The 54,968-nt window shown below is 69.4% G+C and carries 57 protein-coding genes (2 of these 57 cut by a window edge); 24 read left to right on the forward strand and 33 right to left on the reverse strand.

The annotated features are described in order from the left end of the window. The 3 genes in view from IM787_RS11905 to IM787_RS11915 are tightly spaced (at most 8 nt apart) and all read left to right on the forward strand, a layout consistent with a single transcriptional unit that may run on beyond the window. On the forward strand, window positions 1-592 hold the 3' end of the coding sequence (locus tag IM787_RS11905; protein ID WP_193676854.1) for an isovaleryl-CoA dehydrogenase. It extends 1,064 nt beyond the left edge of the window; only the last 592 of its 1,656 coding nucleotides appear in the window; its start codon lies off the left edge, out of view; the stop codon is at window positions 590-592. Continuing rightward, the gene (locus IM787_RS11910; RefSeq protein ID WP_193676855.1) at window positions 589-1,536 is read left to right on the forward strand and encodes a glutathione S-transferase family protein; all 948 of its coding nucleotides are present in this window, start codon (window positions 589-591) and stop codon (window positions 1,534-1,536) included. The genes IM787_RS11905 and IM787_RS11910 overlap by 4 nt, the downstream gene beginning before the upstream one ends. A gap of 8 nt (window positions 1,537-1,544) precedes the next feature. Continuing rightward, window positions 1,545-2,090 carry a methylated-DNA--[protein]-cysteine S-methyltransferase gene (locus tag IM787_RS11915; RefSeq protein WP_193676856.1) on the forward strand — a complete coding sequence of 182 codons (546 nt, stop codon included), beginning with the start codon at window positions 1,545-1,547 and terminating at the stop codon, window positions 2,088-2,090. A 16-nt stretch (window positions 2,091-2,106) separates the two neighbouring features. Here IM787_RS11915 and IM787_RS11920 read toward each other — a convergent pair whose 3' ends face one another. Next, window positions 2,107-2,832, reverse strand: coding sequence for a hypothetical protein (locus IM787_RS11920; RefSeq protein ID WP_193676857.1), 726 nt, complete (start codon window positions 2,830-2,832; stop codon window positions 2,107-2,109). 135 nt (window positions 2,833-2,967) lie between these two features. Here IM787_RS11920 and IM787_RS11925 point away from each other — a divergent pair, with 135 nt between their 5' ends. The 4 genes from IM787_RS11925 to IM787_RS11940 all read left to right on the forward strand — a co-directional run bounded on the left by IM787_RS11925 (window position 2,968) and on the right by IM787_RS11940 (window position 8,486). Beyond that, a complete protein-coding gene (locus IM787_RS11925) occupies window positions 2,968-5,286 on the forward strand; it encodes a Tex family protein (protein ID WP_193676858.1) in 2,319 nt (772 codons plus the stop codon). Between the two features lie 68 nt (window positions 5,287-5,354). Continuing rightward, window positions 5,355-6,260: a hypothetical protein gene (locus tag IM787_RS11930; protein ID WP_193676859.1), complete on the forward strand. Its 906-nt coding sequence runs from the start codon at window positions 5,355-5,357 to the stop codon at window positions 6,258-6,260. A gap of 5 nt (window positions 6,261-6,265) precedes the next feature. Beyond that, entirely contained in the window at window positions 6,266-7,369 is a 1,104-nt protein-coding gene (locus IM787_RS11935; RefSeq protein ID WP_227494349.1) for a serine/threonine-protein kinase, read from the forward strand. A 28-nt stretch (window positions 7,370-7,397) separates the two neighbouring features. Further along, window positions 7,398-8,486 (forward strand): patatin-like phospholipase family protein, encoded by a 1,089-nt coding sequence (locus IM787_RS11940; protein WP_193676861.1) that lies wholly within the window; start codon window positions 7,398-7,400, stop codon window positions 8,484-8,486. A gap of 4 nt (window positions 8,487-8,490) precedes the next feature. Here the strand turns inward: IM787_RS11940 and gbd are convergent, their stop codons facing one another. After that, a complete protein-coding gene (gene gbd, locus IM787_RS11945) occupies window positions 8,491-9,627 on the reverse strand; it encodes a 4-hydroxybutyrate dehydrogenase (RefSeq protein ID WP_193676862.1) in 1,137 nt (378 codons plus the stop codon). A 104-nt stretch (window positions 9,628-9,731) separates the two neighbouring features. On the opposite strand from gbd, the gene IM787_RS11950 reads away from it, so the two are divergent. Together IM787_RS11950 and IM787_RS11955 are read left to right on the forward strand one after the other, a co-directional pair. Beyond that, entirely contained in the window at window positions 9,732-10,646 is a 915-nt protein-coding gene (locus tag IM787_RS11950; RefSeq protein WP_193677121.1) for an alpha/beta hydrolase, read from the forward strand. Then, window positions 10,643-11,512, forward strand: a complete 870-nt coding sequence (locus IM787_RS11955; protein WP_193676863.1) for a YbgC/FadM family acyl-CoA thioesterase — start codon at window positions 10,643-10,645, stop codon at window positions 11,510-11,512. Before IM787_RS11950 ends, IM787_RS11955 begins: the two co-directional genes overlap by 4 nt. Window positions 11,513-11,518: 6 nt before the next feature. Here IM787_RS11955 and ygfZ read toward each other — a convergent pair whose 3' ends face one another. Then, on the reverse strand, window positions 11,519-12,436 hold the full coding sequence (ygfZ, locus tag IM787_RS11960) for a CAF17-like 4Fe-4S cluster assembly/insertion protein YgfZ (protein WP_193676864.1): 918 nt from the start codon (window positions 12,434-12,436) through the stop codon (window positions 11,519-11,521). Between ygfZ and mltG the strand changes: the two genes are divergently transcribed. The 6 genes from mltG to IM787_RS11990 all read left to right on the forward strand — a co-directional run bounded on the left by mltG (window position 12,435) and on the right by IM787_RS11990 (window position 17,002). Further along, window positions 12,435-13,478, forward strand: coding sequence for an endolytic transglycosylase MltG (gene mltG, locus IM787_RS11965; RefSeq protein WP_193676865.1), 1,044 nt, complete (start codon window positions 12,435-12,437; stop codon window positions 13,476-13,478). The two genes, ygfZ and mltG, sit on opposite strands and share 2 nt — an antisense overlap. Next, window positions 13,475-14,110, forward strand: a complete 636-nt coding sequence (gene tmk, locus IM787_RS11970; protein WP_193676866.1) for a dTMP kinase — start codon at window positions 13,475-13,477, stop codon at window positions 14,108-14,110. The genes mltG and tmk overlap by 4 nt, the downstream gene beginning before the upstream one ends. Further along, window positions 14,107-15,105 carry a DNA polymerase III delta subunit-related protein gene (locus tag IM787_RS11975; RefSeq protein WP_193676867.1) on the forward strand — a complete coding sequence of 333 codons (999 nt, stop codon included), beginning with the start codon at window positions 14,107-14,109 and terminating at the stop codon, window positions 15,103-15,105. The genes tmk and IM787_RS11975 overlap by 4 nt, the downstream gene beginning before the upstream one ends. Then, the gene (locus IM787_RS11980) at window positions 15,102-15,473 is read left to right on the forward strand and encodes a PilZ domain-containing protein (RefSeq protein ID WP_193676868.1); all 372 of its coding nucleotides are present in this window, start codon (window positions 15,102-15,104) and stop codon (window positions 15,471-15,473) included. The genes IM787_RS11975 and IM787_RS11980 overlap by 4 nt, the downstream gene beginning before the upstream one ends. Before the next feature lie 66 nt (window positions 15,474-15,539). Beyond that, entirely contained in the window at window positions 15,540-16,346 is an 807-nt protein-coding gene (locus tag IM787_RS11985; protein WP_193676869.1) for a TatD family hydrolase, read from the forward strand. Further along, window positions 16,343-17,002 carry an ankyrin repeat domain-containing protein gene (locus tag IM787_RS11990; protein ID WP_193676870.1) on the forward strand — a complete coding sequence of 220 codons (660 nt, stop codon included), beginning with the start codon at window positions 16,343-16,345 and terminating at the stop codon, window positions 17,000-17,002. Before IM787_RS11985 ends, IM787_RS11990 begins: the two co-directional genes overlap by 4 nt. Window positions 17,003-17,028: 26 nt before the next feature. Here the strand turns inward: IM787_RS11990 and IM787_RS11995 are convergent, their stop codons facing one another. Continuing rightward, complete coding sequence (locus tag IM787_RS11995; RefSeq protein WP_193676871.1) at window positions 17,029-17,406, reverse strand: hypothetical protein; 378 nt, start codon at window positions 17,404-17,406, stop codon at window positions 17,029-17,031. 137 nt (window positions 17,407-17,543) lie between these two features. Here IM787_RS11995 and IM787_RS12000 point away from each other — a divergent pair, with 137 nt between their 5' ends. After that, window positions 17,544-18,578: an RNA methyltransferase gene (locus tag IM787_RS12000; RefSeq protein WP_193676872.1), complete on the forward strand. Its 1,035-nt coding sequence runs from the start codon at window positions 17,544-17,546 to the stop codon at window positions 18,576-18,578. A gap of 6 nt (window positions 18,579-18,584) precedes the next feature. Here the strand turns inward: IM787_RS12000 and IM787_RS12005 are convergent, their stop codons facing one another. The 4 genes from IM787_RS12005 to IM787_RS12020 form a co-directional block, all read right to left on the reverse strand. Then, window positions 18,585-20,822 carry an alpha,alpha-trehalose-phosphate synthase (UDP-forming) gene (locus IM787_RS12005; protein ID WP_193676873.1) on the reverse strand — a complete coding sequence of 746 codons (2,238 nt, stop codon included), beginning with the start codon at window positions 20,820-20,822 and terminating at the stop codon, window positions 18,585-18,587. 74 nt (window positions 20,823-20,896) lie between these two features. Then, on the reverse strand, window positions 20,897-21,415 hold the full coding sequence (locus IM787_RS12010) for a MarR family winged helix-turn-helix transcriptional regulator (RefSeq protein WP_193676874.1): 519 nt from the start codon (window positions 21,413-21,415) through the stop codon (window positions 20,897-20,899). A 151-nt stretch (window positions 21,416-21,566) separates the two neighbouring features. Next, complete coding sequence (locus IM787_RS12015) at window positions 21,567-22,319, reverse strand: hypothetical protein (RefSeq protein ID WP_227494279.1); 753 nt, start codon at window positions 22,317-22,319, stop codon at window positions 21,567-21,569. A gap of 144 nt (window positions 22,320-22,463) precedes the next feature. Further along, complete coding sequence (locus tag IM787_RS12020; RefSeq protein ID WP_193677122.1) at window positions 22,464-23,105, reverse strand: phosphoribosyltransferase; 642 nt, start codon at window positions 23,103-23,105, stop codon at window positions 22,464-22,466. 102 nt (window positions 23,106-23,207) lie between these two features. On the opposite strand from IM787_RS12020, the gene IM787_RS12025 reads away from it, so the two are divergent. Continuing rightward, entirely contained in the window at window positions 23,208-24,104 is an 897-nt protein-coding gene (locus IM787_RS12025) for a ribose-phosphate pyrophosphokinase (protein WP_193676876.1), read from the forward strand. A gap of 9 nt (window positions 24,105-24,113) precedes the next feature. On the opposite strand, the gene IM787_RS12030 is transcribed toward IM787_RS12025, so the two are convergent. Continuing rightward, window positions 24,114-24,905: a helix-turn-helix domain-containing protein gene (locus IM787_RS12030; RefSeq protein ID WP_193676877.1), complete on the reverse strand. Its 792-nt coding sequence runs from the start codon at window positions 24,903-24,905 to the stop codon at window positions 24,114-24,116. Window positions 24,906-24,928: 23 nt separating this feature from the next. Next, window positions 24,929-25,315 (reverse strand): response regulator, encoded by a 387-nt coding sequence (locus IM787_RS12035; protein ID WP_193676878.1) that lies wholly within the window; start codon window positions 25,313-25,315, stop codon window positions 24,929-24,931. A gap of 317 nt (window positions 25,316-25,632) precedes the next feature. Between IM787_RS12035 and IM787_RS12040 the strand changes: the two genes are divergently transcribed. Next, a complete protein-coding gene (locus tag IM787_RS12040; RefSeq protein ID WP_193676879.1) occupies window positions 25,633-25,977 on the forward strand; it encodes a hypothetical protein in 345 nt (114 codons plus the stop codon). 12 nt (window positions 25,978-25,989) lie between these two features. Here IM787_RS12040 and IM787_RS12045 read toward each other — a convergent pair whose 3' ends face one another. The 8 genes from IM787_RS12045 to guaB form a co-directional block, all read right to left on the reverse strand. Next, window positions 25,990-26,919, reverse strand: coding sequence for an LD-carboxypeptidase (locus IM787_RS12045; RefSeq protein WP_354004403.1), 930 nt, complete (start codon window positions 26,917-26,919; stop codon window positions 25,990-25,992). Continuing rightward, window positions 26,916-28,301, reverse strand: coding sequence for a tRNA adenosine(34) deaminase TadA (gene tadA, locus IM787_RS12050; RefSeq protein ID WP_354004404.1), 1,386 nt, complete (start codon window positions 28,299-28,301; stop codon window positions 26,916-26,918). Before tadA ends, IM787_RS12045 begins: the two co-directional genes overlap by 4 nt. Further along, entirely contained in the window at window positions 28,298-28,516 is a 219-nt protein-coding gene (locus tag IM787_RS21510; RefSeq protein ID WP_227494281.1) for a hypothetical protein, read from the reverse strand. Before IM787_RS21510 ends, tadA begins: the two co-directional genes overlap by 4 nt. After that, window positions 28,516-29,136: an FMN-binding negative transcriptional regulator gene (locus IM787_RS12055; protein ID WP_193676881.1), complete on the reverse strand. Its 621-nt coding sequence runs from the start codon at window positions 29,134-29,136 to the stop codon at window positions 28,516-28,518. Before IM787_RS12055 ends, IM787_RS21510 begins: the two co-directional genes overlap by 1 nt. An 81-nt stretch (window positions 29,137-29,217) precedes the next feature. Then, window positions 29,218-30,831 (reverse strand): glutamine-hydrolyzing GMP synthase, encoded by a 1,614-nt coding sequence (guaA, locus tag IM787_RS12060; protein ID WP_193676882.1) that lies wholly within the window; start codon window positions 30,829-30,831, stop codon window positions 29,218-29,220. A gap of 2 nt (window positions 30,832-30,833) precedes the next feature. After that, window positions 30,834-31,250, reverse strand: coding sequence for a type II toxin-antitoxin system VapC family toxin (locus tag IM787_RS12065; protein WP_193676883.1), 417 nt, complete (start codon window positions 31,248-31,250; stop codon window positions 30,834-30,836). Then, window positions 31,237-31,548 (reverse strand): type II toxin-antitoxin system Phd/YefM family antitoxin, encoded by a 312-nt coding sequence (locus IM787_RS12070; RefSeq protein WP_193676884.1) that lies wholly within the window; start codon window positions 31,546-31,548, stop codon window positions 31,237-31,239. The genes IM787_RS12065 and IM787_RS12070 overlap by 14 nt, the downstream gene beginning before the upstream one ends. A gap of 92 nt (window positions 31,549-31,640) precedes the next feature. After that, on the reverse strand, window positions 31,641-33,110 hold the full coding sequence (gene guaB, locus IM787_RS12075; RefSeq protein WP_193676885.1) for an IMP dehydrogenase: 1,470 nt from the start codon (window positions 33,108-33,110) through the stop codon (window positions 31,641-31,643). A gap of 122 nt (window positions 33,111-33,232) precedes the next feature. Between guaB and IM787_RS12080 the strand changes: the two genes are divergently transcribed. Beyond that, on the forward strand, window positions 33,233-33,745 hold the full coding sequence (locus IM787_RS12080) for a DUF4124 domain-containing protein (RefSeq protein WP_193676886.1): 513 nt from the start codon (window positions 33,233-33,235) through the stop codon (window positions 33,743-33,745). Here IM787_RS12080 and IM787_RS12085 read toward each other — a convergent pair. Then, complete coding sequence (locus IM787_RS12085; protein ID WP_193676887.1) at window positions 33,739-34,071, reverse strand: RnfH family protein; 333 nt, start codon at window positions 34,069-34,071, stop codon at window positions 33,739-33,741. The genes IM787_RS12080 and IM787_RS12085 overlap by 7 nt on opposite strands. Before the next feature lie 4 nt (window positions 34,072-34,075). Next, complete coding sequence (locus tag IM787_RS12090) at window positions 34,076-34,516, reverse strand: type II toxin-antitoxin system RatA family toxin (RefSeq protein ID WP_193676888.1); 441 nt, start codon at window positions 34,514-34,516, stop codon at window positions 34,076-34,078. 60 nt (window positions 34,517-34,576) lie between these two features. Between IM787_RS12090 and smpB the strand changes: the two genes are divergently transcribed. The 4 genes from smpB to IM787_RS12110 all read left to right on the forward strand — a co-directional run bounded on the left by smpB (window position 34,577) and on the right by IM787_RS12110 (window position 36,882). Beyond that, the gene (gene smpB / locus IM787_RS12095; RefSeq protein WP_193676889.1) at window positions 34,577-35,050 is read left to right on the forward strand and encodes an SsrA-binding protein SmpB; all 474 of its coding nucleotides are present in this window, start codon (window positions 34,577-34,579) and stop codon (window positions 35,048-35,050) included. A gap of 76 nt (window positions 35,051-35,126) precedes the next feature. Further along, window positions 35,127-35,498, forward strand: coding sequence for a COG4315 family predicted lipoprotein (locus IM787_RS12100; RefSeq protein WP_193676890.1), 372 nt, complete (start codon window positions 35,127-35,129; stop codon window positions 35,496-35,498). Window positions 35,499-35,525: 27 nt separating this feature from the next. Next, window positions 35,526-36,053: a sigma-70 family RNA polymerase sigma factor gene (locus IM787_RS12105; RefSeq protein ID WP_193676891.1), complete on the forward strand. Its 528-nt coding sequence runs from the start codon at window positions 35,526-35,528 to the stop codon at window positions 36,051-36,053. 13 nt (window positions 36,054-36,066) lie between these two features. Beyond that, window positions 36,067-36,882 carry an anti-sigma factor family protein gene (locus tag IM787_RS12110; protein WP_193676892.1) on the forward strand — a complete coding sequence of 272 codons (816 nt, stop codon included), beginning with the start codon at window positions 36,067-36,069 and terminating at the stop codon, window positions 36,880-36,882. A 1-nt stretch (window position 36,883) separates the two neighbouring features. On the opposite strand, the gene IM787_RS12115 is transcribed toward IM787_RS12110, so the two are convergent. The 12 genes from IM787_RS12115 to IM787_RS12170 form a co-directional block, all read right to left on the reverse strand. Further along, complete coding sequence (locus IM787_RS12115) at window positions 36,884-37,972, reverse strand: enoyl-CoA hydratase/isomerase family protein (protein WP_193676893.1); 1,089 nt, start codon at window positions 37,970-37,972, stop codon at window positions 36,884-36,886. Next, a complete protein-coding gene (locus IM787_RS12120) occupies window positions 37,969-38,841 on the reverse strand; it encodes a DMT family transporter (protein WP_193676894.1) in 873 nt (290 codons plus the stop codon). The genes IM787_RS12115 and IM787_RS12120 overlap by 4 nt, the downstream gene beginning before the upstream one ends. A gap of 125 nt (window positions 38,842-38,966) precedes the next feature. After that, window positions 38,967-40,793 (reverse strand): translational GTPase TypA, encoded by a 1,827-nt coding sequence (gene typA, locus IM787_RS12125; protein ID WP_193676895.1) that lies wholly within the window; start codon window positions 40,791-40,793, stop codon window positions 38,967-38,969. After that, entirely contained in the window at window positions 40,790-41,743 is a 954-nt protein-coding gene (gene truB, locus IM787_RS12130) for a tRNA pseudouridine(55) synthase TruB (RefSeq protein WP_193676896.1), read from the reverse strand. Before truB ends, typA begins: the two co-directional genes overlap by 4 nt. Window positions 41,744-41,746: 3 nt before the next feature. After that, window positions 41,747-42,115 (reverse strand): 30S ribosome-binding factor RbfA, encoded by a 369-nt coding sequence (gene rbfA / locus IM787_RS12135; protein WP_193676897.1) that lies wholly within the window; start codon window positions 42,113-42,115, stop codon window positions 41,747-41,749. A gap of 19 nt (window positions 42,116-42,134) precedes the next feature. Further along, on the reverse strand, window positions 42,135-45,020 hold the full coding sequence (gene infB, locus IM787_RS12140) for a translation initiation factor IF-2 (RefSeq protein WP_193676898.1): 2,886 nt from the start codon (window positions 45,018-45,020) through the stop codon (window positions 42,135-42,137). A gap of 19 nt (window positions 45,021-45,039) precedes the next feature. After that, window positions 45,040-46,542, reverse strand: a complete 1,503-nt coding sequence (gene nusA / locus IM787_RS12145; protein ID WP_193676899.1) for a transcription termination factor NusA — start codon at window positions 46,540-46,542, stop codon at window positions 45,040-45,042. 4 nt (window positions 46,543-46,546) lie between these two features. Then, a complete protein-coding gene (gene rimP / locus IM787_RS12150; RefSeq protein ID WP_193676900.1) occupies window positions 46,547-47,122 on the reverse strand; it encodes a ribosome maturation factor RimP in 576 nt (191 codons plus the stop codon). 118 nt (window positions 47,123-47,240) lie between these two features. After that, entirely contained in the window at window positions 47,241-48,866 is a 1,626-nt protein-coding gene (locus IM787_RS12155) for an ABC transporter ATP-binding protein (RefSeq protein ID WP_193676901.1), read from the reverse strand. Continuing rightward, the gene (locus IM787_RS12160; RefSeq protein WP_193677124.1) at window positions 48,863-49,909 is read right to left on the reverse strand and encodes an ABC transporter permease; all 1,047 of its coding nucleotides are present in this window, start codon (window positions 49,907-49,909) and stop codon (window positions 48,863-48,865) included. Before IM787_RS12160 ends, IM787_RS12155 begins: the two co-directional genes overlap by 4 nt. Window positions 49,910-50,039: 130 nt before the next feature. Then, window positions 50,040-51,068, reverse strand: coding sequence for a microcin C ABC transporter permease YejB (locus IM787_RS12165; RefSeq protein ID WP_193676902.1), 1,029 nt, complete (start codon window positions 51,066-51,068; stop codon window positions 50,040-50,042). Next, window positions 51,068-52,900 carry an extracellular solute-binding protein gene (locus tag IM787_RS12170; RefSeq protein ID WP_193676903.1) on the reverse strand — a complete coding sequence of 611 codons (1,833 nt, stop codon included), beginning with the start codon at window positions 52,898-52,900 and terminating at the stop codon, window positions 51,068-51,070. The genes IM787_RS12165 and IM787_RS12170 overlap by 1 nt, the downstream gene beginning before the upstream one ends. 37 nt (window positions 52,901-52,937) lie before the next feature. Here IM787_RS12170 and fabI point away from each other — a divergent pair, with 37 nt between their 5' ends. After that, window positions 52,938-53,720 carry an enoyl-ACP reductase FabI gene (gene fabI, locus IM787_RS12175; protein WP_193676904.1) on the forward strand — a complete coding sequence of 261 codons (783 nt, stop codon included), beginning with the start codon at window positions 52,938-52,940 and terminating at the stop codon, window positions 53,718-53,720. A 33-nt stretch (window positions 53,721-53,753) separates the two neighbouring features. On the opposite strand, the gene IM787_RS12180 is transcribed toward fabI, so the two are convergent. Further along, window positions 53,754-54,968: the 3' portion of an arginine/lysine/ornithine decarboxylase gene (locus IM787_RS12180; RefSeq protein WP_193676905.1), read on the reverse strand. The gene runs 1,056 nt beyond the window's last position; the window shows 1,215 of its 2,271 coding nt (coding positions 1,057-2,271); the start codon falls outside the window, past its right edge; its stop codon occupies window positions 53,754-53,756.

Raw genomic sequence — 54,968 nt, forward strand, 5'->3', positions numbered from 1 at the left:
GCTGGCGCTGCGGCTCGCGCGCGCGTTCGACCGCCGCGGCGACGCGCAGGAAGCCGCCATGGCGCGCCTGCTGACGCCCATCGCCAAGTTCTGGATCTGCAAGCGCGGCAGCCATTTCGCGCAGGAAGCCATGGAATGCCTGGGCGGCAACGGCTACGTGGAAGAAGCAGGCGAGGGCATCATGGCCCGCATCTACCGCGAGATGCCGCTCAACTCGATCTGGGAAGGCGCCGGCAACATCATGGCGCTCGACCTGTTGCGCGCGCTGCGCAAGGCCGACGCCGCCGCGGCGCTGGCGCAGGAGCTCGCGCCCGCGCGCGGCGCCCATCCGGCCCTGGACAAGCTCGCCGCCAGCCTCCCGCTGCGGGTGGAGGAGATGGCCTCGGAAGTCGAGGCAAGGCGGCTGGCGCAGGACGTCGCCCTGGCCGTGCAGGCCGCGTTGCTGCACCAGGCATCGACGCCGGCGGTGTTCAGCGCCTTCTGCGATTCGCGCCTGGGCGGGGACTGGGGCCAGGCCTTCGGCACGCTGTCCGGCCGGACCGATTTCGACGCCATCCTGCAACGCGCGCTGCCGAACCGACACGACGCATGAACGACCTGATCCTGCACCACTACGCCAGCTCGCCGTTCTCCGAGAAGCTGCGGCTGATCCTGGGCTACAAGAAGCTGCCGTGGAAGTCGGTGCTGGTGCCGGCGATCCTGCCCAAGCCCGACGTCGTGGCGCTCACGGGCGGCTACCGCCGCACCCCGGTGCTGCAGGTCGGCGCCGACATCTACTGCGACACCGCCCTGATCTGCGACGTGCTGGAGCACGTGCGGCCGGAGCCCACGCTCCACCCGCCGCACCTCAAGGGCGTCTGCCGGATCTTCGCGCAGTGGGCCGACACGACGCTGTTCTGGGCCGCGATGGGCTACAACCTGCAGCCCAGGGGCGCCGCGCACATCTTCGCCAAGGCGCCGCCCGAGGCCGCGAAAGCCTTCGCCGAGGACCGCAAGGCCATGTCCACGAACATGGTGCGGCTGCGTCCCGGGGACGCGACCTCGGCCTATCGTTCGTACCTGCGGCGCATCGCGAACATGGCGGACGAGCACGACTTCCTGTTCGGCATGGAGCCCTGCGTGGCCGACTTCGCCGCGTACCACGGCATCTGGTACACGCGCAACCAGGTGCCGGTGCTGGCCGACATCCTGAACGCCACGCCTTCGGTGGGCGAGTGGGCCCAGCGGGTGGAGGCGATTGGCCACGGCGCCATGACGCGCCTGACCTCCGCCGATGCCATCGCGATCGCTGCCGCGAACGACCCGCAGCCGCCCGGCGCCAACCTGCTGGTGGACAGTGCCTTCCAGGACGACCACGGCATTCCGCTCGGCACGCGCGTGACGATCACGCCCGAGACCTTCGGCAGCGAACCCACCGAAGGCGAACTGATCGCGGCCACGCGGACGCACTACAGCCTGCGGCGCCAGGATGCGCGCGCCGGCCTGGTGCACGTGCATTTCCCCCGGCTCGGCTACGTGCTGCGGGCGGCCGCCTAGGAGCCCCCATGGCCGCGGTGCGGGGCTGCTGCCTGTTCGACACCGCGATCGGTGCCTGCGGCATCGCCTGGACGGACGACGCGCTGGCGGCGGTGCAGTTGCCGGAGACCACGCGCACCGGGACGCGCGACCGCATGCTCCGCCATTGCGGCGCCGTGCCGGAGACCGAGCCCCCGCCCTTCGTCCAGGCTGCGATCGCGCGCATCCGGGCGCTGCTCGAAGGCGCGCGCGACGATCTCGCGGACGTGCCGCTGGAGCTGGAAGGGGTCCCCGAATTCCACCGCAAGGTCTACGCCGTCGCGCGCTCCATCCCGCCCGGCGAGGTGTTGACGTATGGCGAAGTCGCGAAGCGGCTCGGCGAGCCCGGTGCATCGCGGGCCGTCGGCCAGGCGTTGGGCCACAACCCGTTCGCGCCCGTCGTCCCCTGCCATCGGGTCCTGGCCGCGGGCGGCCGCCCCGGTGGCTTTTCCGCCGAGGGCGGCGCCCATACGAAGCTGCGGATGCTGGAAATAGAAAAGGCCCGGTTCGGCGGCGAACCGGGCCTGTTCGACTGACGCCGGGCGGACCCGGTCAGAACCAGCGGCGCCAGCCGGATTCGGCCGGCCGGTCGCCCGCCGCGGCGGCACGATCGCGTTCCTCGCGGATGCGTTCGTCGCGCAGGCGCTCTTCCTCGCGCATCTGGGCCTGGTGCGCCTGCTCGCGCGCCTGCTGCGCCTGGGCGTGTTCGTGGACCGTGCTCGGGTGCGCCGCGTCCTCGCGCACCGGCACGTGCTGGGTCACGGGTGTCTGCCCCACGACGGGACCGCGGCCCATGCCCATGCGTTCGAAGCGGCTCTCGAGCCGGTGTTCGAACTCGTTCAGCCGGGCCGCCAGGGTGCGGTTGATCTGCTCCAGCTGCGCCCGGAGTTCACGCTGGTTCTCCAGCCGCGCCTTCTCCATCTCGGAGACGGCGATGCCGTCGCGGTCGCGCAGTTCGCGCAGGTGCGTGTCGATGTGCGTGCGCAGTTCGGTGAAGCGCGAAGCTTCGGCCTTGTCGGCCAGCGCACGCTGGGCCTCCAGCTCCTTCATGTGGTGGCGCGACTCGAGCAGCGTCTGGGTGCGCATGGTGGCCGCCGAAAGCGCGAACACCACCAGAGCGAGCGCGAGCAGGCCGAGGAGGATCGCACCAAGCGGCGCGTCCGCCACGACGAAGCCGAACCACAGGGGGGCGGGACGGATCACTTCGGACCAGTTGAGGGCGGCGAAACCGGCGATGAGCAGGATCGCCACGACGAGCAGGACAAATCGTGAGCGCATGGAGCCTCCTAGGGGACGTTTGTCAACCATTCTCTGCAGTGGGGCCGCAACACGTGTCAGCGGGGACGCTGTCTGGCTGTACGAGGCGTGTGGCAAACTCGCGCGCTTCCATCGTTCCTGAGCAGTAAACCCACGATGCAAAAAATCCTGCGGCAGATCGCTGCCGAACTCCGCGTACAGGAGAACCAGGTCCGCGCCGCGGTCGACTTGCTGGACGGCGGCGCCAGCGTCCCCTTCATCGCACGCTACCGCAAGGAGGCCACCGGCGGCCTCGACGACGTGCACCTGCGCGAACTGGAAGCCCGGCTGGGTTACCTGCGGGAGCTGGAGGAGCGGCGCGAGGCCGTGCTCAAGAGCATCGGCGAGCAGGGCAAGCTCACGCCCGAACTGCAGGCGGCGGTCGAGGCCGCCCCCACCAAGCAGGAACTCGAAGACCTGTACCTGCCGTACAAGCCCCGGCGCCGTACCAAGGGCCAGATCGCGCGCGAGGCGGGCCTGGAACCGTTGGCGGACCTGCTGTGGGCCGATCCGACACGCGATCCGTCCGCCGAAGCCACCGCTTTCGTGAAGAAGGAAAAAGGCGAGGGCGGGGAGGATTTCACGACCGTGGCCGCCGTGCTCGACGGCGTGCGCGACCTCCTCTCCGAGCGCTGGGCCGAAGACGCCGCGCTGGTCCAGTCGCTGCGCGAGTGGCTCTGGACCGAAGGGCTGCTGAAGTCGAAACTGGCCACGGGCAAGGACGAGAACCACCCGGACGTCGCCAAGTTCCGCGACTACTTCGACTATGACGAGCCGATCGGCCGGGTGCCGTCGCACCGCGCGCTGGCGGTGTTCCGCGGACGCGCCCAGGACATCCTCGAAGTGAAGCTGGTGCTGCCGGTGGAGCCCGAGCCCGGCCAGCCGTCGATCGCCGAAGGGAAGATCGCCCTGCACCTGGGCTGGAGCCACCAGAAGCGGCCGGCCGACGACCTGCTGCGCAAGTGCGTTGCCTGGACCTGGCGCGTGAAGCTGTCGCTGTCCACCGAGCGCGACCTGTTCGCCCGCCTGCGCGAGGACGCGGAGAAGGTCGCCATCAAGGTCTTCGCCGAGAACCTGCGCGACCTCCTGCTGGCGGCGCCGGCCGGGCCGCGCGTGGTGATGGGCCTCGACCCCGGCATCCGCACCGGTGTCAAGGTCGCCGTCGTGGACGCGACGGGCAAGCTCGTCGACACCGCGACGGTCTACCCGCACGAGCCGCGCCGCGACTGGGACGGCGCGCTGCACACGCTGGGCCAGTTGTGCCGCAAGCACGGCGTGAACCTGATCGCCATCGGCAACGGCACCGCCAGCCGCGAGACCGACAAGCTGGCGGCCGACCTGATGAAGCGCATCGACGGCATGCAGCGCATCGTCGTGAGCGAAGCCGGGGCGTCCGTGTATTCCGCGAGCGAGTACGCGTCGCAGGAGATGCCGGACGTCGACGTGAGCCTGCGCGGCGCGGCGAGCATCGCGCGCCGGCTGCAGGACCCGCTGGCGGAGCTGGTGAAGATCGACCCCAAGTCGATCGGCGTGGGCCAGTACCAGCACGACGTCAATCAGAGCGAGCTCGCGCGCACGCTGGAAGCCGTGGTCGAGGATTGCGTGAACGCCGTCGGCGTGGACCTCAACACGGCCAGCGCGCCGCTGCTGTCGCGGGTGTCCGGGCTGTCCGCTTCCGTCGCGCGCTCCGTGGTGCAGTGGCGCGAGTCGAACGGCGCCTTCCGCAGCCGGCAGCAGCTGCTGCAGGTGAGCGGCCTGGGCGCGAAGACCTTCGAGCAGAGCGCGGGGTTCCTGCGCATCCGCGGCGGCGACAACCCGCTGGACATGACCGGCGTCCACCCGGAAACCTACCCCGTGGTGGAGAAAATCCTGGCGCACGCCGGCAAGCCGGTGCAGGAACTGATGGGCCGCGCCGAGATGCTCAAGACCCTGAAGCCCGAGCTCTTCGCCAACGAGAAGTTCGGCGTGATCACCGTGAAGGACATCCTGGGCGAGCTCGAGAAGCCCGGCCGCGACCCGCGTCCGGACTTCAAGGTCGCCCGCTTCAACGACGGCGTGGACGACATCGCCGACCTGCAGCCCGGCATGGAGCTGGAAGGCACGGTCAGCAACGTGGCCGCGTTCGGCGCCTTCGTCGACCTGGGCGTCCACCAGGACGGCCTGGTGCACGTCAGCCAGCTGTCGCACAAGTTCGTGACGGACGCCCGCGAAGTCGTGAAGACCGGCGACATCGTCAAGGTGAAGGTGCTCGAGGTCGACCCGGTGCGCAAGCGCATCAGCCTCACCATGAAGCTGGGCGCGCCGGTGCAGCGGCGCGACGGCCCGCGCGAGAACCGCTTCGAAGGGGCAGGGCGTGGTCAACGCGCCACGAACAATCCGGCGATCGGCAGCGCAATGCAGGGTGCGTTCGCGAAACTGCAGGGATTGCGCAAGTAGCGCACCAAAATAGCCCGCATGCTGGCAATTCGTTCCCGCGGATGACGGGCGGCCCCGGTTCGCCCCCGGTGGCTGCCAGCGTCCTGTTCCTGCGCCTGCGCTCCGCCTCGCAGGACGGCGACGGCGACCGCGCCGGCTTGCCGGCGGCCCTCCGTTCCGCCGCGGACGGCTGGGACCCGCAGCGGCGCGTCGTGCTGGAAGCGCCGGATGGCTTCGCGATCGTCGGTGACATCCCGCCGCTGAAGGCGCTGGAAGCGGCGCGGCGCGCGCGTGCCGTGCTGCCGCAGGACGCACTGGGCGTGGCCCTGCACCACGGCAGCGTGCACACCGAGCCCGGACACGACGGCCTGCGCGTCGCCGGCGAAGGGCTGGACACGGCCGAGGCCCTGGCGGCGTTCCCGGCCGCGCATCCGATCCTGGCCTCGCAGGCGTTCCGCGATGCCCTCGAACGGCAGGCGCCCCGTGCCGCCGAAGACCTCCGGGCGGCCGGCGAGATGATGGATGCGCAGCGGCAGACCCATCCACTGCACGTGTTCGATCCGGCGGCGGCCAGCGCGCGCCGCCTGCGCCGCAACCTGCTGGCGGGCGGCGGCGTGCTCGCGGTGCTGGGCCTGGGCTGGGCCGCGCGGATGGCGCGCCTGCGCTACGAGGCCGCCCGGCGGCCCGCCGTGATCCGCTTCGACATCCGCCCGGACGGCGAGGTCCATGTCGACGGCCAGCACGTCGGGACCACGCCGCCGCTGGTGCAACTGGCGCTGCCCGCCGGACCCCATGCGATCGAGGTGCGGCACGGCAAGGCGCAACCGCTGCGCCTGGAAGTCCACCTGCAGCCCGGCGAGGAGATGGAGTTGCACCACGTGTTCCCCCCGCCGGCACCGGTGCCGCGCCGCGCGCCACGTCCTGCGGTCCCCCAGCGCGAGCCGACGGCGCGCGAGAAGCTGGAGCGCGCCATCCAGAAGTACAAGTTCTGGTGAACGGCATGGGCGGCACGATCCCCTTCACCCATCTCGGACGCTACCGCGTCGTGCGCGAGCTCGGGCGCGGCGCCATGGGCGTGGTGTACCTGGCGGAAGACGATGCGCTGCAACGGCAGGTCGCCGTCAAGACGCTGCTGCTGCCCGACGACGCGGCGGAGCGCCGGCACCTGGAGGCGCGCTTCCAGCAGGAGGCCAAGGCGGCCGGGGGCCTGAACCACCCGAACATCATCACCATCCACGACCTCGGGCGCGAGGGCGACTGGCTCTACATCGCCATGGAGCTGCTGCAGGGCGTGGAACTGCGCGACCGCATGGCCGGCGAGCTGCTGCCGCTGGACGAGGCGCTGGACATCGCCGCGCAGGTGGCCGCGGCGCTCGGTGCCGCGCACCAGCGCGGCGTGGTGCACCGGGACATCAAGCCCGGCAACATCATGCTGGTGGGCGGCGGCCACGCGAAGATCATGGACTTCGGCATCGCCCGCATGAAGACGTCGCAGGTGCGCACGCAGAGCGGGACGATGATGGGTTCGCCCAAGTACATGTCGCCCGAGCAGGTCGGCGGCCACCCGGTGGACCACCGCAGCGACATCTTCTCGCTCGGCTCGATGCTGTACGAGATGGTGGCGGGCGTGCCGGCCTTCTCGGGCGAGAACCTCGGTCACCTGCTGAACGCGATCCTGCACGGCCAGCCGCCGCCGGCGAGCCAGTTCCGCGCCGGGGTGCCGGCGCGGCTGGACGACATCATCGGCCGCGCCATGCAGAAGAATCCGGCGGCGCGCTACCAGGATGCGGCGGAGATGGCCCGCGACCTCGGCGAGTGCCTGGTCGGCCTCGGGGGCACCCGCAGCATCCCGCCGCGGGCGGCCGTGGCGAATGTCGATCCGTACGCCACGACCGCGATCACGCCCGTGCCGGAGCTGGCATTGCCCGAGGCGAACGGCCTGCCCCTGGCGAGGCAGTTCGAATCGTCCACCGGCTTGCGCCGCCTGGTCGAAGGCACGCAGCCGGAGGGCGGTCCCGCCCGTGCGCGCAGCTGGGGCTGGGTCGCCTGGCTGTGCGCCTACCTCGCCGCGACGGCCGCAGCGATCGCCATCGCCCTGAAGTAGCCACGCGGCGCTGCCTAGAATCGGGCGCATGCCTGCATTGCGCATCTACGCCGGCCCGCTGGCCCGGCAACACATCGCACGGGACGGATTGCAGGCGGACGCGATCGGTGCCGTGCCGGCCGCGGCCGGCGGACCGAAGGGACTGATCCTCGGTCCGCTCGACCGATTCCTGTTCGGCGACTGGCTGCCGCGAAGCGATCATGCGATCCATCTCGTCGGCGCGTCGATCGGCGCCTGGCGGATGGCGACGGCCTGCCTGCGCGATCCCGTGCAGGCGTTCGAACGGCTGGAGCGCGACTACATCGCGCAGGATTACGACCTGCCGCCCGGCCGCAAGACCCCGACCGCCGCGCACGTGTCGCAGCGTTTCAGCGAAGGCCTGGAAGCCTTCTACGGCGGGCGCGTGCGCGAGGTGCTGGAGCACCCGCGCTTCCGCCTGCACATCGTCACGGCGCGGGGGCGGCACGTGCTCGGACGCGAGCACCGCATCGCCACGCCCCTGGGCTACCTGGGCGCGTTCCTGAGCAACACGCTGCACCGCAAGGCGATGGGGGCCTGGCTCGAACGCGTGGTGTTCTCCGCGCGCGAGTCCGGGGATCCCTGCGCACTCCCGTTCGACCCGCGCGACTTCCCGACGCGCCAGGTGGCGCTGGACGAGGCCAACTTCCATCCGGCCCTGCAGGCAAGCTGCTCGATCCCGTTCGTGCTGCAGGCCGTGCACGACATCCCCGGCGCGCCGCGGGGCGCCTACTGGGACGGCGGCATCACCGACTACCACCTGCACCTGCAGTACCGATGCGGCCCGGGACCAGGACTGGTCCTCTACCCGCATTTCCAGAAGGCGGTGGTGCCGGGCTGGCTCGACAAGGGCCTGCCGTGGCGGCACCGCGCGACGCCGTTCCTGGACCGGATGATCGTGCTGGCACCGGACCCCGAATGGGTGCGCGGGCTGCCGAACGGCAAGCTGCCGGACCGCAAGGACTTCGCGCACTACGCGAACGACCTGCAGGGACGCATCCGCGCCTGGACCACGGCGGCGGCGGCGAGCCGGCAGCTGGCCGACGAATTCGCCGCGTGGCTCGAACGCCCCGACCTGCAGCGCGTGGAAGCCCTCTGAGCGGCTAGAGCGACTCGTCCAGCATCCGCACGTAGTCCTCGCGGCTCGCCTCGCGCGGATTGGTCTTGTGGCAGTGGTCCGCGAGGGCGCCCTGGATGATGCGGTCGTACATGTCGCGCTGCACGCCGAGTTCGGCCAGGCCGGAGGGAAGGCCCAGGCGCGCGCTCATGTCGCGGATGGCGTCGGGGATGTCGCCGGCGGAGGACAGTCCCATCGCATGCGCCATGCGCTCCAGCCGCCGCTCCTTCTGCACGGACGGCGCCTGGGCATTGAAGCGGACCACCACCGGCAGGAACATCGCGTTGAGAGTGCCGTGGTGCAGGCGCGGGTCCACGCCGCCCAGGCTGTGGCTCAGCGAATGCACGCAGCCGAGGCCCTTCTGGAACGCCATCGCACCCTGCATCGAGGCGCTCATGAGGGCGGCGCGCGCGTCGCGGTCGCTGCCGTCGCGGGTGGCGCGCTCGATGTTCGCCCAGCCGCGCTCCAGGCCGTCGAGCGCGATCCCGTCGGCCGGCGGGTTGAAGGCAGACGCCATGAAGGTCTCCATGCAATGCGCGATCGCATCCATGCCGGTGGCGGCGGTCAGCTTCGGCGGCAGGCCCAGCGTGAGTTCGGGGTCGCAGATCGCCGTCTTCGGCACGAGGTGCCACGAATGGAAGCCGAGCTTGCGGTGGTCGTCCACGATGATGATGGCGCCGCGCGCGACCTCGCTGCCGGTGCCGCTGGTGGTGGGCACGGCGATCAGCGGGGCGACCTTGTCGGTGATGCGGGGCGAGCCTCCCTCGATGGTGGCGTAGTGGGTGAGGGGGCCTTCGTGCGTCGCGGCGATCGCGACGCCCTTGGCGCAGTCGATCGCGGAACCGCCGCCCACGGCGACCAGGCCGTCGCAACCCTGGGTCCGGTAGATCTGCGCAGCCGCCCGCACGGCCGCTTCGGTCGGGTTCGACGGCGTCTGGTCGAACACCGCATGCGGCAGGCCTTCGAGCGCGTCGAGCGCCTTCTGCAGCACGCCCGCCGCGCGGACGCCCGCGTCGGTGACAACCAGCGGCTTGCTGATGCCGACGCGCTGGCATTCCTGCTTCAGCAGCTTGATCGCGCCGAAGTCGAACTGGATCTGGGTCACGTAGTAGATGAAGGCCATGGTTCGCGTCCCTTAGGATGGGGACCTGACTGTAAGCCAGCGCCCGGCGCGGCGCTGCCATCCGCGTGACATTCCTTTCGCAGTATCCCGAGCTCACGCCCGCCATGCGCTCCGTGCTCGAGCGCATGGCCCGGGCCGGCCATCCACCGCTGTACACGCTGTCGCCAGCGCAGGCGCGGACCGCCTACGAGGCCGGCGCCGGCGTGCTCGAGGTGCCTCGTCCCGCGTTGGCCCGGGTGGAGGACCTGGCGATCCCGGTGCGCGACGGCGGGCGCATCCCGGCCCGGCTCGTCGCGCCAGCCACGGCGCCCGGCCTGCCGGTGCTGCTGTACTTCCACGGCGGAGGGTTCACCATCGGCAGCATCGCTTCGCACGACACGCTGTGCCGGGTGCTCGCCCACGGCGCCGGATGCGCCGTGTTGTCGGTCGGCTACCGCCTGGCGCCGGAGCATCGCTTCCCGACGGCGGTCGAGGACGCATGGGACGCGCTGAAGTGGCTGGTGCGCGAAGGCCCGGCACTGGGCCTCGACACCGCGCGGCTCGCCGTCGGCGGGGACAGCGCCGGCGGCACGCTGGCGACCGTCTGCGCGACGCTGGCGCGCGACGCGGGCCTCGCGCTGGCGCTGCAAGTCCTGTTCTGTCCCGGCTGTGCCGGCCGGCCGGAGGCGCCGTCGCACCGGCGCTACCACGAAGGGCTGGTGCTCGAGCAGGCCCACATCGAATACTTCTTCGGCCAGTACATCGACGCGCCGGACCGCGACGACTGGCGCTTCGCCCCGTTGAACACGCCGGACCTGGAGGGCGTGGCGCCCGCGTGGTTCGGCCTCGCCGAATGCGACCCGCTGGTGGACGACGGATTGCACTACGCGGATAAACTGCGCGCAGCCGGCGTCGCGGTGGACCTGGAGATCTACCGCGGCGTCACCCACGAGTTCATCAAGATGGGCCGCGCGCTGCCGGAAGCCCGGCAGGCGCACGCCGACGCGGCGGCGGCCCTGCTACGCGCCTGGCACACATGAAGAGAGAAGAGTTCCGTTTCTTCCACCGCCTGCGGGTCCGCTGGGCCGAGGTGGACATGCAGAAGATCGTCTTCAATGCCCACTACCTGATGTACTTCGACACGGCGGTGGCGGACTACTGGCGCGCGCTGGCAATGCCCTACGAGGAGTCCATGCACCGCCTGCAGGGCGACATCTACGTGAAGAAGGCGACGGTGGAGTTCCATGGTTCGGCCCGCATGGACGACCACCTGGACGTGGCGATGAAGTGCGAGCGCGTCGGCAACTCGTCGATGCTGTTCCGCGGCGCCATCTTCCGCGCCGAGGACCTGCTGATCACCTGCGAGCTGCTGTACGTGTTCGCCGACCCGGCGACGCAGACATCGCGGCCGGTGCCGGCGGTGCTGCGCGAGATGCTGGCGGGCTACGAGGCGGGCGAGACGATGCTGCAGGTGAAGACCGGCAGCTGGCGGGAGCTCGGAACGGACGCCGGGCACGTCCGCACCGAGGTCTTCGTCAAGGAGCAACGCATCCCCGCCGACCTCGAGTGGGACGCGGCGGACGAAGGCGCGGTGCATGCGGTGGCCTACAACCGCCTCGGCATGCCGGTCGCCACCGGACGGTTGCTGCCGGCGCGTGACGGCGTGGCGAAGATCGGCCGGATGGCCGTGCACCAGGTGCTGCGCGGATGCGGACTGGGCGAGCAGGTGCTGCGCGCCCTGGCGCAGGAGTCGCAGCGCCGCGGCGACCGGGCGATCGAGCTGCATGCGCAGCGGACCGCCGCCGCCTTCTATGCGCGCCTCGGCTTCGCGCCCGAGGGTGAGCCTTTCGAGGAAGCGGGGATCCCGCACATCACGATGCGCAGCGGCCTGCCGCTGGCGCGCTGATCGCGGCTAGATGTCGGCCAGCAGGAGATAGGGCAGGGGCAGCAGCTTCAGCGACGCCCCTGCGGCACTGCCCGCGTGCAGGTCGCCTGCGTTAACCGCCGCCAGCTGCAGCGAGGCGATCGCATCCCATCCGCCCTCGGGACAGGGGGCGGCCTGGACGATGGTTCCCACGGGCTGCTCGGCGTCGCCCGCCTGGAACACCTCCTCGCCCGCGGAGAGCACGCCTTCCGCGTGGACGACGAACGCCCGCCGCTTGAGCGTGCCGCGGAACTGGCTGCGGGCCACGACCTCCTGGCCGGGATAGCAACCCTTCTTGAAGTTGACCCCGCCGACCGATTCGTAATTGAGCATCTGCGGCACGAACGCTTCGACGACGGGGACAGTGATCGTCGGCACGCCACTGCGGACCTCGCTCCAGGCCCACAGCGCGGGGTCCATGGCCGGGCCCGGCGGCACCGGCGTGCCGGCCGGTGCCACCCAGAGCGCGCGCGCCTGGTCCTCCGCCGGATAGAGCCGCACGACCTGGCCGCCGGCGGCATCGGCCAGGGACCACGGCGCCGGGCCGATCGTACCCATGGCGTGCAGGGGTTCCCCGGCGACGCCGGCGAACGCGAAATCCCCGCTCGCGTCGCTCAGCTTGACCTTCGCCCGCAGCACGAACATGGACAGCCGCTTGAGCGTGGCCGGCAGCAAGTCGCGGCTGCACACGAGCAGGATGTCACCGTCCGGGCGGCGGAAGGCGATGAAGCTGGCCAGCATGCGGCCCTTGGCATTGCAGAAGGCGGCGAGCCGCGCCTCGCCGGTGCCCAGCAGGGCGAAGTCCTGCGTCAGCTGGCCGTGCAGGAAGGCGGCGGCGTCCTCGCCTTGCGCGCGGATCACGCCGAGGTGGGGCAGGGGGGCGATACCGTGGAGGGGGTGGGGCATGGCCAGAAGTTATCATGGGCCGCTGTTCCACAGACCCATCAGGGACGTGCGCCGCTTCTTCACCACCCTGTTCGTCCTGGCCCTGCTGGCCGCGTTCGGCGCCGCCGGCGCCGGCTGGTGGTGGGTGCACCACCCGCTGCCGCTCAAGGCCCCGACCGTCGACCTCTCCATCGAGCCGGGCACGCTGCCGCGGGGCGTGGCGCAGGCCGTGCAGGATGCCGGCGTGCAGGTCGACCCCCGCCTCCTCTTCCTGTGGTTCCGTGTTTCCGGGGAGGGCCCGCGCATCAAGGCCGGAAGCTACGAGCTGGAGCGCGGCGTCACGCCGCGGCGCCTGCTGGACAAGCTCGCACGCGGGGAAGAATCATTGCGGGCGGTGACCCTCGTGGAGGGGTGGAACATCCGCCAGCTCCGCGCGGCCCTCGCGAAGGCCGACCAGCTGAAGCCGGACACCGCGAAGCTGACCGAGCCCGAACTCATGAAGCTGCTCGGGCGCGACGGCGTGGCCGGCGAAGGCCGCTTCTTCCCCGATACGTATACCTATGCGAGGGGCTCCAGCGACGTCAAGGTGCTGCAGCGCGCCTTGCGGGCGATGGACAAGCGCCTGGCGCAGGCCTGGGCCCAGCGCAGCCCCGCGTCGGTGCTGAAGACGCCGGAGGAAGCACTGATCCTCGCGAGCATCGTGGAGAAAGAGACCGGCAAGGCCTCGGACCGCACAATGATCGCGTCGGTGTTCCAGAACCGCCTGCGCGTGGGCATGCCGTTGCAGACCGATCCGACCGTGATCTACGGCCTGGGCGAGAACTTCGACGGCAACCTGCGCAAGGTGCACCTGCAGACCGACTCGCCCTACAACACCTACCTGCGCGCCGGCCTGCCGCCGACGCCGATCGCGATGCCCGGCAAGGCTTCCCTGCTGGCGGCAGTACAGCCCGCCGAAGGCAAGTTCCTGTACTTCGTGGCCAAGGGCGACGGCAGCAGCCATTTCAGCGCGTCGCTCGACGAGCACAACCGGGCCGTCAACCGGTACCAGCGCGGGCAATGAGCGAGGGGCTCTTCATCACCTTCGAAGGCATCGACGGCGCCGGCAAGTCGACGCACATCGATGCGCTCGCCGCGGCTTTCCACGCCGTGGGGAGGAAAGTGGTGCTGACGCGGGAGCCGGGCGGCACGCCGCTGGCCGAGAAGCTGCGCGGCCTGGCGCTGAACGATCCCATGGATCCTCTCACCGAGGCCCTGGTCATGTTCGCGGCGCGGCGCGACCATCTGCTGCAGGTGATCGAGCCCGCGCTCGCGCGGGGCGACGTGGTCCTGTGCGACCGCTTCACCGACGCGACCTTCGCCTACCAGGGCGCCGGGCGGGGGTTCGACCTGCAGGTGCTGGCGACGCTGGAACGCTGGGTGCAGGACGTGCCCGCCGCGCGGTCCTTGCGGCAGCCGCACCTGACGGTCTGGTTCGATCTGGATCCCGCCATCGCTGCGCAGCGACTCGCCGGCGCCCGCGTGCCGGACCGCTTCGAGTCGCAGCCGCAAACTTTCTTCGCCCGCGTGGCGCAAGGCTACGCCGACCGCGCCGCGGGCGATCCGCAGCGCTTCCTGCGCATCGCCGCGGACCGGCCCCGCGAGCAGGTCTGGTCGGCGGTGGAGCAGGGCGTGCGCGCCCGGGGCTGGCTGTGACGGCGCCGTGGATCGCCGCGCAACTGCGCCAGTTGCTGGCGCAGCGCGGGCACGCCTGGCTGCTGCAGGGGCCTTCGGGCCTGGGACAGTACGACCTGGCCCTCGGCCTCGCCCGCGCCTGGCTGTGCGACCGGCCGACGGAGCAGGGCGCCTGCGGCCAATGCGAAAGCTGCCACCAGGTGGAAGTTCGGGCCCATACCGACCTCGCGGTCTTGATGCCGGAAACGGCGATGCAGGTCCTGGGCTGGCCGCTGGCGGAGAAAGCGCAGCAGGAGCTGGACGACAAGAAGCGCAAGCCGAGCCGCGAGATCCGCGTCGACGCCATGCGCGACGCACTGGAGTTCGCGCAGCGCACCAGCGGCCGCGGCCGCGGGAAGGTGGTGCTGGTCTACCCGGCCGAGCGCATGAACCAGGTCACCGCGAACGCCCTGCTCAAGACGCTGGAGGAACCCCCGGGCGACATGCGTTTCGTGCTGGCCAGCGAGGCGGCGCACCAGTTGCTGCCGACCATCCGCAGCCGCTGCCTGGGCCACACGATGACCTGGCCCGGACTGCCGGAGGCCGTGGCTTGGCTGGAATCGGAAGGCGTGCCCGCGACCGCCGCGCCTGGCCTTCTGCGTGCCGCGGGTGGCCGTCCGGAAGACGCGCTGCGGCTGCACGGAGCGGGCCTGGACGCGAAAACCTGGGCCCTGTGGCCCAAGGCGTTGGTTCGGGGCGACATGGGTGTGCTGTCCGACTGGGGACCGGCGCAGGTCGTGGAGTCGTTCCAGAAGCTGTGCCACGACCTCATGGCGGTGCGTTCCGGCGCTGCCCCGCGCTTCTTCGAAACGGCCGATCTCCCAGCGGCGGCCTCGGCCGACGCCCTTACCGGCTGGTGGCGCAGCCTCACGGCCACCGCCAGGACGGTGGAGCATCCCTTCAACGCCGGACTGCTGGTGGAAGACCTTGTGGCGCAGGCGCGCGCGGCCCTAAACTCGGGGCAGAGCCGTCCATGAGCACACCCGCCGCCCCCGCCACCAACACGCCGCGCCCCAGCGTCATCCAGCTGGCCATCAAGGAGAAGGCCGCGCTCTATGCGGCGTACATCCCCTTGTTCTCCGACGGCGGCGTGTTCATCCCGACCACGCGCGACTACAAGCTGGGCGACGACGTCTACGTGCTGCTGTCGCTGCCGGAAGACCCGCAGCGCTACCCGGTGGCCGGCAAGGTCGCCTGGGTCACGCCGGCGCGCGCCGCGGCCAACCGCACCCAGGGCGTGGGCGTGCGTTTCCCCTCGGACGACAAGTCCAAGCTGCTCAAGGTGAAGATCGAGGAGATCCTCGGCGGCCACCTCGCTTCCGAGCGCCCCACCCAGACCATCTGAGTCCGTAAAATCAGGGTCCTGCAGCGCCGCCGGCCACCGCCGCGCGGCGCGTTTCGCTTTTGCGCCATGTACGTCGACTCGCACTGCCACCTCAGCTTCCCCGAGCTTTCCGAAAAGCTGCCCGAGATCCGCCAGGCCATGGCAGCGGCGGGCGTCGACCGCGCGCTGTGCATCTGCACGACGCTGGAGGAGTTCGAGGAGGTCCACGCGCTGGCGATGCGCTACGACAACTTCTGGGCCTCGGCCGGCGTGCACCCGGACAACGAAGGGATCGCGGAGCCGACGCTGGACAAGCTGCTGGAGCTCGCGGCGCGGCCCCGGGTGGTGGCGATCGGCGAGACCGGCCTGGACTACTACCAGATGGAAGAACGCAAGGGCGGCCGCAGCGTGGCCGACCTCGAGTGGCAGCGGGACCGGTTCCGCACGCACATCCGGGCGGCACGCGCCTGCGGCAAGCCGCTGGTGATCCACACCCGGGAAGCTTCCGCGGACACGATCGCGATCCTGAAGGAAGAGGGCGAGGACGGCTCGCCGGGCGCGGCCGGCGGCGTGTTCCACTGCTTCACCGAGACCGCCGACGTCGCGCGGGCGGCGCTCGACCTCGGGTTCTACATCTCCTTTTCCGGCATCCTCACTTTCAAGAGTGCCGCGGACCTGCGCGAAGTGGCCCGCTTCGTCCCCGAGGACAGGCTGCTGATCGAGACCGACAGCCCGTATCTCGCGCCGGTGCCTTACCGGGGCAAGACCAACAATCCTTCCTATGTGCCGTACGTGGCCGCCCAGGTCGCGCAGCTGCGCGGGATGGCGCCGGAGCATGTCGGGGCGGTCACCAGCCGCAATTTCGAGACCCTCTTCAGCGGGGTGAAATCATGAGAATTTACCTGAAGATTGCAGTCTATCTCGTTCTGGCAATTGGACTTTCCTTCGCCAAGGCGGGTTCGTACGAGGACTTCTTCGCAGCCATCAAGCGCGACAACCCCGAAGCCATCACCGATCTGCTGAAGCGCGGCTTCGACCCCAACAGCCTGGACCCGGCCGGTCGCCACGGGCTGTTCATCGCGGTCCAGGAAGGTTCACTCAAGGCGGCGGAAGCGCTGATCGCCTGGCCGAAGACGAACGTGGAATGGCGCAGCCCGAAGGACGAGAGCCCGCTGATGATCGCCGCCTTCCGTGGCCACACGGACATCGTGCGGAAGCTCATCGCGCGCGACGCGCACGTGAACAAGACGGGCTGGGCGCCGCTGCACTATGCGGCGACCGGCGGACACGTGGAGATCATCGCGATCCTGCTGGAGGAGCACGCCTTCATCGACGCCGAGTCGCCCAACAAGTCCACGCCGTTGATGATGGCGGCCATGTACGGCTCGCCGGAGTCGGTGCGCTTGCTGCTGAAGGAAGGTGCGGATCCGATGATGCGCAACGAACTGGGGATGTCCGCGGTGGATTTCGCGCAGCGCGGCAACCGCAAGGATGCCGCCGACCTGATCGCGGGCGCGATCCGCAGCCGGCAGCCCCGGGGCCGCTGGTGACGCCAGCCCCGGGAGGTGCTGGCCGCTTACTTGGCGGCGCAGGCGTTGATCAGTTCGACGCCGGCGGACATCGTGCTGGTGTCGGCGCGGCAGCGCGCGATGTCGGCGTAGTGGCCTTGCACCAGCACGCCGGGCGGGCTGTAGCGCAGCGTGGCCTGGGCGCCGAAGCCGGCGGCCGGAGTCGCCTGGCACCGCGCGCCGCGGCCGGCGATGCCTTCGACGCGGCGGCAGAACGCATCGTCCGGATAGTCGAACTGCCGGATGACGTTGCCGCTGGTGTCGCGGTACACCAGGTGGCGGCCGGCGGGAGCCGATGCCGAGGCCGAAGCCTGAGGTGCGGTGGTCTGGGAGGCGCAGCCGGCCAGGACAGCGGCGGCGACGAGGATGGAAATTCGTGCGATCAAAGGATTCTCCCTGTGGTCCTTGCCGCGGGCCCACGCCGCGGCGCCACGCTTTTTACAAGCGATTGCGCCCGCCGGGTTGCCACCGTAACGGCAGATCACACTGATACGATGCGTATTATGTCGAATAAAGGTTAGAAGTGGCACGGCAGATCTCCGATCTGAAGCTCCGGCTGCGCGCGGCCGGCGCCGGCCCGAGCCATGAGCATCGGGTCCTCCGGCTCTGGTCCCAGGCCTTGCCCCAAGCCAGCGGCCGTCGCCGGCCAGAGAACTTCCTGCCGCAAACCTTGCTCGCGGCCTTGCCGGAGATCGAGTCCGACCTGGCGGCGCTGGCCCGCCTTCGGTCCGCCCATCCGGCTGCCGACGGTTCCGAACGCCTGCTCGTCGAACTCGGCGACGGGCAACTGGTGGAAAGCGTGCTGCTGCCGCGCGACGGCCTCTGCATCTCTTCCCAGGTCGGTTGCGCGGTCGGCTGCGTGTTCTGCATGACCGGGCGCGACGGGCTGGTGCGGCAGTTGGGAAGTGCCGAAATGGTCGCGCAGGTCGCCCTGGCCCGTCGCCGCCGCGCCGTCAAGAAGGTGGTCTTCATGGGCATGGGCGAACCGGCCCACAACCTGGAGAACGTGCTCGAAGCGATCGATCTGCTGGGCACCGCCGGGAACATCGGCCACAAGAACCTGGTGTTTTCGACGGTCGGCGATCCCCGGGTCTTCGAGCAACTGCCGCGCGGGAGCGTCAAGCCGGCGCTCGCGCTGTCGCTGCACACCACGCATGCGGACCTGCGCGAACGCCTGTTGCCGCGCGCGCCGCGCCTCACGCCCGACGAGCTCGTGGCCGCCGGCGAGGCGTACGCCCGCGCCACGGGCTACCCGGTGCAATACCAGTGGACGCTCCTCGAGGGGATCAACGACACGCCCGACGAATTGGAGGGCATCGTCCGCCTGCTGCACGGCAAGTACGGCGTGCTGAACATGATCCCGTTCAACAGCGTGGACGGCCTGGACTTCCGCCGCCCGAGCTGGGAACGCGCGGCGGAGATCGCGCGGACGCTGCACCGCCGCGGCATCCTCACCAAGTTGCGGCAGTCCGCCGGCCAGGACGTGGACGGCGGCTGCGGCCAGTTGCGCGCCCGTGCCGGACGGCGGCCCGCGGTCCGGATCGTTCCGGCCGCCTGAGGCGACTCAGTCCACCGCGGCGTGCCGCTGCACGCGTTCGGAGACGCGCTGGCGCAGGCGCAGGCGGGCCGCATCCGACAGCATGCGTCCCGCCCACCGGTAGACGTTGAATTCCCGGACGGTGCTGCGCAGGCTGGCCATCCGCTCGCGCTGTTCCGCCGCCGGCATGGTCAGCGCCTGGTGCAGCGCGTCCGCGGTTTCCTCCACGTGGTACGGATTGACCACCAGGGCTTCAGGCATCTCCCGCGCCGCGCCCGCGAACCGGCTGAGGACCAGCACGCCGCGCTCGTCGTCCCGCGCGGCGACGAACTCCTTGCACACGAGGTTCATGCCGTCGTGCAGGCTGGTCACCAGGCACACGTCGGCGGCGCGGTACAGCTTGTTCACCTCGTCGTGCTCATGGTGCTGCGCCAGCAGCCGGATCACGGGCGCGCCCTCGCGGCCGAACCTCGCGTTGATCCGCTCGGTGGCGCGGTGGATCCTTTCCTGGAAGGAGCGGTACTCGTCCAATGCGCCCCGCGAGGGCGCAGCGACCTGCACGAAGGTGAAGCGCTCGCGCCATTCCGGATGCTTCTCCAGCATCCGTTCGACGGCGTTCAGCCGCTCCAGGATGCCCTTGGTGTAGTCGAACCGGTCCACGCCCACGGCCAGGTGGTGGTCCGGCGGGATGCCCAGCCGCGCGTAGACCTCCGCCCTGCTCTGCGCCGGCGTCGGCCAGCGCTTCGTCTCTTCCTCCGCCGGCCATTCGATGGAGATCGGGTAGCTTTCCACGAGGGTCTGCTCGCCTCCGAAGGTGATGGTGGAGTGCTCGTGTTCGATCCGCGCCTCCATGTAGCGGTCCACCGTCTCGATGAAGTTCTTGCAGTGGTAGCGGGTGTGGAAGCCCAGGATGGTGCTGCCCAGCATGCCTTCGAGGATCTCCGTGCGCCACGGACAGATGCCGAAGGATTCCGGATTCGGCCAGGGGATGTGCCAGAAGGTCAGGATGGTCGCGCGCGGCAGGCGCTTGCGCACCATCGCCGGCAGCAGGGCGAAGTGGTAGTCCTGCACCAGTACGATCGGGTCTTCGCTGCGGGCCTCCGCGACCACTGCATCGGCGAACAGCTGGTTCACGTCGCGGTAGTGCTGCCAGTCCGCCTCGCGAAAGACCGGCCGCACGTGCGCGACGTGGCACAGGGGCCAGAGCCCTTCGTTGGCGAAGCCGTAGTAGTAGCCCTGCTCCTGTTCCCCGGTGAGCCAGAGGCGCCGCAGCAGGTAGTCGTGCTGGCCCGGCGGCAGGGGCACGCGGTCGTGCTTGTCCACCGCCTGCCGGTCGGCCGTGCCGCTGCCGTGCGCGATCCACGTGCCCGAGCAGGCCCGCATGACCGGCTCCACCGCAGTGACGAGGCCGCTGGCCGGACGGCGCACGACGACCTTGCCGTCCTCGAGCTGGTGGAGGTAGGGCTCCCGGTTGGACACCACGATGACCTGGTCGCCGCGCAACTGCGTGTGCAGCAGGGACTGCAGCCGCTCCGGGCTCCAGACGGCATCGGGTCTCTGCGCCCGCCGATATTCGTCTTCCAGGTCCCGCAGGCGCTGGCGCAGGTCCGCGGCGAGCGGGGCGAGTTCGGGCGCCCCGGGCAGCAGCGGCCGGACGAGCCCCTCCCCCCGCAGGAGCGCGCGCGTTCCCGAGATCCAGCCCCGCCAGCTGAGCTGGGCCACTACCACGGTCACCAGTGCGAACGCCGCCCCCAGGCCTGCGATCAGGATGATCAGGTACTTGCGCGTGTCCTGGCTGCGGCGCTCGATGAAGCTCAGGTCGTGCAGCAGCACCAGGCTGCCCATCGGCCCGGCTTCGGACATCACGGGATGGACGCTCACGTGCACCGGACCGCCGTTGAGCTGGAGCGCCGGGTCCTTCCCGCCGGCCAGCGCATTCGCGCCGGCGCAGCTGAGGTCCTTGGGGAACTGTTCGGTGCGATGGCCGACCTCCTGCGCTTCCGAGCACCAGGCGATGGCCACCAGGCGCTCGTCCTGCAAGGCACGCTCGAACAGGGACTCGATGCGGCGCGTGCGCGAATATTGCAGCGCATCGGCCACGGATTCGGACAGGGCATTGGCGACCAGGTTGCCGCGCATGTCCAGGTCGCGCGCGAACCAGCGCAGCGTCAGCTTGTCCATGACGGGCACCGCCAGGTAGGCGGTCGCCACGAGGATGAGCAACAGCGGCACCAGGAAGCGCAGCTGCAGGCGGAAGGTCTTCATGCCCGGTCGTGGCCGGTGGGGCGGTCCATTTGCATGGAAACAAATGTACCGCGCCCGGAAGGATGGGCTGCGCGCTACCGGCCGTCGCTCCCGAGAGGGATCCGGGCGCCTCGCGTGTCGCCGTCGAGTTCGGCGATGAGCAGGTCGAGGTCGCGCTCCAGCCGCGCCAGGGTCCGCTTGTCGAGGCGGCCGAGCACTTCCGGCAGCACCCCGGTGAACGGGCCGGGCGCCTTGGCCAGGGCCCGGGCTCCCTTGGGCGTCGACCTGAGCTGGACGGCCCGGCGATCCGTGCCCGCGCGTTCCGCGACCACCAGCCCGGCGTCGAGCAGGCCGCGCAGCAGGTTGCTGGCGGTGGACTGGTGGATGTCCATGGCGCGCGCGAGGTCGCCGACGCCGATGCCCGGTCGCTCGCGCACGATGCTCAGGGCCCAGAGCTGCGCCCCGGAAACGCCGGCCTTGGTCTCGACCGCTCGGAAATGGGTCTTCACCGCATTGAAGACCAGCCGGAACCGCCGCAGCACCCGGATTGCGGGGTCGGCGGCGTCTTCCACCGGCGCCTTCCTTCTTGGAGTTGGAGTTTTCTGGGTCGCCATGTGCAAATGGTAGCCGCCGGTCGCCGGCCAAAAAAAAGCCCCCTTTCGGGGGCTTCGGGAAGGTCCCGGAGTTCTCGCTCGCAGCATGGTGCCGCGCGGGCATCTTAGCATTTGCACAAATGCGATCAAGCGCGGCCCCGGGCGGCCGGCGTCAGCTCGCGCGGACCTGCCGCTCCACCTCCTGGCGCTTCATCCTCAGGTAGCCATCGCGGTCCACCTCGCGCAGCTGGCGGGGGAACCGCTCGGTCGCGTCGAACCAGCCGCGCAAGCGGTGTTCCAGTTGCTGGCCCGGGGGGCTCACCAGTGAATCCAGGTACGCGTCGATCGCCATGTAATAGCGCATCGTGTTGCGTTCGGCCACCCCGCGCATCCCGCCCACGTAATCGGCGCCGGCGCGTGTGAAGCCGACCTTATCGCGGCCGATCGTGTTCAGGTACAGGGTCATGGCCATGCTGCTGGCACCGCCGTAGCTGAACGCGTAGCCCATGTGCAGCAGGGTCTTGCCGCCGTCCATGGGGACGGCCTCGGCGATCAGGCGGTAGTCACTGGTGTCGTAAGGACCTTCGGCGGCGTCCATCTGCACGGAGACGTAGTCCTGCCGCACCTGGGGCGGCTGCCAGCGGAAGGACAGCAGCGTGGCGGCGTGGACGGCCTGGGGATGCTTCTTGCCCACCCGCACGTCCACCCGGGTGGCGCCCGCCGCGTCGTGGCTGCGGCAGTACTTCGTGTTGAGGTGCAGGATCAGGATCTCGCACCACTGGGCCGGATCCGACAGTGCTTTCGCCACCGCGGCGTGCGGATGGTCGATGACCGCGAAGACCTCGCCGTCGACGCGGCGGGCCGATTCCTCGGACTGCAGCACCAGCGGCCCGCCGAAGGGGTTCTGCGCAAGCTGCGGTGCCAACGCGGTATGGCGAGCCCGCAAGGCGGACGGACCGAGGAGGCCGGCGGCCTGCGCGGACAGGGGAAGAAGGAGGATCGCGGCAAGCGCGGCGGTGGAGTGTCGCCAGTTTCTCATCGGCAGAAGATGGTGGTCGCCCGCCCGGACTCAAGCGGGGCGGGAAGCCGTCGATTGCAGCAGGTCGATCACCTCCTGGTCGCGAAGCTGGGGAAACGATTCGTAAAAGAGGCTGACGGCACCGAAGCGCCGCGGCACCTCCAGGCACACGACCTCGTCGGCATGCTCCGACACCAGCTGGATGCCTTCCGGTGAACCGACGGGCACGGCGCAGACGAGTCGTAACGGTGCCTGCCGCCGGACGGCGTGCAGCGCGGCGACCATGGTCGCGCCGGTGGCCAGACCGTCATCCACCACGATTGCCGTGCGGCCCTGGGCGGAGATCGCCGGCCGGCCGGGCGTGTAGAGCCGGCGACGGCGCGCCAGCTCCTGCAGCTCCAGGGCTTTCTGCTCCTCCAGGTAGGTGGACGATGCGCGGACAGACGCCGCGTGCGGCGCCAGGTACATCCAACCGGACTCGTCGATGGCCCCGACCGCGAATTCGGGCGCACCCGGCGCATGCAGCTTGCGCACCAGCACGAGGTCGAGGTCGCCTCCGAGCCTTTGCGCGAGCACGGCGGCGATCGGCACGGCGCCCCGGGGGATCGCCAGCAGCAACGGATGGCTGCCCGCATGGGCAGCAAGCGCCCGGCCCAATTGCTCCGCGGCGTCGCGTCGGTCCTTGAACACGATGGCCTCCCGATGGCGCGCCGCCGGACGCGCCCGCGCCATTCTCCCGCCGCTGGAGGCCCGGCGCTAGACTCCGCCCAGCAAGCACACCGCCCTCGAACAAGCATGACCCCCCTCCTCCTGCTGGCGCTGCCCGGCGCGGAAGCCCTGGCAAGGCAGCTTGCCGGCCACCTCCACTGCGCCTGCGAGGCTGTCGAGCTCCACTGCTACCCGGACGGGGAAGCCGGCGTCCGGCTGCCCGTCGAACCCGGCGGCCGGCCGGTGGTGCTCGTCGCCCACCTCGACCATCCGGATGGCAAGACGCTGCCGTTGCTGTTCGCGGCGGACGCGGCGCGCGAGCTCGGGGCAGCCGGCGTCAGCCTGCTGGCCCCTTACCTGCCGTACATGCGGCAGGACGACCGCTTCCGCCCGGGCGAGGCGATCACGTCGCGGACCTTTGCGCGCGTGCTGTCGGCGACGTTCGACGCGGTCGTGACGGTGGATCCGCACCTGCACCGCTGGCCGAGCCTGGACGCGATCTACACCACGCGCACCCGTGTCGTGGCGGCGGCGCCGGCGATCGCCGACTGGCTGGCCCGCGAGGTCCCGCGGCCGGTGATCGTGGGGCCGGATGCGGAAAGCGAGCAATGGGTCGCCGCGGTCGCCGGCCGCCTGGGAGCGCCGCACGTGGTCATGACGAAGGTGCGGCACGGGGACCGTGACGTGCGCGTCACCCTGCCCGAAGGCGCGGCCGGCGAGGACCGCACGCCGGTCCTGCTGGACGACATCATCTCGAGCGGCCACACGGTGGCGACCGCGGCGCGCGTGCTGCGCGACGCCGGATGGCCGTCGCCGCTGTGCGTCGGCGTGCACGCCCTGGTCGACGAAGCGGGAATGGCGCTGCTGAAGGAAGCCGGCGTCGGCCGCGTCGTCAGCTGCGACACCGTGCCGCACGCCACCAACGCCATCGGCCTGGCTCCACTGCTGGCCGAGGCGGTGCGCGAGGTCTGCGCGGCCGCCTGACGCTCGGCGTCAGTGCACGCGCAGGTCGAAGGCGCGCTGCAAGCCTTCGAGGTCGACGATGCGCACGTGCTTCTTGTCGACGTCCAGCAGCCGCTGGTGCTGGAACGCCGAGAAGGTGCGGCTGACGGTCTCGAGCTTCATCCCCAAATAGCTGCCGATCTCGGCACGCGACATCCGCAGGTGGAACTCGCTCGCCGAGTAGCCGCGCGCCTTCAGGCGCTGCGAGATGTTCAGCAGGAAGGCCGCCAGGCGCTCTTCCGCGTTCATGCTCCCCAGCAGCATCATCAGGCTGTGCTCGCGCACGATCTCGCGGCTCATGAGGCGCGAGATCACGTGCTGCAGGTCGGTGCTGCTGGCGGCCAGCTCGCTTAGGTGGGCGTAGGGAATGGCGCAGATCTCGGCGTCTTCGAGGGCGATCGCGCTGCTCGCCAGCTGGCCGGAAGCCAGGCCGTCCAGGCCCAGCAGCTCGCCCGCCATCTGGAAGCCGGTGACCTGTTCACGGCCGTCCTTGAGCGTCAGGTGCGACTTGAAGGTTCCGCTGCGCACCGCGTAGATGAACTGGAACTTCTCGCCCTCGTGGTACAGCGCCTGGCCTTCCTTGATGCGGCGGCGGGCGAACTTCAGCCCGTCGAGCCGCTGGACGTCCGTGCCGGTCAACCCGCAAGGCAGGCAGAGGTCCTTCAGGTGGCAGGTGGAACACAGCGTGGTGATCGTGGCCGTCGGCGCAGGCGCTTCGGCGAGCGCCTGGCGGGGCACGATGCGGATGGGAGCGGTGGCGGCGCGGAGCGTGGCGGTTTGCATGTGGGGTCCCTCGGTGATCTTTTTCAGTGAACGGCGCGACGGCCGGCTTCGGCGACGGCGACGGTGAGCTGGTCGAATTCGGTGCTCTTGTCCAGGAAGCAGGCGGCGCCTTCGTTCAGGTAGCGCTTGCGGTAGGCCGGCGCCGAGTTGTTGCTGAACACGACGAAGGCGACCTGCCGGTCGGCGTCGCGCACCGCCTTGAGCACCTGCAGGCCCGTGCCGCCTTCGAGCTGGTGGTCCAGCACGACGACGTCCGGGTGCGTGTCGAGGATGCCGCTGATGCAGGCGGCGGGCGTGGCGGCCTGGCCGATCACGTCCATCCGGGCGGTGGCCAGCAGCGCGTTGACGCGCTCCCGGATCTGGAGCGAGTCGTCCGCGAGGAAGACCTTGATGGAGCCGTTCGAAATCATGGAACGAACTATCGCGAAAGGACGGCCGGCGCGACATCGGCGTGCGCTGAAACGAAGGCTCGGAGGACTCCGAATCGGGACCGTCCTGCGGACTAGGCGCGCTAGGAATCGTCCGAGGGAGGGTCCTGGAAGATGAGGTCTTAGGTATTCATCCCGGCGCCGGTTTGTGGGTTGGAACCCGACCAGCGGCGTGCAAAGATGGTGCGAACTGCTTCATTTCGCCAACTTCGTCACGACCCGCGGGTTGTCAACCCCCGTACGAATGAACTACCTTCATCACCTCCTGGGACAAAAGTCGTTGTGGCGAGGTGGTTTGAATGCGTTTCTTCAAGGGAACCCTGCGAAACAGCATCTACGGATTGCTGGGGAATCCCGTGGCCCCGTCGGATTCGATGCTGGAAACCAGCGCCGAAGACATCCGCGAAGCCATGCTCGCCCTGCTCGGCGAGAACGGCACGCGCCAGTTCGCGAACGTCACGCGCCGCATCCGCTATGCCAACGACATCCAGGGCCTGTGGTACCTGCGCGGCGACCTGATGGCCGCCCTCGCGGCGATCGAAGGCGAAGCCACGGCTCGCCAGCAGGTCCAGAAGATCACCCGCATGTTCCACGGGCTGCTGCCCGGCAGCTTGACCTCCCGCCCCAGTCCCCTCATGGGCTGATGCCGCGCCACCCTAGTGGTGGTGGCGGTGCAGGTGTCCCCAGATCAGGAATGCGTCGCGGCCCTCTGCCGCGAGCGTGACCTTGGCCCCGACCGGCAGGCAGACCTTCGTGGGCACGTGCCCGAACGGCAGCCCGGTCAGCACCGGCGCCTTCACTTCGTTGCGCAGCCAGTCCACGACCGACTTCAGCTTGAAACCCTTGTCGTGCGGCACCGGCACCCAGTTGGTGAAGTGCCCCAGGACGATCGCCTTCTGTCGCTCCAGCACGCCGGCATAGAGCAGCTGCGTCAGCATCCGCTCGATCCGGTACGGATGCTCCGAGACGTCCTCCAGGAACAGGATCCCGCCCTTGATCTTCGGCATCCAGGGCGTCCCGGCCAGGGCGGCCACGATGGCCAGGTTCCCGCCCCACAGCACGCCCTTTTCCTGCAGCGGCGCCTCCCGTCCTTCCGCGGCCGGCAGTCGCCAGCCCGAGCCTTCTCCCTGCCCCTCGACCAGGTCCTCGAAGCAGGCCTGCATGATCTCGTCGGGTTCGCCCTCCACGCCGAAGTCCTCGCCCACGGCCGGACCGGACCAGGTGGTCCGACCCGTTTCCGCAAGCACGGCGTTCTGGAACGCGGTGAAGTCGCTGAGGCCCACGAACTCGGTGCCATGGTCGATCGCCCTGGCGATGGCCTTGTAGGGCAGGCGCGGCAGCAGGCGCGTGAGGCCGTAGCCGCCGCGCGTGATCAACGCGATGTCGGCGCCGCTGGCCGCGGCGCGTTCGATGGCGGCGAGTCGGGTGTCGTCGTCCCCCGCGAAGCGCATGTGGGTGGCAAAGACGGCCGGATCGAGTTCGACCTCGTGGCCCAGGGCCTTCAGCCGGGCGATGCCGCGCCGCACGGCAGCCTTGTTGCGCACGGCGCTGGAGGGGGAGAAGAGGTAGATGCGCTTTTTCGTCACGGGCGGAAGTATCCCACCGCCTTGCGTGCGATCTCCTCGCCATGCTCCTGCACGAAGTGTCCCGCCTGCGGGAGCACCATCGGCTCGGGACAGCCGCGGATCTGCGCGCGCAGCGCGTCCATCACGGCCGGGCCGAGCACGGGGTCCTGGGCGCCGATGGCCATGAGCGACCGGCCTTCCCAGCGTTGCGAGAGGAAGTCGCGGGCCTGGCGCGAGATGGCGGCGCCGCCGGCGTCCGGGCGCGCAGGGACCATCGGCGGGAAGGCGCGCAGCGCCGCGCGGTGCCCGGCATCCGGGAAAGGGGCCGCGTACGCAGCGCATTCCTCCGCACGCAGGTGCGGATTGCCCCGGGCGAACAGGCGCGCCACGTCGAACTCGGGATTCTTCGCGCACATGTCGCGCCAGGCGACGAAGCCCAGGCTGAGGGGCACGTCGCCCGTGGCCAGCGTCGTGTTCATCACGAGCAGCCCTTCGTAGCGCGCCGGGTCTTCCATCGGCAACGTCAGCCCGAGGAGCCCGCCCCAGTCCTGGACGGCCAGCACGACGTGGCGCAGGTCCAGTCGCTCCACGAACTCCAGCAGCACCTGCCGGTGCCATTCGAAGCTGTGCGCCGCATCGCGCTTGGGCTTGTCGCTCTTCCCGAAGCCCACCAGGTCCGGCGCGACCACCCGGTCGCCCGCTTCGAGGAACACGGGGATCATCCGGCGGTAGAGATAGCTCCAGGCCGGGTTGCCGTGCAGGCACAGCCAGGTGCGCGGTGCATCGCGCGGCCCTTCGTCCAGGTAGTGCATGCGCAGGCCGGCCAGGGACGGCAGGTCCGCGATGTAGTGTGGAGCCCAGGGGTAGCCGGGCAAGTCGCGGAAGCGATCGTCCGGCGTGCGCAGGGCGTCGTCCCGCAGGGGCTGGGCGCCGGCGCGCGCCTCCTGCCGGCGCGCGCGGAAGAACTCGGACAACAGCGCTCCGCATTCCTGCGCCAGGACGCCGCCCTGCACCTGGGTCTGGTGGTTGAGGCGCCTTTCGCCGAACAGGTCCAGCACGGAGCCTGCCGCGCCCGTCTTCGGGTCGGACGCCGCGAACACCACGCGCCCCAGGCGGGCGTGCATGATGGCGCCGCTGCACATGGCGCAGGGCTCCAGCGTGACGAACAGCTCGCAGCCGTCCAGCCGGTAGTTGCCCAGCGCCTGCGCCGCCTGCTGCAGTGCACGGATCTCCGCATGGGCCGTGGGGTCGTGGCTTCCCACGGGCGCGTTGTGTCCGCGACCGACGATGCGCCCTTCGTGGACCACCACCGCGCCGACCGGCACTTCTCCCGCGGCCAGCGCCAGCCGCGCCTGCGCCAGCGCTTCCAGCATGAAGCCCTGGTCGCGCGTGGCGGGGTTCACTTGTCGTTCTCGGGCATCGGCCTGGCCTGCTGCATCAGGCCCTGCACCGCCTGCTCCACCTGCTGCACCTGCTGCCTGGGCGTCCCGACGGGGGCCGCGGCCTCCGCCGGCGCGCCCGTGCGCGGCTTCGCGCCCGCGGAGAGCTGCTGCTTCGCCAGCACGCCCACGATCGCCACCACGACCAGAAGTCCCAGCACACCGAAGATCGCGCGCATCACCTTGCCTCCATTCCGAGCCGGTCCATCCACTCGGCGAGTTCGCGCTCGGCCGGCCCGCCCGCAGCATACGACGCGCGCATGCGCGCATGCGATTCCGCCCGGTGCTGGTTCAGTTTCAGCTTGCAGGCCCACTCCAGCACCCGCAGCTCGAAGCCGACGATGCCGGCCAGCATCTTGTGCTGGAATTCCTCGCCCAGGTCGCGCCACTGCTGCGCGAACGGCGGCTCGTGGTCGCCGATCAGCTTCTTGAGCAGCCTGTCCTTGGCGAGCGGCTCCTCCACGAGCCGGGCTTCCACCTTGCAGTGCACCGTGAGGTAGTTCCAGGTGGGCACGCGATGCAGGTCGGGATAGACCTCCGGCGACAGGTAGGCATGCGGGCCCAGGAAGGTGGCGAGCGCCCGCGGGCGGGCCTGCAGGTAGCGCCAGTGGGCGTTCGGCCTGGCGCAATGGCCCCAGAGCACGAAGCCGCCGTCCTGCTGCTCGAGGTGCAATGGCAGGTGCGTGACGTAGGGAAAGCCGCTGTCGTCCGTCGAGACCAGGCTCGCGAACGGGTAGCGGCGCATCAGCTCCGCGGCGATGGCGGGATCGTCGGACTTGAACTGCGGCGGCTGGTACATGGCGCCCTCCTCGCCTGCCACTGTAGCGCCGGCGGCCGAGTTCCCGCGTGCGAATTCCGCATCACTGCGATGCGCGCCGGCTCATTCCCACTCGATGGTCGCGGGCGGCTTGCTGCTCACGTCGTAGGTGACCCGGTTGATGCCGCGCACCTCGTTGATGATGCGCCCCGACACCTTCTTCAGCAGCGCGTACGGCAGCTCCGCCCAGTCCGCCGTCATGAAGTCGCTGGTCTGCACCGCGCGCAGCGCCACCACGTAGTCGTAGGTGCGGCCGTCGCCCATCACGCCCACGCTCTTGACCGGCAGGAACACGGTGAAGGCCTGGCTGGTCAGGTCGTACCAGCTCTTGCCGGTGTGCTCGTCGCGGAAGTTCCGCAATTCCTCGATGAAGATGGCGTCGGCGCGGCGCAGCAGGTCGGCGTATTCCTTCTTCACCTCGCCCAGGATGCGCACGCCCAGTCCCGGGCCGGGGAAGGGATGGCGGTAGACCATCTCCGGCGGCAGGCCGAGCGCCACGCCCAGCTCGCGCACTTCGTCCTTGAAGAGGTCGCGCAGCGGCTCCAGCAGCTTGAGTCCCAGCTGTTCCGGCAGCCCGCCGACGTTGTGGTGGCTCTTGATCGTGACGGCCTTCTTGCTCTTGGCGCCGCCCGACTCGATGACGTCGGGGTAGATGGTGCCCTGCGCCAGCCACGCGACGTGGCGGGCATGCGTCTGCTTGATCTTGGCCGCCTCCGCCTTGAAGACGTCGACGAACAGGCCGCCGATGATCTTGCGCTTGGCTTCGGGCTCGCTCACGCCGGCCAGCTTGCCGAGGAACAGGTCCGACGCATCCACCCGAACGACCTTCGCGTGCAGCTTGCCGGCGAACATGTCCATGACCATGTCGCCTTCGTCCAGGCGCAACAGGCCGTGGTCGACGAACACGCAGGTGAGCTGGTCGCCGATCGCGCGGTGGATCAGCGCCGCGGCGACCGACGAATCGACGCCGCCCGAAAGCCCGAGGATCACCTCTTCGTCCCCGACCTGCTTGCGGATGGCCTCCACGGCTTCGGCGATGTGGTCGCGCATCACCCAGTCTGGCCGCGCCTTGCAGATGCCCAGCACGAAGCGCTCCAGGATCGCGCGGCCCTGCACCGTGTGCGTGACCTCCGCGTGGAACTGGATGGCGTAGAAGCGCCGCGCCTCGTCCGCCATGCCGGCGATCGGGCAGCTGTCGGTGGACGCCATCAGCTTGAAGCCGGGCGGCATCTCCACGACCTTGTCGCCGTGCGACATCCAGACGTTCAGCATGCCGTGGCCTTCGGGCGTGGTGAAGTCGGCGATGTCGCGCAGCAGTTCCGTGTGGCCGCGGGCACGGACGGCGGCGAAGCCGAATTCGCGCTTGTGGCCGCCTTCGACCTTGCCTCCGAGCTGGTGGGCCATGGTCTGCATGCCGTAGCAGATGCCCAGCACCGGCACGCCGAGCTCGAACACCGCCTGCGGTGCCTTGTCCGTCGTCTCCTCGTACACGCTCGCGTGGCTGCCGGAGAGGATCACGCCCTTGAGCGAGCCATCGGCCGCATAGGCACGGATCCACTCGTCCGAGACGTCGCAGGGGTGCACTTCGGAGAGGACGTGCGCCTCGCGCACGCGGCGCGCGATCAGCTGCGTGACCTGGGAGCCGAAGTCGAGGATGAGGATCTTGTCGTGTTGCATGGTCAGGCCAGGTCGGTGATCAGGGGGTGTTCGAGAACGAGGCAGGCGCGCTGCAGGGCGCGGTCCATCGTGACGAGGGGGGCTTTGAGGTCGACCGCGACCTTCAGGTACGCGGCGTCGTAGGGCGTGAGGTTCAACGATTGCGACCAGTCCCAGAATTCGAGCGGCGACACGCGCAGCGGGGCGAGCGCCACGGGAAGCCGGCTGAGGAGCCGCAGCACGTGCTGGTGGGCCGTGGGCGTGAAGCGGCCCCGCGCGAGCGCGCGGCCGGCCGCGTGCAGCGCCTCGAGCGGGAAGATCGCCGCACTGGTGGCGCTCTCCTCCTCGGTCATCACGCGCACGAGTGCCTGCGACACCCGGTCGCCGCCCTCGTCCGGGAAGACCCAGCTGGCGAAGGCCGACGCGTCAACGACCAGCACGCGGCACCTTGGGATCGTCGGTCCAGGCTTCGCCGCGGCCGTCGCGTTCCCGCTTGTGCTCGGCCCAAAGTTCCTGGAACCCGCCGCCTTCGCGCCCGACCTTGCCGCGCAAGGCGTCGAGTTCCGCCTGGATGGCCTGGCGGCGCGCCTCGATGCTGGGCTGCTCGGTTTCGGGTTCCTTGATCAGGCGGATGACGCGCTTGCCGTGGCGGGTGAGGACGACCTCTTCCCCCTGCTCCACGGCACGGATGAGCTCGGAGAGCTGGCTCTTGGCCTGATGGATGGGAACGGTCTGCATTCTGGCTCGACTGATCGTTGATCTGGCCAGATTCTAACGACTTGCAGAAAAAAGGGCCAGAAACTTCTGGCCCTTTTTTCGATCTCGCTGGATCAGTCCGCGCGGTAGTTCGGCGCTTCCTTGGTGATCTGCACGTCGTGCACGTGGCTTTCGCGCATGCCGGCCGCCGTGATCTGGACGAATTCCGCGCGCGAGCGCATGTCCTCGATGTTCGCGCAGCCGCAGTAACCCATCGCGGCGCGCAGGCCCCCGGCCATCTGGAACACGATGGTGACGAGCGAGCCCTTGTACGGCACGCGGCCTTCGATACCCTCGGGCACCAGCTTGTCCGCATTGGGGTTGCCGGTGCTGGATTCCTGGAAGTAGCGGTCGGCGCTGCCCTGCTGCATCGCGCCGATCGAGCCCATGCCGCGGTAGCTCTTGTAGCTGCGGCCCTGGTAGAGGACGATCTCGCCAGGCGCTTCTTCCGTCCCCGCGAACATGCCACCCATCATGACGGTGCTCGCCCCTGCGGCGATCGCCTTGGCGATGTCGCCGGAATAGCGGATGCCGCCGTCGGCGATGAGCGGCACGCCGCTGCCGGCCAGTGCCGTCGCGACGTTGTCTATCGCGGTGATCTGCGGCACGCCCACGCCCGCGACGATGCGCGTGGTGCAGATCGACCCGGGGCCGATCCCCACCTTGACGGCGTCGGCGCCGGCCTCGACCAGCGCGCGGGCGGCGGCGCCGGTGGCGATGTTGCCGCCGATCACGTCGACTTGTGGATAGTTCTGCTTCACCCAGCGCACGCGGTCGATCACGCCCTTGCTGTGCCCGTGCGCGGTATCGACCACGATCGCATCGACGCCCGCCTTCACGAGCGCCTCCACGCGCTCCTCGGTGCCTTCGCCCACGCCGACGGCGGCGCCGACGCGCAGCCGCCCGCTGGCGTCACGCGCCGCGTTGGGAAAGCTGGTCTGCTTGGTGATGTCCTTGACGGTGATCAGGCCCTTGAGCTCGAACGCGTCGTTCACCACGAGCAGGCGCTCGAGCCGGTGCTTGTTGAGGAGCGCCTTGGCCTCGAGGGCGCTGGTGCCCTCGTTGACGGTGATCAGCTTCTCGCGCGGCGTCATGATCTGGCTGACCGGGACGTCGTAGCGCGTCTCGAAGCGCAGGTCGCGGCCGGTGACGATGCCGACCACCTTGCCGCCATCGAGCACCGGGAAGCCGGAGATCCCCAGCTGCTCCTGCATCGCGATGACCTGCCGCACGGTGTGCTGCGGCGTGATCACGACCGGGTCGCGCAGCACGCCGGATTCGTAACGTTTCACGCGCGCCACTTCGGCGGCCTGCTGCTGCGCGGTGAGGTTCTTGTGCACGATCCCCATGCCGCCCTCCTGGGCGATGGCGATCGCCAGGCGCGCCTCGGTCACCGTGTCCATGGCGGCGGACACGAGCGGTAAGTTCAGCTGGATGTTGCGGGAGACGCGGGTGGCGAGGGAGGTGTCCTTGGGCAGGACCTGGGAGAACGCCGGCACCAGCAACACGTCGTCGAAGGTGAGCGCTTTTCCGAGAAGGCGCATGGGAAGGCTCCAAAAGAAGGATTGTACCCGCGTGCAATTTCGCACGGCCGGCGTGGCGCCGGCGCACCACGATGAGGGATAAGGTGGGGGGCTTTTGCGCCCTGCCGGGCTAAACTGGCTGCATGAAGATCGCCCGCCTTGCCCTCCTCGCCATCGCATGTTCCGTGCCGCTCGTTGCCGCCGCGCAGTGGCAGTGGGTCGACAAACAGGGCCGCCGGGTGTTCAGCGACCAGGCGCCGCCGCCCGACATCGCGCCGGACCGCATCCTGAAGCAGCCGGGCCAGCGCGGCGCGGTGGCGCCCGCCGCCGCACCGGAAGCCACCTCCACTGCGGCCGCTGCCGGCACCGCCCTGCCCAAGCCCACCGGCAAGGATCCCGCCCTCGAACAGAAGCGCAAGCAGGCCGAGGCCGAGGAAGCGATCAAGAAGAAGGCCGAGGAAGAGAAAGTGGCCGCCGCCCGCCTGGAGAACTGCAACCGCGCGAAGGCCAGCAAGGCCACCTACGATTCCGGCGAGCGGGTCGCCCGCGTCAACGCCAAGGGCGAGCGCGAGTTCATCGACGATGCCACGCGCGCCGCGGAGTCCAAGCACATCGCTTCCGTGATCGCCCGCGAGTGCGGGCCGCAGCCTCAGTAACCCGGTTTCGCGCCGGGCCGCCGCTTCGCGAACAGCCCGGCCGCCCGGGTGCCCTGCTTGCGGAAGCGCTCGCGGCGGGCCACCTTCGGGTCCACCAGCAGCGGCCGGTACACCTCGACGCGATCCCCATCGCGCACCGCCTGGTCGAGGGCGCAGCGCCGGCCCCAGACCCCCAGTTCCAGCCCCGAGACATCCTGGCCCGCGCACACCTGCGGCCATCCGCTGGCGAGCACGGCGTCACGCACGCTGGCGCCCTCCGCCAGCTGCAGCGTCCACTCCAGCACCTCGCGCGGCGCCGGCGAGTACAGCACGGTCACGCGGGGCATCGCTTCAGCCGTAGACCTGTTCGGCGCGCTTGACGAAGGCGTCGACCAGGCTGCCGGCGATCTTGTCGAACACCGGCCCCACCAGCGTGGCCAGCGCCGTGCTCTTGAAGCTGTAGTGCATCTCCAGCGTGACCTTGCATGCGCGCTGCCCCGGCTGGCCGAGCGGCTGGAACTTCCACGCGCCATCGAGGTGGGAAAAGGGCCCGTCGACCAGCTTCATGCGGACCTCGCGCCCGGCGACGTGCGTGTTGCGCGTGGTGAAGGTCTGGTGGATGCCGGAGAACGCGATGCCGATTTCCGCCTTCATCCCGTCCGGCTCGTGGGCGAGCACGCTGGCGCGGTCGCACCACGGCAGGAACTCGCAGTACTTCGGCACGTCGGTCACCAGCGCGAACATCTCTTCGGCGCTGTACCAGATGAGCACGGACTTGTGGACGGTTTTCATGGAGAATTGCGGGCCCGCGCGGCATTGTAGAGAGCCGTCGCCGACCCCACCTGTCAGTCCATGGCGACAAAAAAAGAATCACCCTCCCGCATCGCCGACAACAAGAAGGCCGCGTTCAACTACTTCTTCGAGGAGCGGTACGAGGCCGGCGTGGTGCTGCAAGGCTGGGAAGTCAAGGCGTTGCGCGCGGGCAAGGTGCAGCTCACCGACGGCTACGTCGTGATCCGCGACGGCGAGCTGTTCCTGATCGGGTGCCAGATCAACCCGCTCAAGACCGCCTCCACGCACGTCAGCCCGGATTCGGTCCGCACCAAGAAGCTGCTGCTGCACAAGGACGAGATCCGCCGCCTCGTCGGCAAGGTGGAGCAGAAGGGCTACACGCTCGTGCCCATCCAGCTTTACTGGAAGGAAGGCAAGGTCAAGGCGGAGATCGCGCTGGCCAAGGGCAAGGCCGAACACGACAAGCGCGACACCATCAAGGACCGCGAGGGCAAGCGCGAGGTCGAGCGCGCCATGAAGGAAAGGCACCGCTGATCGGTGTTTTCCCGCGCGGGGAATAAACCGGCCCCCGCCGGCGTTCATGCAGGCAGGACCACCACCGGAGACCTCCATGCGCACCACCCTCGCCGCCCTCGCCTGCGCCGCGCTGCTCGCAGCCTGCGCCACCACCACGCACGTGCCCGCCCGCATGGCCGACGGCGTCTTCGTCGGCCCCAACGGCATGACCCTGTACACCTTCGACCGCGACGCGGCGGGCTCGGGCAAGTCGGCCTGCAACGGCCAATGCGCCGTGAACTGGCCCCCGCTCATGGCATCCGCCTCGGACCAGCCGGCCGGGGACTGGACCATCGTGACGCGCGACGACGGGGCCCGGCAGTGGGCCTTCCGCGGCAAGCCCGTGTACTACTGGGTCAAGGACGCCCGCCCCGGCGACCGCACCGGCGACGGCGTGAACAACGCCTGGCGCCTCGCGCGGCCCTGAGCCGGCGCGCGGACCGGCTCTTGCCGCATGGGGGACGCGGGCACGCCTTCCGGACTGGTCGGGCACATCCCCGACCTGCGCCGCTATGCGCGTTCGCTCACCGGCGACGCCTGGGCCGCCGACGACCTCGTGCAGGACACCCTCGAGCGTGCCTGCGACCGCTGGCAGCTCTGGGCCGCCGGCAGCGACCTGCGCGCCTGGCTGTTCACGCTGATGCACAACCTGTTCGTCGATGGCGCCCGCCGGGCCCTGCGCCAGCAGGCGCAGCGGGTGGACGTGGACGACGCGGCGGGCGAGCTGGTCGCACCGGCCGGCGGCGCCGACCAGGCCCTGGACCTCCAGCGTTGCCTGCTGCGGCTGCCGGAGGAGCAGCGCGAAGTGCTGCTGCTGGTGGCGTTGCAGGACCTCTCGTATGAGGACGCCGCACGCGTGACAGGCGTGCCGATCGGCACGGTGATGTCGCGCCTGTCGCGCGCGCGCAGCCGCCTGCGCGAACTGATGGACGGGCGGCAGCCGCCCGCGGCCGGCCAGCCCGCGCTGCGCCGGATGAAGTGAAAGTGGACGAGCGATGAAAGAGGACCCCGACCTGCTGCGCGACGAAGCCGAACTGCACGCCTACGTCGACGGCCGGCTGGATGCCGCCGCACGGGCGGCAGTGCAGGCCCGGCTTGCCGCGGATCCGGCAGCCGCCGAAACGGTGGCGGCCTGGACGCGACAGAAGGAGGCCTTGCGGGCGCTGCACGCGCCGCTGTTGCAGGAACCGGTCCCGCCCACCCTGCGCGAGGCCGCCGAGCGGCTGCAACACCGCGGCAGCAATGTGCAGCGCGTTGCGCGTTGGGGCGGCCTCGCCGCGTCGGTGCTGGTGGCATTTGCCGCCGGCTGGGCCGGCCACCAGCAGTGGCAGTCGCGCCTGGACGGGCAGCTCCTCGCCGGCACCCGTGGCGCCAGCGAGTTCGCGCGGCAGGCGGTGCTGGCGCATTCGGTGTACCTGCCGGAGGTGCGGCATCCGGTCGAAGTCGACGCCTCGCAGCAGGACCACCTGGTGCAGTGGCTGTCGAAGCGGCTGAACCGGCCCTTGAAGGTGCCGAACCTGCAGGCGGTCGGCTACGAACTGGTGGGCGGCCGGCTGTTGCCGGGCGACAAGGGCGCGCGGGCGCAGTTCATGTTCCAGGACGCCGCCGGCGAACGCATCACGCTCTACGTCGGCGCCATCGACGACCCGAACCTGAAGGCGGCCGGCGGCGCAACGGCGTTCCGGTTCGGGAGCGAAGGGGCGGTCGCCACGTTCTACTGGGTCGACGAGGGCTTCGGCTATGCGCTGGCGGGCAAGCACCCGCGGCAGAAGCTGCTCACGCTGGCGGAGCACGTCCACCGGCAGTTGTGAGCTAGACCAGCGCCCGCAGCGGATGCGCGTGAACGGGCCACGGGCTGGCGAAGAACGCTTCCACCATCCCGGGCGTGACGTCCTCGATGCGCGCCGGATCCCAGCGCGGCGCGTGGTCCTTGTCGATCGCCAGCGCGCGGATCCCTTCGAAGGTTTCGCCGGCCGCGCCGGGGCGCAACTGGAAGCAGTGCCGCACCATGTCGCGTTCCATGCGCAGGTCGTCCGCGAGCTTCATGTGGCGGGCCCGGCGCACGTGCTCCAACGTGACGTGCAGCATCAGCGGCGAACGCTTGCGCAGCAGCGCCGCCGTCTCGGTCGCGAACGGGGACGGGTCCGCCTCGAGCGCCGCGACGATGGCCCCGACCGTCGGCAGGCCGAAGAAGCGGTCGATGTCCGCCCGCCGCGCCGCGAGGGCGCTGGCGCCGCCGTCCGCGGGCGCCTGCGCAACGCGTTCGCGCAGGCGGGCGAACGCCTCGTCGTCGCCAAGATCGTCCCACAGTGCCGGCACCTCGGACGAGGCCACGACGATGTCGGCCAGGCGCGCCGTCACCGCGTCGTGGCCTCCGATCAGCTGCCCCGTGAGCGCGAGGTACTCGCCGATGCGGCCGGGACAGCGGGAGAGGAACCAGCCGCCGCCGACGTCCGGGAACAGGCCGATGTTGGTCTCCGGCATCGCCATCTTCGTGCGTTCGGTGGCGATGCGCAGGCTGGCGTCGCCGCCGTGCGCGGAAATGCCCATGCCGCCGCCCATCACGATGCCGTCCATGAAGACCACGTAGGGCTTCGGGTAGGCGTGGATCAAGTGGTTGAGCGTGTATTCCTCGGTGAAGAAGTCCTCGAGCCGGGGATCCCCGGCGAGCACCGCCTGGTGGAAGAAGCGGATGTCGCCGCCGGCGCAGAAGGCACCGAACGGACCTTCCCTGCCCATGCCGCGCAGGGCGACGCGCTCCACGCGCGGGTCGTCGCGCCAGGCGAGCAGCGCCACGGTGAGGTCGCGGATCATGTCCAGCGACAGCGCGTTCAGTGCCTTCGGCCGGTCCAGCGTGACGAGGCCGGCGCTGCCGCGCACCTCCGTACGGATGTGGCTCATGCCCGTTGCCTCCACCCCACCAGCTCGTTGGCCACCAGCGCGCCGATCACCAGTGCCCCGCCGGTGAGCACCGTGGGCCCGGGTGCTTCGCCGGCGCCGAACCACGCCAGCAGGATCCCGAAGATCACCTCGAGCAGCGCCAGCAGGGAGATCTCGGGCGCGGCGAGCACGCGCGCGCACATCACGGCCAGCGCACACGGAATGGCCAGCTGCACCAGCCCCAGCAGCGCCAGCAGCGCGATGTCGTGGCCCGACGCCTGGAACGGCATCGCCAGCGGCAGCGTCGCCAGCGAGGAGATCACGGCACCGACCAGCACCGCCGGCACCAGGTCGATGTTCTCGCCGCGCGCGTGGGCGCGCTGCGTGATCGTCCAGTTGATGCCGCCGGCCAGCGGCACGCAGAGGGCCACCAGGGTGCCGGCCAGCCCGCCGCCTTCGACCTGCGTGCCGTACATGTAGGCAATGCCGGCCCCCGCCACCAGGATGGCGGCCCAGGTGCGCGGCGGGATCCGGTGCCCGATGAACACGCGGGCGATCAGCGCCGTCAGGAACGGGCCGATGGCCATGGTCACCAGCACGTTCGCGACGCTGGTCAGCGTGAGCGCCACCATGAAGGCGGTGAACATGACGCTCCAGCAGACGCCGGAGAGCCACAGCGACGCGCCCGCGTGGCGGATCTTGCTGAAGACGACGCGGCCCTGGAAGAAGGGCAGGATGACCAGCAGCGAGAGCACCGTGAAGAAGCTGCGCCAGAAGGTCACTTCGAAGCTTTGCGCCTGTTCCAGGTGCCGGGTCACGACCCCCGCGATGGACCACATCAGGGTCACCGCCACCATGAGGAATACCGCGCGGGTGTGGGTGAGTTTCATCAGCACGAGATGGTAGCGGGACCAGGGAGGACCCCATCCAGTGCCACCGCGGAACCGGCTTTGCCGGGCCGCTGGTGGCGCCCCCTCGGGGGGAGGCGGCCGCAGGCCGCTTCGGGGGGGACCAGTTACGCGGCTTCGCGCAGGGCGCGCTTGCGCTCGTGCTCCTTCAGGAAACGCTTGCGCAGGCGGACCGACTTGGGCGTGATCTCGACCAGCTCGTCGTCCTCGATGAACTCCACGCCATATTCCAGCGTCAGCTCGATCGGCGGCGTGATCTTGATCGCGTCTTCCTTGCCGCTGACGCGGAAGTTGGTCAGCTGCTTGGTGCGGGTGGCGTTGACCACCAGGTCGTTGTCGCGGTTGTGGATGCCGACGATCATGCCTTCGTAGACCGGGTCGTTCGGCTTCACGAACATGCGGCCGCGGTCGTCCAGCTTGCCGAGGGCATAGGTGAAGATCTCGCCGTCGTCCATGGAGATCAGCACGCCGTTCTTGCGGCTGGCGATCTCGCCCTTGAACGGCTCGTAGCCGTCGAAGATGTTGGAGATCAGGCCCGAACCGCGCGTGAGGTTCATGAACTCGTTGGAGAAGCCGATCAGGCCCCGCGCCGGGATGCGGTACTCCAGGCGGACGCGGCCGCGGCCGTCCGGCTCCATGTTCACCAGCTCGCCCTTGCGCTCGCCCAGCGCCTGCATCACGCCGCCCTGGTGCTGGTCCTCGATGTCGGCCGTCACCAGTTCGATCGGCTCGTGCTTCTCGCCGTTGATGGTCTGGAACACCACGCGGGGCTTGGACACCGCCAGTTCGTAGCCTTCGCGGCGCATGTTCTCGACCAGGATGGTCAGGTGCAGTTCACCGCGGCCCATCACTTCGAACACGCCTTCCTCGTCGGTTTCCTTGACGCGCAGGGCCACGTTCGACTGCAGTTCCTTCTGCAGGCGGTCCCAGATCTGGCGGCTGGTGACGTACTTGCCTTCGCGGCCGGCCAGCGGGCTGGTGTTGACGCAGAAGTTCATCGTGAGCGTCGGCTCGTCGATCTTCAGCATCGGCAGCGGCGCCGGGTTGTTCGGGTCGGTGATGGTCACGCCGATGCCGATCTCCTCGATGCCGTTGATCAGCACGATGTCGCCGGGGCCGGCTTCCTTCACCTGCACGCGCGTCAGGCCTTCGAAGGTGAGGACCTGGTTGATCTTGCCCTTGAGCGACTTGCCGTCCGGGCCTTCCATGACCAGCACTTCCTGCATGGGGCGCAGGGTGCCGGCGTTGATGCGGCCGACGCCGATGCGGCCCACGAAGCTGGAGTAGTCCAGCGCCGAGATCTGCAGCTGCAGCGGCGCCTCGGGGTCGCCCTTGTGCTCCGGCACGTGCGACAGGATGGTGTCGAACAGGGCCGACATGTCCTTGCCCCACTGCTCGCCGGGCGTGCCCTCCTCCAGCGAGGACCAGCCGTTGATGCCGGAGGCGTAGACCACCGGGAAGTCCAGCTGGTCGTCGGTGGCGCCGAGCTTGTCGAACAGGTCGAAGGCCGCGTTGACGACCTTGTCGGGGTTCGCGCCCGGCTTGTCGACCTTGTTCACCACCAGGATCGGGCGCAGGCCCAGGGCCAGCGCCTTCTTCGTGACGAAGCGCGTCTGCGGCATCGGGCCTTCCTGGGCGTCGATCAGCAGCACCACGCCGTCGACCATGGACAGCGCGCGCTCCACCTCGCCGCCGAAGTCCGCGTGGCCGGGGGTGTCGACGATGTTGATGTGCGTGCCCTTCCAGCTGACCGCGCAGTTCTTGGCCAGGATCGTGATGCCGCGTTCCCGTTCGATGGCGTTGTTGTCCATGACGGTGTCGACCACCTTCTCGTGTTCGGCGAAGGTGCCCGACTGGCGCAGCAGCTGGTCCACCATGGTGGTCTTGCCGTGGTCGACGTGGGCGATGATGGCGATGTTTCGGATTTGCGTCATACGTTCTCTGGCTCGGTCGCGCCGAGGATTTGCTGGATTTCGATCGGGCTCAGCAGGCGGGAGGGGATCAGTTCCCCCGCCTTCGCATGGGCCGTGCCCAGGAGCGCCGGCGGCGCCTTCCCGTACACGGCGATTCTTTCGGCGTCGCGCCAGGCGCCGCGCCGGCGCAGGCCGCTCAGGAAGCGGCCGGCATCTTCCGCGCCGAGCGTGACGCGGTCGTGACCGGGCAGCAGCGCGTCCACGGGCAGCAACCGGGCCTGCCTGTCTGATTCGGGCAGCGCCTCGAGTTCCGACAGCGTCAGGCACTGCGAAGCAACGAACGGGCCGGTCGCGATTCTCCGCAGCGACACCAGGTGGGCGCCGCAGCCCAGGGCCTGCCCGATGTCCTCGCCCAGGGTCCGGATGTACGTCCCCTTGCTGACCTTGGCCACCATCTTCAGCAGCGCCGGCCCGGCCAGCGACAGCTGCAGGTCGAACACCGTCACGTCCCGCGCCGCGCGATCCACCTCGATGCCGGCGCGCGCGTACTCGTACAGCGCCTTGCCGTCCTTCTTCAGGGCACTGTGCATCGGCGGCACCTGCGTGATCGCTCCCGTGAAAGCCGCCTGCACTTCCGCCAGGCGCTCCGGCGTGATCGCCGGAACGTCGCGCCGCGCTATCACCTCGCCCTCGGCGTCCCCGCTCGCGGTGCGCACACCGAGCTGCGCCACCGCCTCGTAGGTCTTGTCCGCGTCCAGGTGCAGCTGGCTGAACTTGGTCGCCGCCCCGAAGCACAGCGGCAACACGCCGGTGGCCATCGGGTCCAGCGTGCCGGTGTGGCCGGCCTTCTCCGCCCGCAGCAGCCACTTGGCCTTCTGCAGCGCGTCGTTGCTGGAGAACCCCAGCGGCTTGTCGATGAGCAACACCCCATGCACAGGGCGCCGCTGCACCCTGGTGCGTGGCGCGTTCACGTCCTAGTCTTCCTTGGAACGGGAGGAGACCGCCTTGGCGATCAGGGCGTTCATGTCGGCCGCGCGCTCGGTGGTGCGGTCGAACTGGAAATGGAGCGTCGGCACCGTGTGGATGTGCAGGCGCTTGAACAGGTGGTTGCGCAGGAAGCCGGCGGCCTGGTTCAAGGCCTCCGTGGTCTCGTCCGGGTCGCCCACCAGGATGCTGAAGAACACCTTGGCGTGGGCGTAGTCGGGCGTGACCTCCACGGCATTGATCGTCACCATCCCCACCCGCGGGTCCTTCAGTTCGCGCGCGATCAGCTCCGACAGGTCGCGCTGGATCTGGTCGGCGACCTTGAAGCCGCGGTTGGGGGTGGATGACTTCTTCTTCATGGGGCCTGCGCCCGTCCGCTCACAGCGTCCGCGCGATCTCCTTGACTTCGAAGAACTCGAGCTGGTCGCCTTCCTTGATGTCGTTGTAGTTCTTCAGCTTGATGCCGCACTCGAAGCCTTCCTTGACCTCGCGCACGTCGTCCTTCAGGCGCTTGAGCGACTCCAGCTCGCCGGTGTAGATCACCACGTTCTGGCGCAGCAGGCGGAAGTGGGCGTTGCGCGTGACCTGGCCGGAGGTGACCATGCAACCCGCGACCGTGCCGATCTTGGACGCCACGAACACGGTGCGGATCTCGGCGGAGCCGATGACCTCTTCCCGCTTCTCCGGCGCCAGCATCCCGGACATCGCCGCCTTCAGTTCATCCACCGCGTCGTAGATGATGTTGTAGTAGCGCAGCTCGATGCCGTTGCCTTCGGCCAGCTTGCGCGCACCGGAATCGGCGCGCACGTTGAAGCCGATGATGATGGCCTTGGAGGCGATCGCCAGGTTGACGTCCGACTCGCTGATGCCGCCGACGGCGGCATAGACCATCTGGACCTTGACCTCTTCGTTCGACAGCTTGAGCAGCGATTGCGCCAGCGCTTCCTGCGAGCCCTGCACGTCGGCCTTGACGATGATGGGCAGCGTCTTCACCTCGCCGGCGGTCATGTCCGAGAACATGTTCTCCAGCTTGGCGGCCTGCTGCTTGGCCAGCTTCGTGTTGCGGAACTTGCCGGCGCGGTAGGTCGCGATCTCGCGCGCGCGGCGCTCGTCGGACATCACCATGAACTCGTCGCCGGCCTGCGGCACCTCGGTCAGGCCCTGGATCTCCACCGGGATGGAGGGACCCGCCGACTTGATGCTCTTGCCGTTCTCGTCCAGCATGGCGCGCACGCGGCCGTAGGTCTGGCCGGCCAGCACCACGTCGCCCGTCTTCAGCGTGCCGGACTGCACCAGCACGGTGGCGACCGGGCCGCGGCCCTTGTCCAGCTGCGCTTCGATGACGAGGCCCTTGGCCATCGCGTCCACCGGCGCCTTCAGCTCCAGCACTTCGGCCTGCAGCAGCACCTGCTCCAGCAGGTCGTCCACGCCCTGGCCCGTCTTGGCGGACACGGGCACGAACGGCGACTCGCCGCCGTACTCTTCCGGCACCACTTCCTCGGCCACCAGCTCCTGCTTCACGCGGTCGGTGTTGGCATCGGGCTTGTCGATCTTGTTGATCGCCACGACGATCGGGACGCCGGCCGCCTTGGCGTGCTTGATGGCTTCCTTCGTCTGCGGCATGACGCCGTCGTCGGCCGCCACCACCAGGATGACGATGTCGGTGGCCTGGGCGCCGCGGGCACGCATGGCGGTGAACGCCTCGTGGCCCGGGGTGTCCAGGAAGGAGATCACGCCACGCGGGGTCTCGACGTGGTACGCGCCGATGTGCTGCGTGATGCCGCCGGCTTCGCCCGCCGCCACCTTGGCGCGGCGGATGTAGTCCAGCAGCGAGGTCTTGCCGTGGTCGACGTGGCCCATGACGGTGACGACCGGGGCGCGCGGCAGCGCCTCGGCGCTCGTCGCGCCGACGTCTTCCTCGGTGAAGGCTTCCGGGTCGTCCAGCGCCGCGGTCAGCGCCTTGTGGCCCATCTCCTCCACCACGATCATGGCGGTGTCCTGGTCCAGCGACTGGTTGATGGTGACCAGCTGGCCCATCTTCATCAGCACCTTGATGACCTCGGAGGCCTTGATCGCCATCTTGTGCGCGAGTTCGGACACCGTGATGGTCTCCGGCACGTGCACTTCGAGCACGCGCTGCTCGACCGGCGCGGCCTGCTGGTGGTCGTCGCGGTCGCGGTGGTCGCGCCGGCCGCCACGGGGGCCGCCGCGCCACGAATTGCGGCCGACGCCGCCGGACGTGTCGCCGCGGGTCTTGATTTCCTTCTTCTTGGCCGGGTCGTTCGCCCAGCTGGAGGACAGCTTGGCGGACTTCACTTCCTTGCCGGCGCCCGGGCCGGTGGGCGCGGGGGCGGACGTGCCGGGGCGCGGCGCCTGCGCCGGCGGCTTGTGCAGCGTGCCCTTGACCGCGGGCTTGCCGGGTTCCGGCGCCTTGGCGACCGGCTTCTCGGGCGCCTTGGCGACCAGCACCTTCTTGGGCGCGCTCATCATCGAACGGATGGCGGCGGCCTCGGCTTCGGCCTTGCGGCGGCGTTCCTGCAGGTCCTTGGCGCGCGAGGCTTCCTCGTCGGCACGGGCCTTCGATTCGGCGGCGGCCTTGTCGCGCGCTTCCTGGGCGGCCTTCTCGCGGGCTTCGGACTGGGCCTTGGCCACGGCCTGGGCGGCTTCGGCTTCCGCGGCCTTGGCCGCGCTGGCACCGGCCTTCTCGCTCGAGTAGGCCTCCGCACGGGCCTGCGCCTCGCGCTCGCGTTCGGCCAGGGCACGCGCCTCTTCGGCCGCGCGCTCGCGGGCTTCCTGCTCCTCGCGCTCGCGGCGCTTGGCCGCGAGTTCCTCTTCCTGGCGGCGGATCAGCTCGGCCTGGCGGCGGGCTTCCTCCTCGCGGCGGGCCAGTTCGGCCTCGTCCGGGCCGGACGGGGTGGCCTGCGCGGGCGTGTCGGCTTCCACCACGGCGGTGTCCGAGCCTTCGTCACGCTTGATGAAGGTGCGCTTCTTGCGCACTTCCACCTGGATCGTGCGCGCCTTGCCGGTGGCGTCCGCCTGCTTGATCTCGCTGGTGGACTTCTTCACCAGGGTGATCTTCTTGCGTTCGGGCGTGGCGGTGCCGTGGCTGGCCTGGAGGTAACCCAGCAGCTTCTGCTTGTCGGCGTCCGACAGCGGATCGGTCGGCGCGGACTTGGACACGCCGGCGCTCTTCAGCTGTTCCAGCAGCGTCTCGGGCGATTTCTTGAGTTCGTTGGCGAACTCGGCGACGGTGGTACTCGACATGTGTTCTCAGTTCCTCCCATCACTCATGGGCGGCCGTGGCCGCGGCGCCGGTGAACCAGTGTTCACGCGCTTTCATGATCAGGGTCTTGGCCTCGTCCGCGGACTGGCCGGTGATGTCTGTCAGTTCGTCGACGGCCAGGTCGGCCAGCTCGTCGCGGGTGTGCACGCCGTTCTCGGCGAGCTGTGCGATCAGCTGCGGGTTCAGGCCGTCGAGGTCGCGCAGGTCCTGCGAGACTTCCTCGACGCTTTCCTCGCGCTGGATCTCCATCGTCAGCAGCGCATCCTTGGCGCGCGTGCGGAGTTCGTTCACCGTGTCCTCGTCGAAGGACTCGATCTCCAGCATCTCGGAGATGGGCACGTACGCCACTTCCTCCAGGCTGGTGAAGCCCTCGACGATCAGGATGTCGGCGATCTCCTCGTCGACGTCCAGCTTCTCCATGAACAGCTGGCGGATCGTGGACTGCTCCTCGGCCTGCTTCTGGGCCGACTCGTTGGCGTCCATGATGTTGATCTTCCAGCCGGTCAGCTCGGACGCCAGGCGCACGTTCTGGCCGCCGCGGCCGATGGCGATGGCGAGGTTCTCCTCGTCGACCACCACGTCCATCGCGTGCTTCTCCTCGTCGACGACGATGGAGGTCACGTTGGCGGGCGCCAGCGCGCCGATCACGAACTGCGCCGGGTCCTCGGACCACAGCACGATGTCCACGCGCTCGCCGGCCAGCTCGTTGGTGACCGCGTTGACGCGCGAACCGCGCACGCCGACGCAGGTGCCGATGGGGTCGACGCGCTTGTCGTGCGAGACCACGGCGATCTTGGCGCGCGAACCCGGGTCGCGGGCGCAGCTCTTGATCTCCAGCAGGCCCTGCTCGATCTCGGGCACTTCCTGGCGGAACAGCTCGATCATGAACTCGGGGGCCGCGCGCGACAGGATGATGGGCGCGCCGCGCAGCGTCAGGTCGACTTCCATGATCATGGCGCGGACGCGGTCGCCGTTGCGCAGGTTCTCCTTGGGGATCATCTCGCCGCGGCGCAGGCGTCCCTCGACGCGGCCGCTCTCGACGATGATGTCGCCCTTGTCCATGCGCTTGACGGTGCCCACGAAGATCTTGTCGCCGCGCGACATGAAGTCGTTGAGCAGCATCTCGCGCTCGGCGTCGCGGATCTTCTGCAGGATGACCTGCTTGGCGGCCATGGCGCCGATGCGGCCGATCGGCAGCGACTCGATGCCTTCCTCGATGTACTCGCCCTCTTCCGCGTCCGGCACGCGCTCGCGGGCGTCCATCAGCAGTTCCTCGGCGTCGGGGTTCTGCAGGCCCGCGCTGTCGGGCACGACCAGCCAGCGGCGGAAGGTTTCGTAGTCGCCGCTGTCACGGTCGACGGCCACGCGGATGTCGACCTCGCCCTGGTACAGCTTCTTGGTGGCCTGGGCCAGGGCGGCTTCCACCGCGCCGAACACCACGTCGCGCTCGACGTTCTTCTCGCGCGAGATGGCGTCCACCAGCATCAACAGTTCGCGATTCATATCCCTACTCCTGAACCCCGGCGCGCTTGCGCCCCTTGAAATCAACGATCGGCGCCAGGCGAGCATCCTTGAGCTCGTCCAGCGTGAAGCCGAGCACCTGCACGGGCACGGCTTCCTTCTTCTTCTTCGACACCCGCGCGCCCGGCTTGGCCTCGGGTTCGTCGGTCCAGCTCACCTGCCAGCCCGACCCTGCCTTCTCCAGCGTGCCGCGGAACTTGCGGCGGTTCGGCGCCACCTGCCCGGCGGCCGCCGCGCCCATCGGCGCCTTCAGCGTGATGTCGACCACCTCGCCGGCGAACCGCTCGAAATCCTGCTCGTGCCTCAACGGGCGGTCGATGCCCGGCGACGACACCTCGAGGCGCTTGTAGTCGACCTCCTCGACTTCCAGCGTGTACTGCAGCTGCCGCGTGACGCGCTCGCAGTCCTCGACGTTCACGAACCGCTCCTCGGCACCCGCTTCCGGGCGCTGCCACGGAAAATCGATCGTCACGCGCAAAGTGCCACCGGCGGAGCGTTCCAGCTCCACCAGTTCGTAGCCCAAGCCGGCCACGGTCTGCGCGACGAGATCTTGTAGTGCCAAGTGAGTGTCGTTGAACCAAAAAAAACGGGCGGTTGGTACCCGCCCGTTTGGTCGTGAAGCCGGTATTGTAGCCTTGTGTGACCCGGCTCGCAAGGCAGCAGGGGCTTTGCGGCGCCTGTCAGGCCGCGGCGGCCACCAGCGTGCGCGTGTACGGGTCGCGGGGCGACTGCAGGACCTCTTCCACCGGGCCGGATTCGACCACCCGGCCGTCCTTCATCACCAGCACCTGGTGCGCCATGGCCCAGATCACGTCGACGTCGTGGGTGATCAGCAGGTACGTCAGTCCCCTCTCACGTTGCAGCCGTTGCAGCAATTTCAAGACCTGCTTCTGGATCGTGACGTCCAGTGCGCTGGTCGGCTCGTCCAGCACCAGCACCTGCGGCTCCACCACCAGGGCGCGCGCGATCGCCAGCCTCTGCCGCTGGCCGCCGGAGAACTCGTGCGGGTAGCGGCCCAGCAGGCCCGGGAACTGGGCTTCCGTCAGGCCGACCTCCTCCAGCACCGGGATCACGCGGTCGCGCCGCTGGGCCAGGCTGAGCCCGGGCTCGTGCACCAGCAGGCCTTCGCCGACGATTTCCTCCACGGTCATCCGCGGCGAAAGCGACGAGAACGGGTCCTGGAACACCACCTGGACCAGCCTGCGGATGCCGCGGTTGCCGGCGCTGTCCGGGCCCCACTGCCTGCCCACGACCTGCAGCGCGCCCCGGTGCGGAAGCAGCCCCAGCGCGGCGAGCGCCATGGTCGATTTGCCGGAGCCGGACTCCCCGACGATGCCGAGCGTGCCCCCGGGCGGCACCTCGAAGGCCGCCCCGTGGACGGCCACGAACTCGCCCTTGCGGAACCAGCCCCGCAAGCCCGGCAGCGGCGTCGGATAGCTGACCCGCAGGTCCTGCGCCTGCATCACCGGGGCCTCACCCGCGCGCGGCTCGGCGACGTCCCGCGGCGGGCGGCTGTCGATGAGCTTGCGGGTATACGGGTGCTGCGGCTGCTGGAACACGGCGCCGACCGGGCCCTGCTCCACCAGGTGCCCGCCTTCCATCACCGCCACCCGATCGGCGAAGCGCCTGACCAGGTTGAGGTCGTGGGTGATCAGCAGGACGGCCATCCCGGTCTGGCGCTGCAGATCGGCGAGGAGCTCCAGGATCTGCCCGCGCAGGGTCACGTCGAGCGCGGTCGTGGGCTCGTCCGCGAGCAGCAGGCGCGGCCGGCAGGCCAGCGCCATGGCGATCATGGCGCGTTGCCGCTGGCCACCCGAAAGCTGGTGCGGATAGGTGGCGGCCCGGCGCGCCGGCTCCGGGATGCCAGTGGCGGCCAGAGCCTCGACCGCGGCGTCCCAGGCCTGGCGCGGGCTCAGTCCCTGCTTCATCTGCAGCACCTCCGCGATCTGGTCACCGATCGTGTAGACCGGGTTGAGGGCTGTCATCGGCTCCTGGAAGATCATGGCGATGTCGTCGCCGCGAATGCCCAGGAGTTCGCGCTCCGAAGCCTGCACCAGGTCGACGGGCGCCGCCCCGGCCTGCGGCGGCGCCAGCCAGGCCGAGCCGGTGATGCGCGCGTTGTGCACCAGCCGCACCAGGCTGAGCGCCGTGACGGTCTTGCCCGAACCGGACTCTCCCACCAGCGCCAGCTTCTCGCCCGGCGCGATGGCGAAGTCCACGCCGTGGACGACTTCCTTGCCGCCGAACGACACCCGCAGGTCCTTCACTTCCAGCAGCGGCGGCAGGCTCACGTGCGGTTCGTTCATGCGTCCGCCTTGCGCGGGTCGAGCGCGTCCCGCAGCGCGTCGCCCATGAAGGTCAGCAGCAGGAGCGTCATCACCAGGACGGCGAAGGTGGAGAGCGAGATCCACCAGGCGTCGATGTTGTTCTTGCCCTGGCTCAGCAGTTCGCCGAGGGACGGCGTGCCGGGCGGCACGCCCAGGCCGAGGAAGTCCAGGGAGGTCAGCGCCAGGATGGCGGCGCTCATGCGGAACGGCAGGAAGGTGATCACCGGGGTCATGCTGTTGGGCAGGATGTGCTTCCACATGATCCGGCCGTTGCCCACGCCCAGGGCACGCGCGGCGCGCACGTAATCCATCTGCCGGTTGCGCAGGAATTCGGCGCGGACGTACTGCGACAGGCCGACCCACCCGAACAGCGACAGCAGGATCAGCAGCAGCGCCACGCTCGGCGCGAAGACCGCGCTGAAGATGATCAGCAGGTACAGCTCGGGCATCGAATCCCAGATCTCGATGAAGCGCTGGAACGCCAGGTCCGTCTTGCCGGCGAAGAAGCCCTGGATCGCGCCGGTGACCACGCCGATCACCACGCCGATGGCCGTCAGTGCCAGGGCAAACAGGACGCTGAGGCGGAACCCGTAGATCAGTTGCGCCAGCATGTCGCGTCCACGGTCGTCGGTGCCCAGCAGGTTCTCGCGCGAGGGCCTGGAGGGGTTCGGCTCCCTGGCGAAGTAGTTGAGCGTCTTCGGGCCGTAGGGGTTGGGCGGATACACCGACCAGTTGTTCCCCTTGCGCAACTGCTGCCGGATGAAAGGGTCGTGGTAGTCCGTCTCGGTCAGGAAGTCGCCCCCGAAGGTCGTTTCCGGATAGCTGTGGACCAGGGGAAAGTAGAACCGGCCTTCGTACCGCACCACCAGCGGCTTGTCGTTGGAAAGGACCTCCGCGAACAGGCTCAGGACCACCAGGGTGACGAAGAGCACCAGGCTCGAGAACCCCAGCCTGTTCTTGCGGAAGCGGCGCCAGGCACGGCGGGCGGGGGAGACGTGCACCCACGCGGCCGGTGCCGGCATGGCGGCTGCGCCGCCGCCCTGGGTCTGGCCGGCGATGGACTCCATTCCGGGCAGCGGCGGAACCGGCTTTGCCGGGCCGCTCGCTGCGCCCCCCTCCGGGGGGAGGCGGCCTTGGGCCGCTTCGGGGGGGTCAGTCAAATTTGACACGGGGATCGACCCAGACGTACAGGAGGTCGCTGAGCAGCTTCGTGAGCAGGCCGAGCAGCGTGAAGAGGTAGAGCGTGCCGAGGACCACGGGATAGTCCCGCCGGATCACGCTCTCGTAGCTGAGGAGGCCGAGGCCGTCCAGCGAGAACAGGGTCTCGATCAGCAGCGAGCCCGTGAAGAAGGCACCCAGGAAGGCCGCGGGGAAGCCGGCGATGATGGGCATCAGCGCATTGCGGAAGACGTGTTTCCAGAGCACGCGGCGCTCGTCCAGTCCCTTGGCGCGGGCGGTCAGCACGTACTGCTTGCGAATCTCCTCCAGGAAGGAGTTCTTCGTGAGCATGGTGGTGACGGCGAAGCTGCCCACCACCATCGCCGTGACCGGCAACGTGATGTGCCACAGGTAGTCGACCACCTTGCCGCCGAAGCTCAGTTGCTCCCAGTTGCTGGAGGTCAGGCCGCGCAGGGGGAACCAGCCGAGTTGGCCCCCGAACACCACCAGCAGCGCCACGCCCAGCACGAAGCCGGGGATGGCGTAGCCGACCAGCACCACGAGCGTGGTCACCAGGTCGAACCGGGAGCCCGCCCGGACCGCCTTCGCCACGCCGAGCGGTACGGCGATCAGGTAGCTCAGGAAGAAGGTCCACAGGCCGAGGCTGATCGAGACCGGCAGCTTCTCGCGAATGAGCTGCCAGACATCCTTGTTCTGGAAGAAGCTGCGGCCCAGGTCGAAGCGCGCGTACTGCCCCAGCATCTGGAAGAAGCGTTCGTGCGCGGGCTTGTCGAATCCGTACAGGGCCTTGATCTCCGCAAGCCGCTTCGTGTCGACGCCCTGGGCCCCGCGATAGCTGAAGCCGCCGCCCTCCCCCCCTCCGCCGGTGGTGGCGCGCGCCTCGGCCAGGTACTGCTCCACGGGTCCGCCGGGGACGAACTGCGTGACGGCGAAGGTGACCAGCAGCACGCCCAGCAGCGTGGGCACCATCAGAAGCAGGCGCTTGAGGATGTATGCCGCCATCAGCCGGGATTTCCGTTGGGGCCCGCGGCGCGGCCGGGCCGGGCCCACCAGGTGTCGATGACCCAGGCTTCACCCTGGCTGTAGGGCGGCATCGCCGGCGTGGGCTGCAGGCGCCAGGCGTTGTAGACCATCCGGTGGGTACCCGCCGTCCACTGCGGGATGAGGATGTGCGAATACATGACCACCCGTTCCAGGGCGCGGCACGCGGGCAGCAGTTCCGCCCGGGTGTCGGCGCTCGTCATCCGCCGCAGGAGCTCGTCGACGGCCGGGCTCTTGATGCCGGTGTAGTTGCCCGAGTCCTCGACATCGGCGGCCTTGCTTCCGAACAGGTCGACGTAATCCTGCCCGGGCGTGTGCGTTCCGAGGATGTTGAGCGAGATGATCTCGAACTCCTTCTTCTGCAGCCGCTGCTGGTACAGGGCGAAGTCGACCGGCCGGTAGTTCAGCGTGATGCCGAGCTTGCCCAGGTTGCGCATCCACGGCGTCATCACCCGCGCGCCGCTCTCCTGGCTGTCGAGGTACTCCAGCACCAGGCTTTCTCCCTTCGCATTGCGAAGCGCGCCGTCGCGCACCTCCCAACCGGCCTGCTTCAGCAGCCCGGCGGCCTTGCGCAGGTTGTCGCGCAACGAGGAAGTGCCGTCCGTGCGCGGAGGTTCGTACGCCGGGCCGAAGACCGCGTCCGGGACCTTGCCACGCCAGGGTTCCAGCAAGGCGAGCTCCTCGGGCCCCGGCGTTCCCTGCGACTTGCAATCGGTGTTGCCGAACAGCCCCTGCACGCGCTGGTACGCGTTGTAGAACAGCTGCCGGTTCATGTACTCGAAGTCCATCGCGAGCGCGAGGGCCTCGCGCACGCGCGGGTCCTGGAGCTTCGGGTTGCGCGTGTTCAGGATGTAGCTCTGGAAGCCCGCCGGCAGGCGGTGGCGGAACTCGCCCTTGACCAGCTCGCCGGAGTTGAACTTGCGGCCGGTCATCTGGCGCGCCCAGTCGCGCGAGATGTTGATCCGCATGAGGTCGAACTCGCCGGCCTTCAGCGCCTCGAGCCGCGCCGTGGGATCGGTGTAGATCTTCACCGTGATGCGGTCGAAGTTCGACGTGCCACGGCGCACGTTGACGTCGCGCGCCCAGTAGTTGGGGTCGCGGACATAGGTGATGTCCTTGCCGAAGCGCACCGGCCCGATCTTGTAGGGGCCGCTGCCGATGGGGATGTCCATCACCACCTGGTCGAACGGCTTGGCCTTGCCGTTCTCCATGCCCCACTTGCGGCTGAAGATGGGCAGGCCGCCCACGGTCAGGGGCATTTCGCGGTTCTTGCGCTTGAACCGGAACCGCACCGTGCGTTCGTCCACCACTTCGACGGCCACCAGGTCCTCCAGCACCGTCTTGTACGCCGGCGAGGTGTGCGGGCCCAGGAGCGTGTCGAAGGAATGCTTCACGTCCGCGGCCAGCACCGGGTCGCCGTTGTGGAAGCGGGCCTCGCGGCGCAGGCGGAAGGTGGCCGAGAGCCCGTCGGGCGGGACCTCCACGTCCTCCGCCAGCAAGCCGTAGCCGGCGCCGACCTCGTCGGCCGCCCCGGACAACAGGCTGTCGAACATCAGCCCGGAAAGATAGGCCGGCGGTGATCCCTTGATCGTGAACGGGTTGTACTTGTCGAAGGTCGAGTAGCGCAGGTTGCTCACGAGCCGCAGCTCGCCGCCCTTGGGCGCCTGCGGATTGACATAGGCGAAATGGGGGAAGCCCGGCGGCTGCTTCAGCTCGCCCCACAGCGCATAGCCATGGGCGCCCCACGCGGCCGGGCTGAGCGCCAGGGCCAGCAGTAACGGGAAACCTCGCATGCGACAATTCTGCCGAGTTTTCACCGAAGAGAGAGACATGGGATTCCTGACTGGCAAGAAATTCTTGATCACGGGCGTGTTGTCCAACCGGTCGATCGCCTACGGCATCGCCCGCGCCTGCCATGAGCAGGGCGCCGAACTCGCCTTCAGCTACGTCGGCGAGCGCTTCAAGGATCGGATCACCGAGTTCGCGGCCGAGTTCAATTCCAGCCTCATCTTCGATTGCGACGTCGGTGACGACGCCCAGATCGCCAAGCTCTTCCAGGACTTGTCCGCGACCTGGCCGAAGTTCGACGGCTTCGTCCACAGCATCGGGTTCGCGCCGCGCGAAGCGATCGCCGGCGACTTTCTCGAGGGGCTGTCGCGCGAGGGCTTCAGGATCGCCCACGACATCAGCGCGTACAGCTTCCCCGCGATGGCCAAGGCGGCCCTGCCCTACCTGAACGAGAAAGCGGCCCTGCTGACGCTCACGTACCTCGGGTCCGAGCGCATCGTCCCGAACTACAACACCATGGGGCTGGCCAAGGCCTCGCTGGAAGCGTCGGTGCGCTACCTCGCCGGCGCCCTCGGGCCCAAGGGCGTGCGCGTCAACGGCATCAGCGCCGGCCCGATCAAGACCCTGGCCGCTTCGGGCATCAAGGACTTCGGCAAGCTGCTGAAGGTGGTGGCCGATGTCGCGCCCCTGCGCCGCAACGTCACCATCGAGGACGTCGGCAACGTGGCGGCCTTCCTGCTGAGCGACCTGGCCGGCGGCGTGACGTCCGAGATCACTTACGTCGACGGCGGCTTCAGCCACACCGCCATCGCGGTCGAGGAGTGACGCGGGCGCGGTGGGCCGCGCCCACCGCCGCGCTCAGTCCTTCACGCAGTCCGCGTAGTAGCGCACCGCCCCGGTCTTCTCGTCCACTTCGCTCACCAGGCCGTGGATGTCGGTGCCGAAGCCGGGGCACTCGGCGTTGAAGGCCCGCGAGAACTTCAGGTAGTCGACGATCTTCCGGTTGAACACCTCGCCCGGGATCAGCAGCGGGATGCCCGGGGGATACGGCGTGATCAGGCTGGTGGTGATCCGGCCTTCCAGCGCGTCGATCTCCACCCGCTCGGTCTTGCGGTGCGCGATGTGCGCGAAGGCGTCGCTGGGCTTCATCGCCGGCTGCAGCTCGCTCAGGTAGATATCGGTCGACAGCTTGGCGATGTCGTACTTGGCGTAGAGCTCATGGACGTACTGGCACAGGTCGGCCAGCCCCATGCGCTCGTAGCGCGGGAACTGCTGGCAGAACTCCGGCAGGATGCGCCACATCGGCTGGTTCTTGGCGTAGTCGTCCTTGAACTGCTGCAGCGCCGACACCAGCGTGTTCCAGCGGCCCTTGGTGATGCCGATCGTGAAGAGGATGAAGAAGCTGTAGAGGCCGGTCTTCTCCACGATCACGCCGTGCTCCGCCAGGAACTTGGTGACGATCGCCGCCGGGATGCCGGTCTTGGCGAATTTCCCGTTCAGGTCCAGGCCGGGCGTGACGATGGTGGACTTGATCGGGTCCAGCATGTTGAAGCCTTCGGCCAGGTTGCCGAAGCCGTGCCATTTGGCCGAACGGGCCTCGCCCTTGATGATCCAGTCGTCGGCCCGCCCGATGCCCTCTTCCACCAGCTTGTCCGGGCCCCACACCTTGAACCACCAGTCCTTGCCGTACTCCTGGTCCACCTTGCGCATGGCGCGGCGGAAGTCCAGCGCCTCCATGATGGATTCCTCCACCAGCGCGGTGCCGCCGGGCGGCTCCATCATCGCGGCGGCCACGTCGCAGCTGGCGATGATGGCGTACTGCGGGCTGGTCGAGGTGTGCATCAGGAACGCCTCGTTGAACAGGTGGCGGTCCAGCTTGTTCTCCTCGGCGTCCTGCACCAGCACGTGGCTGGCCTGGCTGATGCCGGCCAGCAGCTTGTGGATGGACTGCGTGGAATAGACCAGCGACTTCTGCGGCCGCGCGCGCTTCTTGCCCATGGCGTGGAAGCTGCCGTAGAAGGGGTGGAAGCAGGCGTGCGGCAGCCAGGCCTCGTCGAAGTGCAGCGCCTCGAC

It is taken from the genome of Ramlibacter pallidus, from assembly GCF_015070875.1.
GTDB classification, from domain to species: Bacteria; Pseudomonadota; Gammaproteobacteria; order Burkholderiales; family Burkholderiaceae_C; genus Ramlibacter; species Ramlibacter pallidus.

Coding starts and splice junctions, on each gene's coding strand:
- IM787_RS11985 (WP_193676869.1), top strand. CDS start 15,540: ATGTACGTCGACTCGCACTGCCACCTCAGCTTCCCCGAGCTTTCCGAA.
- IM787_RS12080 (WP_193676886.1), top strand. CDS start 33,233: ATGAAGATCGCCCGCCTTGCCCTCCTCGCCATCGCATGTTCCGTGCCG.
- IM787_RS12070 (WP_193676884.1), bottom strand. CDS start 31,548: ATGCAGACCGTTCCCATCCATCAGGCCAAGAGCCAGCTCTCCGAGCTC.
- IM787_RS11915 (WP_193676856.1), top strand. CDS start 1,545: ATGGCCGCGGTGCGGGGCTGCTGCCTGTTCGACACCGCGATCGGTGCC.
- IM787_RS12025 (WP_193676876.1), top strand. CDS start 23,208: ATGACCCCCCTCCTCCTGCTGGCGCTGCCCGGCGCGGAAGCCCTGGCA.
- tmk (WP_193676866.1), top strand. CDS start 13,475: ATGAGCGAGGGGCTCTTCATCACCTTCGAAGGCATCGACGGCGCCGGC.
- IM787_RS12005 (WP_193676873.1), bottom strand. CDS start 20,822: ATGAAGACCTTCCGCCTGCAGCTGCGCTTCCTGGTGCCGCTGTTGCTC.
- IM787_RS11950 (WP_193677121.1), top strand. CDS start 9,732: ATGCGCTCCGTGCTCGAGCGCATGGCCCGGGCCGGCCATCCACCGCTG.
- IM787_RS12085 (WP_193676887.1), bottom strand. CDS start 34,071: ATGCCCCGCGTGACCGTGCTGTACTCGCCGGCGCCGCGCGAGGTGCTG.
- IM787_RS21510 (WP_227494281.1), bottom strand. CDS start 28,516: ATGCGCGCGATCTTCGGTGTGCTGGGACTTCTGGTCGTGGTGGCGATC.
- IM787_RS12055 (WP_193676881.1), bottom strand. CDS start 29,136: ATGTACCAGCCGCCGCAGTTCAAGTCCGACGATCCCGCCATCGCCGCG.
- IM787_RS12165 (WP_193676902.1), bottom strand. CDS start 51,068: ATGGCGGCATACATCCTCAAGCGCCTGCTTCTGATGGTGCCCACGCTG.
- IM787_RS12170 (WP_193676903.1), bottom strand. CDS start 52,900: ATGCGAGGTTTCCCGTTACTGCTGGCCCTGGCGCTCAGCCCGGCCGCG.
- gbd (WP_193676862.1), bottom strand. CDS start 9,627: ATGGCCTTCATCTACTACGTGACCCAGATCCAGTTCGACTTCGGCGCG.
- IM787_RS11955 (WP_193676863.1), top strand. CDS start 10,643: ATGAAGAGAGAAGAGTTCCGTTTCTTCCACCGCCTGCGGGTCCGCTGG.
- IM787_RS12105 (WP_193676891.1), top strand. CDS start 35,526: ATGGGGGACGCGGGCACGCCTTCCGGACTGGTCGGGCACATCCCCGAC.
- fabI (WP_193676904.1), top strand. CDS start 52,938: ATGGGATTCCTGACTGGCAAGAAATTCTTGATCACGGGCGTGTTGTCC.
- IM787_RS12100 (WP_193676890.1), top strand. CDS start 35,127: ATGCGCACCACCCTCGCCGCCCTCGCCTGCGCCGCGCTGCTCGCAGCC.
- rbfA (WP_193676897.1), bottom strand. CDS start 42,115: ATGAAGAAGAAGTCATCCACCCCCAACCGCGGCTTCAAGGTCGCCGAC.
- IM787_RS11940 (WP_193676861.1), top strand. CDS start 7,398: ATGCCTGCATTGCGCATCTACGCCGGCCCGCTGGCCCGGCAACACATC.
- IM787_RS12035 (WP_193676878.1), bottom strand. CDS start 25,315: ATGATTTCGAACGGCTCCATCAAGGTCTTCCTCGCGGACGACTCGCTC.
- infB (WP_193676898.1), bottom strand. CDS start 45,020: ATGTCGAGTACCACCGTCGCCGAGTTCGCCAACGAACTCAAGAAATCG.
- IM787_RS11990 (WP_193676870.1), top strand. CDS start 16,343: ATGAGAATTTACCTGAAGATTGCAGTCTATCTCGTTCTGGCAATTGGA.
- guaA (WP_193676882.1), bottom strand. CDS start 30,831: ATGCAACACGACAAGATCCTCATCCTCGACTTCGGCTCCCAGGTCACG.
- IM787_RS11925 (WP_193676858.1), top strand. CDS start 2,968: ATGCAAAAAATCCTGCGGCAGATCGCTGCCGAACTCCGCGTACAGGAG.
- IM787_RS12090 (WP_193676888.1), bottom strand. CDS start 34,516: ATGAAAACCGTCCACAAGTCCGTGCTCATCTGGTACAGCGCCGAAGAG.
- ygfZ (WP_193676864.1), bottom strand. CDS start 12,436: ATGCCCCACCCCCTCCACGGTATCGCCCCCCTGCCCCACCTCGGCGTG.
- nusA (WP_193676899.1), bottom strand. CDS start 46,542: ATGAATCGCGAACTGTTGATGCTGGTGGACGCCATCTCGCGCGAGAAG.
- IM787_RS12115 (WP_193676893.1), bottom strand. CDS start 37,972: ATGAGCCACATCCGTACGGAGGTGCGCGGCAGCGCCGGCCTCGTCACG.
- IM787_RS11980 (WP_193676868.1), top strand. CDS start 15,102: ATGAGCACACCCGCCGCCCCCGCCACCAACACGCCGCGCCCCAGCGTC.
- IM787_RS11920 (WP_193676857.1), bottom strand. CDS start 2,832: ATGCGCTCACGATTTGTCCTGCTCGTCGTGGCGATCCTGCTCATCGCC.
- IM787_RS11935 (WP_227494349.1), top strand. CDS start 6,266: ATGGGCGGCACGATCCCCTTCACCCATCTCGGACGCTACCGCGTCGTG.
- IM787_RS12110 (WP_193676892.1), top strand. CDS start 36,067: ATGAAAGAGGACCCCGACCTGCTGCGCGACGAAGCCGAACTGCACGCC.
- IM787_RS12010 (WP_193676874.1), bottom strand. CDS start 21,415: ATGGCGACCCAGAAAACTCCAACTCCAAGAAGGAAGGCGCCGGTGGAA.
- IM787_RS11910 (WP_193676855.1), top strand. CDS start 589: ATGAACGACCTGATCCTGCACCACTACGCCAGCTCGCCGTTCTCCGAG.
- typA (WP_193676895.1), bottom strand. CDS start 40,793: ATGACGCAAATCCGAAACATCGCCATCATCGCCCACGTCGACCACGGC.
- IM787_RS12030 (WP_193676877.1), bottom strand. CDS start 24,905: ATGCAAACCGCCACGCTCCGCGCCGCCACCGCTCCCATCCGCATCGTG.
- mltG (WP_193676865.1), top strand. CDS start 12,435: ATGGCCAGAAGTTATCATGGGCCGCTGTTCCACAGACCCATCAGGGAC.
- IM787_RS12155 (WP_193676901.1), bottom strand. CDS start 48,866: ATGAACGAACCGCACGTGAGCCTGCCGCCGCTGCTGGAAGTGAAGGAC.
- smpB (WP_193676889.1), top strand. CDS start 34,577: ATGGCGACAAAAAAAGAATCACCCTCCCGCATCGCCGACAACAAGAAG.
- IM787_RS12160 (WP_193677124.1), bottom strand. CDS start 49,909: ATGCCGGCACCGGCCGCGTGGGTGCACGTCTCCCCCGCCCGCCGTGCC.
- IM787_RS12040 (WP_193676879.1), top strand. CDS start 25,633: ATGCGTTTCTTCAAGGGAACCCTGCGAAACAGCATCTACGGATTGCTG.
- IM787_RS12120 (WP_193676894.1), bottom strand. CDS start 38,841: ATGAAACTCACCCACACCCGCGCGGTATTCCTCATGGTGGCGGTGACC.
- guaB (WP_193676885.1), bottom strand. CDS start 33,110: ATGCGCCTTCTCGGAAAAGCGCTCACCTTCGACGACGTGTTGCTGGTG.